At 68.3% G+C, this 55,902-nt stretch carries 52 protein-coding genes and 1 pseudogene (1 of these 53 only partly in view); 23 read left to right on the top strand and 30 right to left on the bottom strand.

Annotated elements, in window-relative coordinates; translation table 11 throughout:
- A protein-coding gene (gene ctrA, locus P7B02_RS04980) for a response regulator transcription factor CtrA (protein WP_269715999.1) crosses the window boundary here: on the bottom strand, positions 1-446 show its 5' portion. The gene continues 250 nt to the left of window position 1, outside the view; only the first 446 of its 696 coding nucleotides appear in the window; its start codon is at positions 444-446; its stop codon lies beyond the left edge, outside the window.
- 231 nt (positions 447-677) lie between these two features.
- Positions 678-1,451: a LytTR family DNA-binding domain-containing protein gene (locus P7B02_RS04975; protein ID WP_277785226.1), complete on the bottom strand. Its 774-nt coding sequence runs from the start codon at positions 1,449-1,451 to the stop codon at positions 678-680.
- Positions 1,452-1,591: 140 nt separating this feature from the next.
- Between P7B02_RS04975 and P7B02_RS04970 the strand changes: the two genes are divergently transcribed.
- From P7B02_RS04970 to P7B02_RS04960, 3 genes are all read left to right on the top strand, one after another.
- On the top strand, positions 1,592-2,593 hold the full coding sequence (locus P7B02_RS04970; protein ID WP_277785225.1) for an alpha/beta hydrolase family protein: 1,002 nt from the start codon (positions 1,592-1,594) through the stop codon (positions 2,591-2,593).
- Positions 2,594-2,661: 68 nt separating this feature from the next.
- Complete coding sequence (gene fliI / locus P7B02_RS04965; protein WP_277785224.1) at positions 2,662-3,993, top strand: flagellar protein export ATPase FliI; 1,332 nt, start codon at positions 2,662-2,664, stop codon at positions 3,991-3,993.
- A gap of 14 nt (positions 3,994-4,007) precedes the next feature.
- Positions 4,008-4,421, top strand: coding sequence for a flagellar FliJ family protein (locus P7B02_RS04960; RefSeq protein WP_277785223.1), 414 nt, complete (start codon positions 4,008-4,010; stop codon positions 4,419-4,421).
- Between the two features lie 12 nt (positions 4,422-4,433).
- Here the strand turns inward: P7B02_RS04960 and P7B02_RS04955 are convergent, their stop codons facing one another.
- From P7B02_RS04955 to P7B02_RS04900, 12 genes are all read right to left on the bottom strand, one after another.
- A complete protein-coding gene (locus P7B02_RS04955; protein ID WP_277785222.1) occupies positions 4,434-4,814 on the bottom strand; it encodes a DUF4282 domain-containing protein in 381 nt (126 codons plus the stop codon).
- Positions 4,815-4,974: 160 nt separating this feature from the next.
- Positions 4,975-5,502: a hypothetical protein gene (locus tag P7B02_RS04950; RefSeq protein WP_277785221.1), complete on the bottom strand. Its 528-nt coding sequence runs from the start codon at positions 5,500-5,502 to the stop codon at positions 4,975-4,977.
- A gap of 111 nt (positions 5,503-5,613) precedes the next feature.
- Positions 5,614-7,710, bottom strand: coding sequence for a flagellar biosynthesis protein FlhA (gene flhA, locus P7B02_RS04945; protein ID WP_277785220.1), 2,097 nt, complete (start codon positions 7,708-7,710; stop codon positions 5,614-5,616).
- A 62-nt stretch (positions 7,711-7,772) separates the two neighbouring features.
- The gene (gene flbD / locus P7B02_RS04940) at positions 7,773-9,152 is read right to left on the bottom strand and encodes a sigma-54-dependent transcriptional regulator FlbD (RefSeq protein ID WP_277785219.1); all 1,380 of its coding nucleotides are present in this window, start codon (positions 9,150-9,152) and stop codon (positions 7,773-7,775) included.
- Between the two features lie 28 nt (positions 9,153-9,180).
- Positions 9,181-9,522, bottom strand: a complete 342-nt coding sequence (gene fliN, locus P7B02_RS04935; protein ID WP_277785218.1) for a flagellar motor switch protein FliN — start codon at positions 9,520-9,522, stop codon at positions 9,181-9,183.
- 4 nt (positions 9,523-9,526) lie between these two features.
- Positions 9,527-10,183, bottom strand: coding sequence for a flagellar assembly protein FliH (locus P7B02_RS04930; RefSeq protein WP_277785217.1), 657 nt, complete (start codon positions 10,181-10,183; stop codon positions 9,527-9,529).
- 1 nt (position 10,184) lies between these two features.
- Complete coding sequence (gene fliG / locus P7B02_RS04925; protein WP_277785216.1) at positions 10,185-11,207, bottom strand: flagellar motor switch protein FliG; 1,023 nt, start codon at positions 11,205-11,207, stop codon at positions 10,185-10,187.
- The gene (gene fliF / locus P7B02_RS04920) at positions 11,207-12,871 is read right to left on the bottom strand and encodes a flagellar basal-body MS-ring/collar protein FliF (protein ID WP_277785215.1); all 1,665 of its coding nucleotides are present in this window, start codon (positions 12,869-12,871) and stop codon (positions 11,207-11,209) included. Before fliF ends, fliG begins: the two co-directional genes overlap by 1 nt.
- A gap of 175 nt (positions 12,872-13,046) precedes the next feature.
- Positions 13,047-13,328, bottom strand: coding sequence for a DUF1153 domain-containing protein (locus tag P7B02_RS04915; RefSeq protein WP_277785214.1), 282 nt, complete (start codon positions 13,326-13,328; stop codon positions 13,047-13,049).
- A 168-nt stretch (positions 13,329-13,496) separates the two neighbouring features.
- Positions 13,497-14,960: a flagellar hook protein FlgE gene (locus P7B02_RS04910; RefSeq protein WP_277785213.1), complete on the bottom strand. Its 1,464-nt coding sequence runs from the start codon at positions 14,958-14,960 to the stop codon at positions 13,497-13,499.
- A gap of 99 nt (positions 14,961-15,059) precedes the next feature.
- The gene (locus tag P7B02_RS04905) at positions 15,060-15,776 is read right to left on the bottom strand and encodes a flagellar hook assembly protein FlgD (protein WP_277785212.1); all 717 of its coding nucleotides are present in this window, start codon (positions 15,774-15,776) and stop codon (positions 15,060-15,062) included.
- A 10-nt stretch (positions 15,777-15,786) separates the two neighbouring features.
- Positions 15,787-17,517 (bottom strand): flagellar hook-length control protein FliK, encoded by a 1,731-nt coding sequence (locus tag P7B02_RS04900; RefSeq protein WP_277785211.1) that lies wholly within the window; start codon positions 17,515-17,517, stop codon positions 15,787-15,789.
- Between the two features lie 386 nt (positions 17,518-17,903).
- On the opposite strand from P7B02_RS04900, the gene flgK reads away from it, so the two are divergent.
- Genes flgK through mnmA form a run of 3 tightly spaced genes read left to right on the top strand, consistent with a single transcriptional unit; the run spans position 17,904 to position 22,220 of the window.
- Positions 17,904-20,018, top strand: coding sequence for a flagellar hook-associated protein FlgK (gene flgK / locus P7B02_RS04895; protein WP_277785210.1), 2,115 nt, complete (start codon positions 17,904-17,906; stop codon positions 20,016-20,018).
- Between the two features lie 8 nt (positions 20,019-20,026).
- The gene (locus tag P7B02_RS04890; RefSeq protein WP_277785209.1) at positions 20,027-20,974 is read left to right on the top strand and encodes a flagellin; all 948 of its coding nucleotides are present in this window, start codon (positions 20,027-20,029) and stop codon (positions 20,972-20,974) included.
- A 46-nt stretch (positions 20,975-21,020) separates the two neighbouring features.
- Positions 21,021-22,220 carry a tRNA 2-thiouridine(34) synthase MnmA gene (gene mnmA / locus P7B02_RS04885; RefSeq protein ID WP_277785208.1) on the top strand — a complete coding sequence of 400 codons (1,200 nt, stop codon included), beginning with the start codon at positions 21,021-21,023 and terminating at the stop codon, positions 22,218-22,220.
- Positions 22,221-22,298: 78 nt separating this feature from the next.
- On the opposite strand, the gene P7B02_RS04880 is transcribed toward mnmA, so the two are convergent.
- The gene (locus tag P7B02_RS04880) at positions 22,299-22,799 is read right to left on the bottom strand and encodes a winged helix-turn-helix transcriptional regulator (protein WP_277785207.1); all 501 of its coding nucleotides are present in this window, start codon (positions 22,797-22,799) and stop codon (positions 22,299-22,301) included.
- Between the two features lie 234 nt (positions 22,800-23,033).
- On the opposite strand from P7B02_RS04880, the gene P7B02_RS04875 reads away from it, so the two are divergent.
- The gene (locus tag P7B02_RS04875) at positions 23,034-24,218 is read left to right on the top strand and encodes an acetyl-CoA C-acyltransferase (RefSeq protein WP_277785206.1); all 1,185 of its coding nucleotides are present in this window, start codon (positions 23,034-23,036) and stop codon (positions 24,216-24,218) included.
- A gap of 43 nt (positions 24,219-24,261) precedes the next feature.
- Entirely contained in the window at positions 24,262-24,534 is a 273-nt protein-coding gene (locus P7B02_RS04870) for a GNAT family N-acetyltransferase (protein WP_277785205.1), read from the top strand.
- A 50-nt stretch (positions 24,535-24,584) separates the two neighbouring features.
- Here the strand turns inward: P7B02_RS04870 and P7B02_RS04865 are convergent, their stop codons facing one another.
- From P7B02_RS04865 to P7B02_RS04850, 4 genes are all read right to left on the bottom strand, one after another.
- The gene (locus P7B02_RS04865) at positions 24,585-24,872 is read right to left on the bottom strand and encodes a hypothetical protein (RefSeq protein ID WP_277785204.1); all 288 of its coding nucleotides are present in this window, start codon (positions 24,870-24,872) and stop codon (positions 24,585-24,587) included.
- Between the two features lie 183 nt (positions 24,873-25,055).
- Positions 25,056-25,547: a DUF3617 domain-containing protein gene (locus tag P7B02_RS04860; RefSeq protein ID WP_277785203.1), complete on the bottom strand. Its 492-nt coding sequence runs from the start codon at positions 25,545-25,547 to the stop codon at positions 25,056-25,058.
- Between the two features lie 82 nt (positions 25,548-25,629).
- Positions 25,630-26,640: a cobaltochelatase subunit CobS gene (gene cobS / locus P7B02_RS04855; RefSeq protein WP_277785202.1), complete on the bottom strand. Its 1,011-nt coding sequence runs from the start codon at positions 26,638-26,640 to the stop codon at positions 25,630-25,632.
- Between the two features lie 76 nt (positions 26,641-26,716).
- Positions 26,717-27,370 carry a J domain-containing protein gene (locus tag P7B02_RS04850; RefSeq protein ID WP_277785990.1) on the bottom strand — a complete coding sequence of 218 codons (654 nt, stop codon included), beginning with the start codon at positions 27,368-27,370 and terminating at the stop codon, positions 26,717-26,719.
- A gap of 51 nt (positions 27,371-27,421) precedes the next feature.
- Here P7B02_RS04850 and P7B02_RS04845 point away from each other — a divergent pair, with 51 nt between their 5' ends.
- Positions 27,422-27,694: a BolA family protein gene (locus P7B02_RS04845; RefSeq protein WP_277785201.1), complete on the top strand. Its 273-nt coding sequence runs from the start codon at positions 27,422-27,424 to the stop codon at positions 27,692-27,694.
- Here P7B02_RS04845 and P7B02_RS04840 read toward each other — a convergent pair.
- The 4 genes from P7B02_RS04840 to P7B02_RS04825 all read right to left on the bottom strand — a co-directional run bounded on the left by P7B02_RS04840 (position 27,691) and on the right by P7B02_RS04825 (position 31,231).
- Positions 27,691-28,077, bottom strand: a complete 387-nt coding sequence (locus P7B02_RS04840; protein WP_277785200.1) for a response regulator — start codon at positions 28,075-28,077, stop codon at positions 27,691-27,693. The two genes, P7B02_RS04845 and P7B02_RS04840, sit on opposite strands and share 4 nt — an antisense overlap.
- A gap of 213 nt (positions 28,078-28,290) precedes the next feature.
- Positions 28,291-29,574, bottom strand: coding sequence for an HlyC/CorC family transporter (locus P7B02_RS04835; protein ID WP_277785989.1), 1,284 nt, complete (start codon positions 29,572-29,574; stop codon positions 28,291-28,293).
- Positions 29,574-30,692, bottom strand: coding sequence for a 3-dehydroquinate synthase (gene aroB, locus P7B02_RS04830; protein WP_277785199.1), 1,119 nt, complete (start codon positions 30,690-30,692; stop codon positions 29,574-29,576). Before aroB ends, P7B02_RS04835 begins: the two co-directional genes overlap by 1 nt.
- A complete protein-coding gene (locus tag P7B02_RS04825) occupies positions 30,689-31,231 on the bottom strand; it encodes a shikimate kinase (protein WP_277785198.1) in 543 nt (180 codons plus the stop codon). Before P7B02_RS04825 ends, aroB begins: the two co-directional genes overlap by 4 nt.
- Positions 31,232-31,305: 74 nt before the next feature.
- On the opposite strand from P7B02_RS04825, the gene P7B02_RS04820 reads away from it, so the two are divergent.
- From P7B02_RS04820 to P7B02_RS04790, 7 genes are all read left to right on the top strand, one after another.
- A complete protein-coding gene (locus P7B02_RS04820; RefSeq protein ID WP_277785197.1) occupies positions 31,306-32,751 on the top strand; it encodes a hypothetical protein in 1,446 nt (481 codons plus the stop codon).
- Positions 32,748-33,656, top strand: a complete 909-nt coding sequence (locus P7B02_RS04815; RefSeq protein WP_277785196.1) for a site-specific tyrosine recombinase — start codon at positions 32,748-32,750, stop codon at positions 33,654-33,656. The genes P7B02_RS04820 and P7B02_RS04815 overlap by 4 nt, the downstream gene beginning before the upstream one ends.
- A 124-nt stretch (positions 33,657-33,780) precedes the next feature.
- Positions 33,781-34,836, top strand: coding sequence for an HpcH/HpaI aldolase/citrate lyase family protein (locus tag P7B02_RS04810; RefSeq protein ID WP_277785195.1), 1,056 nt, complete (start codon positions 33,781-33,783; stop codon positions 34,834-34,836).
- 84 nt (positions 34,837-34,920) lie between these two features.
- Positions 34,921-35,385 (top strand): carboxymuconolactone decarboxylase family protein, encoded by a 465-nt coding sequence (locus P7B02_RS04805; RefSeq protein WP_277785194.1) that lies wholly within the window; start codon positions 34,921-34,923, stop codon positions 35,383-35,385.
- The gene (locus P7B02_RS04800) at positions 35,372-36,274 is read left to right on the top strand and encodes a sigma-70 family RNA polymerase sigma factor (protein WP_277785193.1); all 903 of its coding nucleotides are present in this window, start codon (positions 35,372-35,374) and stop codon (positions 36,272-36,274) included. Before P7B02_RS04805 ends, P7B02_RS04800 begins: the two co-directional genes overlap by 14 nt.
- A gap of 57 nt (positions 36,275-36,331) precedes the next feature.
- A complete protein-coding gene (locus P7B02_RS04795; protein ID WP_277785192.1) occupies positions 36,332-37,342 on the top strand; it encodes a beta-eliminating lyase-related protein in 1,011 nt (336 codons plus the stop codon).
- Positions 37,339-38,145: a phosphate/phosphite/phosphonate ABC transporter substrate-binding protein gene (locus P7B02_RS04790; protein ID WP_277785191.1), complete on the top strand. Its 807-nt coding sequence runs from the start codon at positions 37,339-37,341 to the stop codon at positions 38,143-38,145. Before P7B02_RS04795 ends, P7B02_RS04790 begins: the two co-directional genes overlap by 4 nt.
- Positions 38,146-38,246: 101 nt before the next feature.
- Here P7B02_RS04790 and P7B02_RS04785 read toward each other — a convergent pair whose 3' ends face one another.
- From P7B02_RS04785 to secA, 4 genes are all read right to left on the bottom strand, one after another.
- Positions 38,247-39,386 carry an NADH:flavin oxidoreductase/NADH oxidase gene (locus tag P7B02_RS04785; RefSeq protein ID WP_277785190.1) on the bottom strand — a complete coding sequence of 380 codons (1,140 nt, stop codon included), beginning with the start codon at positions 39,384-39,386 and terminating at the stop codon, positions 38,247-38,249.
- A 114-nt stretch (positions 39,387-39,500) separates the two neighbouring features.
- Positions 39,501-40,463, bottom strand: coding sequence for an acetyl-CoA carboxylase carboxyltransferase subunit alpha (locus P7B02_RS04780; RefSeq protein WP_277785189.1), 963 nt, complete (start codon positions 40,461-40,463; stop codon positions 39,501-39,503).
- An 87-nt stretch (positions 40,464-40,550) separates the two neighbouring features.
- Positions 40,551-41,150, bottom strand: a complete 600-nt coding sequence (locus P7B02_RS04775) for a TetR/AcrR family transcriptional regulator (protein WP_277785188.1) — start codon at positions 41,148-41,150, stop codon at positions 40,551-40,553.
- A gap of 174 nt (positions 41,151-41,324) precedes the next feature.
- Positions 41,325-44,093 (bottom strand): preprotein translocase subunit SecA, encoded by a 2,769-nt coding sequence (gene secA, locus P7B02_RS04770; RefSeq protein WP_277785187.1) that lies wholly within the window; start codon positions 44,091-44,093, stop codon positions 41,325-41,327.
- Between the two features lie 174 nt (positions 44,094-44,267).
- On the opposite strand from secA, the gene P7B02_RS04765 reads away from it, so the two are divergent.
- The 3 genes from P7B02_RS04765 (at position 44,268) to argJ (ending at position 49,016) form a co-directional block, all read left to right on the top strand.
- Positions 44,268-46,481, top strand: coding sequence for a S9 family peptidase (locus tag P7B02_RS04765; RefSeq protein WP_277785186.1), 2,214 nt, complete (start codon positions 44,268-44,270; stop codon positions 46,479-46,481).
- A gap of 196 nt (positions 46,482-46,677) precedes the next feature.
- Positions 46,678-47,577 (top strand): peptidylprolyl isomerase, encoded by a 900-nt coding sequence (locus tag P7B02_RS04760; protein WP_431355799.1) that lies wholly within the window; start codon positions 46,678-46,680, stop codon positions 47,575-47,577.
- A complete protein-coding gene (argJ, locus tag P7B02_RS04755) occupies positions 47,577-49,016 on the top strand; it encodes a bifunctional glutamate N-acetyltransferase/amino-acid acetyltransferase ArgJ (RefSeq protein WP_277785184.1) in 1,440 nt (479 codons plus the stop codon). Before P7B02_RS04760 ends, argJ begins: the two co-directional genes overlap by 1 nt.
- An 84-nt stretch (positions 49,017-49,100) precedes the next feature.
- Here argJ and P7B02_RS04750 read toward each other — a convergent pair whose 3' ends face one another.
- Complete coding sequence (locus P7B02_RS04750) at positions 49,101-51,023, bottom strand: PAS domain-containing sensor histidine kinase (protein ID WP_277785183.1); 1,923 nt, start codon at positions 51,021-51,023, stop codon at positions 49,101-49,103.
- A gap of 80 nt (positions 51,024-51,103) precedes the next feature.
- A complete protein-coding gene (locus tag P7B02_RS04745) occupies positions 51,104-52,573 on the bottom strand; it encodes a DEAD/DEAH box helicase (protein WP_277785182.1) in 1,470 nt (489 codons plus the stop codon).
- Between the two features lie 293 nt (positions 52,574-52,866).
- On the opposite strand from P7B02_RS04745, the gene mutT reads away from it, so the two are divergent.
- Both mutT and P7B02_RS04735 read left to right on the top strand, forming a co-directional pair.
- A complete protein-coding gene (gene mutT / locus P7B02_RS04740; RefSeq protein WP_277785181.1) occupies positions 52,867-53,271 on the top strand; it encodes an 8-oxo-dGTP diphosphatase MutT in 405 nt (134 codons plus the stop codon).
- Positions 53,272-53,403: 132 nt separating this feature from the next.
- Positions 53,404-53,706 (top strand): annotated as a pseudogene (locus tag P7B02_RS04735) (DUF559 domain-containing protein); the annotation flags it as partial.
- Positions 53,707-53,735: 29 nt separating this feature from the next.
- On the opposite strand, the gene P7B02_RS04730 reads toward P7B02_RS04735, so the two are convergent.
- Positions 53,736-54,638 (bottom strand): methyltransferase domain-containing protein, encoded by a 903-nt coding sequence (locus P7B02_RS04730; protein WP_277785180.1) that lies wholly within the window; start codon positions 54,636-54,638, stop codon positions 53,736-53,738.
- Between P7B02_RS04730 and P7B02_RS04725 the strand changes: the two genes are divergently transcribed.
- Both P7B02_RS04725 and grxC read left to right on the top strand, forming a co-directional pair.
- Entirely contained in the window at positions 54,637-55,419 is a 783-nt protein-coding gene (locus P7B02_RS04725; protein ID WP_277785179.1) for a ComF family protein, read from the top strand. The two genes, P7B02_RS04730 and P7B02_RS04725, sit on opposite strands and share 2 nt — an antisense overlap.
- Before the next feature lie 39 nt (positions 55,420-55,458).
- The gene (gene grxC / locus P7B02_RS04720; protein ID WP_277785178.1) at positions 55,459-55,713 is read left to right on the top strand and encodes a glutaredoxin 3; all 255 of its coding nucleotides are present in this window, start codon (positions 55,459-55,461) and stop codon (positions 55,711-55,713) included.
- The last annotated feature ends 189 nt before the right edge of the window (positions 55,714-55,902 follow it).

Below are 55,902 nucleotides of genomic sequence, written 5' to 3'. Positions count from 1 at the left end.
TGCACGCGGATGCCGTTCACTTCGACGGTCTTGGCGTCGAGGTTCACCGTGATGTCGCCGGTCTTGATCACCGACTGGGCGTGGCCCTTCGAGCGGCGGACCACGGCGTGGATGCGGGCGATCAGCTCGTCCTTGTGGAACGGCTTGGTCAGATAGTCGTCGGCGCCGCCGCCCAGGGTCTTCACCTTGGTGTCGATTTCGGCGGTGCCCGACAGGATCATGATCGGGGTGTTGATCTTCGCGACCCGCAGGGTGCGCAGAACGTCCATGCCGCTCATGTCGGGAAGGGAAAGGTCGAGCAGGATGAGGTCGTAGTCGTAGATCTTGCCCAGATCGACGCCTTCCTCGCCCAGGTCCGTCGTGTAGACGTTGAAGCCTTCCGACTTCAGCATCAGCTCGATGGTCTGCGCAGTGGCGCTGTCATCCTCGATCAACAGTACGCGCATCAGCCCCTCTCAGCCCCCAACGACGGCTAAAATTTCCAAAGGATCGGCAAAGCTCGACCCCGCTCTCGCGACACATTGTGGGCGAGAGAATTTAAGATCGGTTAATGGTGAATGACCCTTCGGGAGAATCGTTAAGCTGATTTGCGAATCGTGAGCAAGCGGCGCCGGGACTCCGATCGCGATTTTTGTCACCGATTCTTTTGCCGCCCGGAGATCCAGTCACGGCAAGGCTTAGAGGGCGATCCAGCCCGCCGCCCGAAGCTTCGCCACACTGGCCCTGGAGACGGGCGCTTCGACGCCGTTGATCAGCTTCAGGCGCAGGTTCCGACCGTCTTCGATAACCTTAACCACGGCGTGGCGGGCCACCCACCAAGAGCGGTGGACCTGCATCCCCTCCAATCCGCCGAGCTCGCCCATGGCCTGGCCGAGGGACAGCAGCACCAGGTCGGAGCCTTGGGTGGTGTGCATGCGCACGTAGTGATCCTCCATCTGCAGGCAGAGGAGATCGCGTCCCAGACGGGGCGGCAGGCGGCGCAGGAAGGCGGGCTCCGACGGCGGGGCTTGCGGCTTGGCCGGAGCGGGGTCTGCGACGCGAAGCCGCAGGAAGGCGTAGGCCAAGACATAGACGAGCCCGATCAGCACCGACTGACCGTACCACTCCACCCAACTGATCCTGGCGATCGCCGGCCATAGCGTCGTGGCGAAGGCCTTCACCAAGGTGCAGAGCGGCGCGGTGGCGATCACCACGACGGCGGGGATCCAGATCCACATGGGAATGCGGGCGCGGCTCATCATCGGCCACAGGCCGCGCAGCAGCAGGCCGAAGCTGACCCCGCTCAGCAGGAAGCTGCCGACCCAGTAGCCGATCCGAACCAGGACCACGTCGTTGAAGTAGCTGCCGAAGGGGCCGATCAGGCCCATGACCACGCCCACGCCGGCGCAGACGCCGAGGTCTATCGCCCAGATGCGGGGAGAGTTCAGGTCGGAAGCCGGAATCGACGCCATCCCTCATCTATAGCCCGGCGTTCGGCGTGGAAAACCCGTCCGCCGGAGCGCGAACCCATTCGCCCACTGGCGAAGGCGTAGTGGCGAACGCGCGCTCGAAGGCTCAGCAGACGGAGGACGCAAACGCCGAAAGGAGCGCCATGTCCGTCGCCGCCAAATCCAAGGGTCTCGCCGCCGCCGCTCTGGCCGGAGCCCTGATGTTCGCCGCTCCCGCCCTCGCCGGTGCGGGCTTCCAGCTGGTCAAGGTTCCCGATCCCCAGGGCGGGACCATCGAGGTCGGGATCTGGTATCCCACCGACGCTCCGATGCGGAGCGTGCCCCTGGGCCTCAACAGGATGGAGGTCGCGCCCGGCGCGCCGATCAAGGGAACGGGCCTGCCGCTGGTGGTCATGTCGCACGGCCATGGCGGCTTCTTCGGCGGGCATTCCGACACGGCCGCGGCCTTAGCCGACGCAGGCTTCGTCACCGCCGCCCTGACGCACACGGGCGACAACTACGCCGACAAGAGCCGCTCCACCGAAGGCGCCAACCGACCCCGCCAGCTGCGGGTGTTGACCGACTACATGCTGAAGGACTGGGCCTCGCATGATCGCATCGACCCGCAACGGGTAGGGGCGTTCGGCTTCTCCATGGGCGGGTTCACCGTCACGGCCGCCATAGGCGGCGTGCCCGACGTGAGCAAGATCAACGACCACTGCCGCCTGCGGCCGCAGTTCTTCGATTGCCAGCTGGTTCATCACCAGCCCGCGACTCCCGCGACCTGGAACGGTTGGAAGAGGGACGAACGCATCAAGGCGGCGGTGATCGCCGCCCCGGCGGTGGGCTACGCCTTCACCCCGCAAAGCCTGGGCGCGGTGAAGATCCCGGTGCAGCTATGGCGGGCCGAGGTCGACCAGATCCTGCCGGAGCCGTTCTACGTGCAGCCGGTGCGCGAGAAGCTGGGCGCCGCGCCGGAATATCATCTGGCTAAGGGGGCCGGGCACTTCGAGTTCCTGCAGCCCTGCACGGCCGAGGCGATCCAGAGCCACGCGGACATCTGCGTCCCCGCCCCGGGCTTCGACCGGGTCGCCTTCCACCAGGACTTCAACCGCGAGGTGGTCCGCTTCTTCCGTGAAAATCTGGCCGTCGTTAACCGGCCTTAACGAGAGGTTTTCACTCATGGTTAACGAGCTTGCCCGCATGGTCGCCCCTCAAGTGCTGAGGGGCAGCTTTGCAGAACCTGATCGCCGCTGTTGAGCGCATCGATCCCCTGACCGTGTTCGGTCGCGTCGCGGGGGTGAACGGCCTGCTGATCGAGGCGCGCGGGGGGCTGACCCGCCTGTCCGTGGGCGCCCGGGTCGAGATCGAGCGCTATGGCCAGTCGGCCCTGCCGGCCGAGGTTGTCGGCTTCCGCGAGACCCGCGCCCTGCTGATGCCCTTCGGTCCGGTGGAGGGCGTGGCCCCCGGCGCCGAGATCAAGATCCGTCCCGAGGGGGCGGTGGTCCGCCCGACCGCCGCCTGGCTCGGCCGCATCGTCGACGCCTTCGGCGAGCCCATCGACGGGCTGGGCCCCCTGCCGCAGGGCGAGGCGGCCTATCCGCTGAAGGCCGCGCCGCCGTCGGCGCACGCCCGCGGGCGGGTGGGCGAGCGGCTGGATCTGGGCGTGCGGTCCATGAACGTCTTCACCACCACCTGCCGGGGCCAGCGCCTGGGCATCTTCGCCGGTTCGGGCGTGGGCAAGTCGGTGCTGCTGTCGATGCTGGCGCGTCAGGCGACCTGCGACGCGGTGGTGGTGGGGCTGATCGGCGAACGCGGCCGCGAGGTGCGCGAGTTCATCGAGGAGACCCTGGGCGAGGAAGGCCTGCGCCGCGCCATCGTGGTGGTGGCGACCTCGGACGAGCCGGCGCTGAAGCGCCGCCAGGCCGCCTACATGACCCTGGCCCTGGCCGAGTTCCTGCGCGACCAGGACATGGAGGTCCTGTGCCTGATGGACTCGGTGACCCGCTTCGCCATGGCCCAGCGCGAGATCGGCCTGGCCGCCGGCGAGCCGCCGACCACCAAGGGTTACACCCCAACGGTTTTCACTGAACTGCCCAAGCTGCTGGAGCGGGCGGGACCGGGGCCGATCCGGCCGGACGGCACCACGGCGGGGCCGATCACGGCGCTGTTCACGGTGCTGGTGGACGGGGACGACCACAACGAGCCCATCGCCGACGCCACCCGAGGCATTCTGGACGGGCACATCGTCATGGAGCGCGCCATCGCCGAGCGCGGCCGCTTCCCGGCGATCAATGTGCTGAAGTCCATCAGCCGGACCATGCCCGGCTGCCAGTTCCAGGAAGAGCGGGATGTGGTGAAGGGCGCGCGCCAGGTGATGGCCGCCTATTCGAACATGGAGGAGCTGATCCGCATCGGCGCCTATCGCGCGGGATCGGATCCGCAGATCGACCGGGCGATCACCCTGAACCCGGCCATCGAGGAGTTCCTGTCCCAGGACAAGGACGAGGCCACCAGCCTCGACGACTCTTTCCACCAGCTTTCAAGCATTCTCAACGCCGCGTGATGAAGACTGTCTAGATGACCAAGTGGGCCGCTTCTCTCATCCGCATCGCCAACTATGAGGTCGAGTCCCTGCAGAAGCGCCTGGGGGAGATCTCCGCGCGCCGGCAGGACGCCGAAATCCGCCTAGCCATGCTCGACGCCGAGGGGGAGGCCGAGATGCTGCGCGCCCAGGCGGACGCCACGGCCGGCTGGTACATGGTCGGCTACACCCAGGGTCTGAGCGTCCGCAAGGCGGAAATCCAGGCGCAGATCGACTCGATCAAGGTCGAGGAGAGCGGGGCGCGGGACGCCCTGTCGCGGGCATTCGAGGAGCTCAAGAAGTACGAGCAGGTGGCGGAAAGCGCCAAGCTCGCCCGCCAGAAGAAGGCGGACGCGATCGAGACCGCCCAAATGGATGAGATGGGTCTGAGGAAGACCGGGACGCGCTAGGTCCCGCGCTAATCAGGCTTCGTCCGGACGCGCCCGGGGAATGATCGCGGTTTCGGCGTCGTGCGACTGGCGCAGGGAGCGCAGGTCGTCGCTGATGCGGAAGATGGCCACGTAGAATTCGCAGAAGGCGCGCCACAGCAGCGCCATGGCCCCGGCGGCCAGAAGGCCGGCGATCAGGACCGGAAAGGCCAGAAGGATGGAGCCCAGGCCGGGCTCCTTCAGCGCCAGGCCGACAGCGGCGCCGACGACCGAGAAGGCGAACAGGGCGATGACGCCCAGACCGGCCCAATAGACCAGATGGATAACCTGGCCGGTGACCAGGCGGTCAAAGGTCAGAAGATCCCAGATCAGGCCGGCGGAACCGCCGCCCGCCGATCGTTTCGCCGCAGGCATTTGCACCAAGAACCCTTCTCGTAGCGTGGTCTCTTAACCGCGCTTGCGGGCATGGCTACCAGCCGAAGCTTGCGACGGCAATGGTTCGCGCGTCGCACCAGTGGCTGAAAAGGGGAAGGCCGCGACGCAAGCGCGCCGCGGCCCTGGAGGATGGGTTTCCCTACGACTTCGGCGCCATGCCGGCGGCCGCGGCCAGGATCTGGGCCTTGGTCACCGAGGCGACCAGCTTGCCGTCCTGGCTGGCGATGGCCGTGGCCGGAAGGCCCAGGGTCTTGCCGTCGACGTTCACGGCGACGATCTGCTGACCGCCCTGCTCGTAGGTCTTCTCAACCGTGCCGACCTGACCGCCCGCCGGGTCCCAGACCTGGGCGCCGGCCGTGAAGGTGGTGCTGCTGGTCGTGGTGGTGGTCGACGAGCTGGGCTGAGCCGCGGTGTCCGCCGCGGTGGCGTCCGTGGTCTCGGTCGTGGTCGTGGTGGTGCTCGCCGCCGGCGGGGTGGCGGCCGTCGGAGCCGCATCCGTGGAGGTCGTCGTGGTCGTGCTTTCCGTCGTGGTCGGCGGAGTCGTGGCGGTCGCCGGCTTAGTGGCCGTGGTGGTGGTTTGAGTTGTGGTCGTAGCGTCTTGCGCGTGAGCCACGGCCGCCATCGACAGAGCGGCGGCAGCGACGGTCGCCAGCAGAGTGCGTTGCATGAGGTGCTCCAAAAAATTCATCGAAACGCCTCCCCCATGCGAAGACCAACGCGGCCGCGTTCAGGGACGTTCCCAAATTATTTCGGATTGTTTCGGTCGCCGGGCGGCGGATCAGATCATGCCGACGGTCTTCAGGCGAGCCCGGGGATGGATCTCGCTCTGGCTCATCACCACGGTCTGGCCGCGGAAGCGTTCGATGATCGAACGCACATAAGGGCGGATGCCTGGGCTGGTCAGAAGCACAGCCGTATCGCCTTGCAGGGCGGCCTGTTCGAAGGCCTCGCGGACCTCGCCGATGAAGGCCTGCAGGCGCGACGGGGCCAGGGCCAGCTGCTTGTCCTCGCCCGGCCCGACCAGGGCGTCGCCGAAGGCGTTCTCCCATTCGGCGGAGAGGGTGATGATGGCCAGGGCGCCGTCGTCACCGCGGTTGGCCCAGCACAGCTGCCGGCCAATCTTGGCGCGGACCTGCTCCACCAGGGTGGTGAGCGAGGAGGAGTGGGTCGCCGCTTCGCCGATGCCTTCCAGGATGGTCGGCAGATCGCGGATGGAGACGCGCTCGCGCAGCAGGGACTGCAGCACGCGCTGGACAGTGGTGGCGGTGGCCAGGGACGGGATGACGTCGTCCACCAGCTTCTTCTGCTCGGCAGGCAGCTCCTTCAGGAGCTTCTGCACCTCGGCGTAGGAGAGCAGGTCGGCCATGTTCTCCTTGAGCAGTTCGGTCAGGTGCGTGGTCAGGACCGTGGCCGGATCGACGATGGTGTAGCCGCGGAAGGTGGCTTCCTCACGCAGGCTGTCGGCGACCCAGGTGGCCGGCAGGCCGAAGGCGGGCTCGCGGACGTGCTCGCCCGGCAGCTCCACCTGACCGCCGCGCGGGTCCATGGCCATCAGGTGGCCCAGGCGGACCTCGCCGGCGCCGACCTCCATCTCCTTGATGCGGATGGAGTAGCCGCTGTTGGGCAGGCGCATGTTGTCGAGGATGCGGACCGGCGGCATGACGAAGCCGAAGTCCGTGGCCAGGGTCTTGCGCAGGGCGCGGATCTGGTCGGTCAGGCGGCGGCCTTCCAGGTCGTTGATCAGCGACAACAGGCCGTAGCCCAGCTCGATCTTCACGTCGTCGATGGCCAAGGTGTTGGAGATCGGCTCGTCTTCCTGCGCCGCTGCTTCCTCCAGCGGGGCCAGGGCGTCGGCGGCGGGGCTCAGCTTGGCCTGCCCGCGCTTCCAGGCCAGGTAGCCGGCGCCCAGGGACACAGCCACGAACGGGATGATCGGCATGCCCGGGATCAGGGCGATGACGCCCGACGAGGCCGAGACCATGCCCAGGCTGACCGGGTTCATGGCCAGCTGATTGACCAGGGCCTTGTCGGCGGAGCCCTCGACGCCCGCCTTCGACACCAGCAGGCCGGCGGCGATGGAGATGATCAGGGCCGGGATCTGGCTGACCAGGCCGTCGCCGATGGTCATGAGGGTGTAGGACGAGGCCGCCTGACCGATCGGCACCTTGTGCTGCAGCACGCCGATCAGGATGCCGCCGACCACGTTGATGCCGGTGATGATCAGGCCGGCGACGGCGTCGCCCTTCACGAACTTGCTGGCGCCGTCCATGGCCCCGAAGAAGGTGGACTCCTGCTCCAGCTCCTTGCGGCGCAGCTTGGCGCCTTCCTGGTCGATCAGGCCGCTCGACAGGTCGGCGTCGATGGCCATCTGCTTGCCGGGCATGGCGTCCAGGGTGAAGCGGGCCGACACCTCGGCGATGCGGCCCGAACCCTTGGTGATGACCATGAAGTTCACCAGCACCAGGATGATGAAGACGATCACCCCGATGACGAAGTTGCCGCTCATCATCAGATTGCCGAAGGCCTGGATGATGGCGCCGGCGCCGTGAGCGCCCTCGTGCCCGTGGCTGAGGATCAGGCGCGTGGAGGCGATGTTCAGGCCTAGCCGGAACAGGGTCGCCACCAGCAACACGGTCGGGAAGGAGCTGAACTCCAGCGGCCGCTTGATCAGCAGCGCCGTCATCAGGATCAGCACGGAGCTGGTCACCGAGAGCGACAGCAGGATGTCCAGCAGGAACGGCGGGACCGGCAGGATCAGCAGGACGATGATCGCCGCGATGCCGATCGCCAGGCCGACCTCGCCGCGCAGCAGCCACCCCAGGATGTCCTTGGGGTTGAAGCCGTTCGAATTTGCGTTGAGGCCGACGTCGGTCATTGACTGCTCACACGCTCAGATTCCCGCCTCCCGCCCAAGCGAAAAGAGGCGGGAGAGAGGGATCAGGCGGCGTTCCCCACGCCAGCCTGCGGGGCCGGCACGTCCACGCCCGCTTCGGAATATTCCTTCAGCTTGTTGCGCAGGGTGCGGATCGAGATGCCCAGGATGTTTGCCGCGTGGGTGCGGTTGCCCAGGCAGTGCTGCAGGGTGTCGAGGATGAGCTGCTGCTCGACCTCCGAAACCGTCTGGCCCACGAAGGAGCGCTGGACGGCCTCGGCGGCCATGGAGGCGCTGCGGGCGACGTTGTTCTCGCCGCCGCCGGCGGCCGTGGCCGACATGGGCTGGCCGTCGGGGAGGCGGATCGCGAACTCGCCGATCTCGTCGCCGGAGGCCAGCAGCACCGCGCGGTGCATGGCGTTCTCAAGCTCGCGCACGTTGCCGGGCCAGCGGTGAGCGGTCAGGCGGCGCTTGGCCTCGGCCGACAGCGGACGTTCGGGCATGCCGTTGGCGGCCGCGTACTTCTTCACGAAGTGCTCGCACAGGGCGAGGATGTCGCCCGGACGCTCGCGCAGGGCCGGCAGACGCAGGTTCACCACGTTCAGGCGGTACAGCAGGTCTTCGCGGAACGTGCCGTCCTTCACCGCCTGAGCCAGGTCGCGGTTGGAGGTGGCCAGGATGCGGATGTCCACCTTCACCGGCTTGGCGCCGCCGACCCGGTCGATCTCGCGCTCCTGGATGGCGCGCAGCAGCTTGGCCTGCAGGCGGGCGTCCATCTCGCTGATTTCGTCCAGCAGCAGGGTGCCGCCGTCGGCCTCCTCGAACTTGCCGATGCGGCGGGCCAAGGCGCCGGTGAAGGCGCCCTTCTCGTGGCCGAACAGCTCGCTTTCCAGCAGGTTCTCGGGGATGGCGGCGCAGTTGACGCTGATGAACGGCTTCTGGGCGCGGCGCGACTTGGTGTGGACGTAGCGGGCCATCACCTCCTTGCCCGAACCGCTTTCGCCGGTGATCAGGATCGAGGCGTCGGAGGGGGCCACCTGATCGCACAGGGCGATGACCTCGCGCATGGACGGGTCGGCGGCGATCATCGGGCGCTCGTCATCGCTGACGGCGGCCAGGACGGCGGCGATCAGCTCGGGCTCGGGCGGAAGGGGGATGAACTCCTTGGCGCCGGCGCGGATCGCCTCGGCGGCGCGGCGGGGATCGGCGCCGACGCCGCAGGCCACGACCGGCACCCGGATGCGTTCGGCCTCGTTGGCGGCGATCAGGCTGGCGATGTCCAGCTCGTAGTCCACCATCAGCAGGTCGGCGCCCTGGCCCGAGCGCAGGGCCTGGGTGGCCGCCGCCGTGGTCTCCACGTGCGAAACCTTGGCGCCTTCGCTCATCGCCATCTTCACGGCGAGGGAGAGCTGCCCGTTCAGTCGTCCAACGACCAGAAGCCGCATGTTCGTTCTCCTTCTCGACAGCCCGCCCTTAGGCGTTGCTGTCGCCGTCCTTGATGATTTCGGTCATGGTCACGCCCAGGCGTTCGTCGACGACGACGACCTCGCCCCGGGCGACCAGGCGGTTGTTCACGTAGATGTCGATGGCCTCGCCGACCTTGCGGTCCAGCTCCAGCACGCTGCCCTGATTGAGCTTGAGCAGCTGGGCCACCGACAGGTGGGCCTTGCCGAGCACGGCCGAGATGCTGACGGGCACGTCGAAGACCGGCGCCAGGTCGGACGCGATCTTGTCGTCGTATTCAATGGCCATCTCGGTCGCGAGGGTGTCCTCGGGGCCGAATTCGTCGAGCGTGAGGTTCGGTTCATCGACCATGGGGTCAGCCTTCCGAGTGGGCGGCGGTCAGGGGTTCGGCGTGAAGGCCTTCGGCCGCGAGGGCGGCGTTGAGGGCCTCGGCGGTGCGGGCGGCGGTGGCGGGCGGATCGAAGGCGGCGCGGCCGTCGGCCCAGTCCAGCATGAAGGCGGCGCGCGGCAGGTTGGGATCGGACTTGGCGATGATCTGGCCCGAGAAGCCGGCGTTGGCGGCGGCGTCCTCCAGGGCCGCGCTCATGCGCTCCAGCAGCTCTTCCGGCACGCGCAGCACCAGGCGGGGCTGCTGCTCCAGCTCGCGGGCCAGGCCGTCGATGGCGGCGCGCAGGGCGGCCTCGGGGAACATCTCCAGCGCCGCGTCGGCGATCTTGCGGCCGCAGGCCAGGGCCAGGGCGGCGGAGCCGGCGCGATGGTCGTGCGCCACCTGGGTCAGGCTGGCCAGGGCGGCGCGCGCGGCGTCGGCGGTGGCGCGCAGGGCGATGGCGGCGGCTTCCTCGGCCCGGGCCACGGCGGAACGCTCGCCCTCGGCGAAGGCGGCGGCGCGCAGCTCGGCCACTTCTTCTTCGGTGAACAGCTTGGGCTTTGGCGGCGAGTAGGCCACGGCGCCGGTGTTGTCGAACACCGTGTCGAAGGCGAACTTGCGATGGGCGGGCTGCGGGCTGGTCATGTCAGTAGATCAGCTCGTCGTCGCCGCCCTGGCCGGCCAGCATGATCTCGCCCTTGGCGGCGAGGTCCTTGGCGACCTGGACCATGGCGACCTGCGCCTGGTCCACGTCGCGCAGGCGCACGGGACCCATGGTCTCCATGTCTTCGCGCATGATCTTGGCGGCGCGTTCGGACATGTTGGAGAAGAACATCTCGCGCAGGCCGTCCGAGGCGCCCTTCAGCGCCAGGGCCAGCTGGTCCTTGTCCACGGCGCGGAGCAGGGTCTGCACGCCGCCCGGATCCAGCTTGCCCAGGTCTTCGAAGACGAACATCAGGGCGCGGATGCGCTCGGCGCTGTCGCGGTTGCGCTCTTCGAGGGCGGCGATGAAGCGGGCTTCGGTCTGGCGGTCGAAGTTGTTGAAGATCTCCGCCATCATTTCGTGGCTGTCGCGCTTGGACGTGCGCGCCAGGTTCGACATGAATTCGGTGCGGAGGGTCTGTTCGATCTTGTCGAGGATCTCGCGCTGGACCGGCTCCATCCGCAGCATGCGGGTGACGCATTCCAGGGCGAAGTCTTCCGGCAGCGAGGCCAGGACGCGGGCGGCGTGGTCGCTTTTGACCTTCGACAGCACCACGGCGACGGTCTGCGGGTACTCGTTCTTCAGGTAGTTGGCGAGCACGCCCTCGTTCACGTTGCCCAGCTTGTCCCACATGGTCCGGCCGGCCGGACCACGGATCTCCTCCATCAGCGCCTCGACCTTTTCGATCGGCATGAAGGAGGACAGCAGGCGCTGGGTCTGTTCGTAGGAGCCCATGATCGCGCCGGTCGAGCTCATGCCCGACACGAACTCGACCAGCAGCTCTTCGACCACCGAGGCCGAGACGGTGCCGAGCGAGGCCATGGCTTGGGAGACTTCCTTGATCTCCTCGTCGTCCAGGGCTTCCCAGATGGCCGTATGCTCTTCGCCCAGCGCCAGCAGGACGATGGCGGCCTTCTCCGGGCCGGCCAGGTTCTTGATGTCGTCGACCGCCTTGAGCTTGGCCATCAGTTCGACTCGTGCAGCCAGCTACGGAGGATCGCGACGGATTCCTCCGGGTGCTTCTCGACGAACTCGGACACGCGCTTGATGGAGGAGGCCTTCACCTGGCCTTCGATCTTGGCGATGTCGATGCGCTGGTCGAACTCCGATTGCGGACCAGGCAGGGCGAGAGCGTCCTCTTCGGCCGGAACCTGGATCATCTGGGTGCCGCCGTCCGGCATGGTGACCAGACGGGTGACCATGGGCTGCGCGCCGTCCGCCGCGATGGCGGCCAGGTTCTGGCCCGGCGTCAGCGCGGCCTTGGGCTTCATCATCGGGCGGATGACGAAGAAGATCAGCAGGGCGGCGACGACGCCCAGAACGCCCAGCTCCACGGCGCGCATGATGTCGTTTTTGTCGAAGCCGTTCAGCGGGCTGGCGGCGGTGACGCCTTCACCCGGATCGCGGGCGAAGCGGACATTGACGACGTTCAGCTGGTCGCCGCGGTTCTGGTCGTAGCCGACGGCGGCGCGGACCAGTTCCTGGATGCGTTGCATCTCTTCGGCGTTGCGCGGGGTGTAGGCGCCGGGTTCGCCATTCTCGCCGGGAGGGGCGGTGACGCCGTCGACGGCCACGGCCACCGAGATCTTGCGGATCTGGCCAGGCTCCACGACCTCGGTCCGCATGGTCTTGGAGATTTCGTAGTTGGTGACGCTGTCGGCGCCGCGCGAGTTGGAGCCCAGGGCCTGAAAGCCGTTCTGACCTTGCTGGCCCGGGATGTTCGAGGCTGCGGTCGCGCCGACGCTCTCTTCCTGGCGGCGCTCTTCGGCGGTCTGTTCGTTGGTGCTTTCCGAGCGGATGACCTGGCCTTCCGGATCGAAACGCTCTTCCTGAAGGGTGACGCGGTTCAGGTTCAGGTCGGCGGAGACGTTGACGCGGACATTGCCGGCGCCGACCACGCCCTCGACCAGTTCCTTGACGGTCTTGGCGATACGGGCCTCGACCTCGGACTTGCGGTCGTCAGCCATCTTGCCGCCCAGGCCGTCGCCGCCCTCGGACAGGGTCTTGCCGTGCTGGTCGATGACGGTGACCGCGTTGGCCTGAAGGTTCGGCACGGCGCCGGCCACCAGGTTCTGAACGGCGCGGACCATGTCTGCCGACGGACCGCGGGCGCCGACGCCGATGGTCACGGCGGCCGAGGGACGCTCGGCGTCCTCTTCGAACAGTTGGCGCTTGGGCAGGTTCAGGTGGACGCGGACGGAGCTGACGCCGTCCAGGGCGCGGATGGTGCGGGCCAGTTCGCCTTCCAGCGCGCGCTGACGGTTCAGTTGCTGCACGAAGTCGGTCTGGCCGAGGACGTTGTTGGAGTCGAAGATCTCGTAGCCCACGGAGCCGGAGGTCACGAGGCCCTTGCCGGAGATCAGCAGGCGGGTGGAGGCGACCTTGTCGCGGGCGACCATGATGGTCGAACCGTCGCCCTTCAGGCTGTACTTCACGCCGGCCTGGTCGAGGGCGGAAGTGACCTCGGAGGCTTCCTTCAGGTCGAGGTTGGAATAGAGCAGGGACTCGGGTTCACGGGTCACCATCATGACGATGGCGATCAAGGCCGCGGCGACGCCCGCGCCTACGCCGATCAGCGTGGCGAGCCGGCCGATGCCGAACTTCTGAATGGCGCCTGTAAACTTTTCCACGCGCGCCTGACCCCCTCGGTCGGGAAGACGCACCGCCTGCGTCCTCCGCTAGGCAGGATTTACCCAGTGCAGGGTAAACCAATGGTTAATTTCCGTTAGGCGACTCCTTAACGCGCAGCGGCCGCGTCCCTTGTCAGGACGCGGCCGCGTGGCAGTTCAGCCCGTTAAGGGTTGACTAGCGGTACTGCTGCAGCCGCGTCGTGCGCAGGCCCGCAAGGCCATGGCGTTCGATCGACTTCTGCCAGCCAGCGAACTCTTCGCTGGTCAGGCGATAGCGCTCGCAGGCTTCTTCGAGCGACAGGAGGCCGCCGCGGACAGCCGCGACGACTTCCGCCTTGCGGCGGATGACCCAGCGCTCAGTCGCGGCCGGCGGCAGGTCCGACAGCGTCAGCGGCGCGCCGGTCGGACCGATCACGTACTTTTCGCCCCGGCTATTGATGCGTTGCTCTTGCAGCATCGTTCCTACGCCCTTCTCAACATCACAATTGAGAACGGAACATAGGCGCCGGGCGATAACAGCGACTTAATTGCGATAGTAAAAATTCCACTAAGGCGCTGCACTGCGTTTGTGTTCTCTATTGTTCCGAGGTGAAACACTCGAATTAAACTCCGTTAAAGAGAGTAATTACCTCTTAATGTTCAGGAGTTGCTCAAGCATCTCGTCGGCGGTGGTGATGATTTTCGATGCCGCAGAGTAGGCGCGTTGCGTGGTGATCAGGCCGGTGAACTCAGTGGAGAGGTCGACAGTCGACGCTTCCAGAGTTGAAGGATCGATCTCACCAGCGCCGCCGGCCCCGGGAGCCTTCAGGGTGTAGGTGCCGCTCTCGCGGGACACTTGGTAAGCGTTGCCGTTTTGCGAGATCAGGGCGTCGGGGTTCGAGAACGTGGCGATGGCGACCTGGGCCAGGCGGCGGGTCGTGCCGTTCTCGTAAATGGCGGTGACGTAGCCTTCCTTGTCGATCTGCACGTCGGCCAGAACGCCGAAGGGGGTGCCGTTGGCCGAGATGTTCTGGGCTTCCGACAGGCTGGAGAACTGGGTCAGGCCGCCGGGGGCGGTGGTCAGGTCGATCTGGATGTTCTGTTCCGCGATGCCCAGGGCCGTGGCCCACTTGGGACCGGTGGCCGCGGCGTCGTCGGATGCTGCGATGTTGATCATGGGCGGATTGCCGCCGCCGGCGCCGGGGAACAGGCCGCCCAGGGTCTCGTCCGCGGTGCTGATGGTGCCGTCCGGATTGAAGTTGACCGTACCGCTGGCGATCTTGCCCAGGTTCGGTGCGCCGCCGTCGTCGATGATCGACGGGTCGCCATAGACTTCCACCACCCAGGTGTTGGCGTCACCGTGGCGCATGAAGGCCATGGTGATGTTGCGCTGACTGCCCTGGGAGTCGGAGACCGGAATGTTGATCTCGAAGTCCGGCTCCAGGCCGCTGGTGCCGCCGGTGGCGTGCCATTCCGCCATCTGGTTGGCGTCGGCCAGATTGTAGTTCTCTTCGCCAGGATCGTAGATCCCGTCGCCGTTGCCATCCGTCCAGAAGGTGGTGGTGGGCTGCTGGTTGCTCAGGTTGGCGCTGATGGCCACGCGGGTCGTCGCCTCGGCGGTGCCTCCGGTGCCGGAGACGTTGATGGTGTCCAGCTGGCTCAGGTCGGACGGATCGGTGGTGATCTCGCCGGTCAGGTTGTCGGCGAGCCAGCCCTGCAGATAGAGGCCGGCGTCGTTGCGCAGATAGCCAAGGTCGTCGATCACGAAGGCGCCGGCGCGCGTGAACAGGCGCTGGTCGGTCGGCAGGTTGTTTTCCGACTTCGTGGTGGTGACGAAGAAGCCCGAACCGCTGATCGCCAGATCGAGGTTCGAGGAGGTCCCCATGTGGTTCCCCTCCTGCCGCACGTACTTGTGCGTGATGGCCTTCAGGCCGCCAGCCGAGTAGTTCGAGGCCTTGGAGCTGGAAGTGACCAGCGAGGAGAAGTTGGCCGTCGTGCGCTTGTAGCCGACGGTGTTGACGTTCGCGATGTTGTCGGAGATCGCGGCGAGGGCCGACGAATTCGCGACCAGGCCGGAGACGCCGGCGAGCATGGCGCTGTTGATGCTCATCTCAATGGTCCTTCAGGATGACTTTGGTCTTCCAGCGCTGTTTGCGGTTGCGGCCCTTGGGGCCGCGACGGCGCCGTTCTGGCGCCCGTGTTGATGGGTTCAGGTGTCTGCGTCGGTGTCGGTCTGAGCCGGCGGAGTGGCCATGCCGATCACAGAGCTCATCGGCACCTTCTTGCCGTTGACGGTGAGGACGGACTGGCCGCCCTCAATGGCGACGGAGGTCGCCAAGCCGGTGATGTTGGTGGTCGCGTCGACCGCGCCGCCGGTGGCGTTCATGGCCTTGACGCGCATCGTGTAGGACGTGCCCTTCTTGGCGTAGATCGGCTTGCCGTCCTCGCCTTGGCCGAGCACGCCGTCCCAGCTGTAGGTGTGCGACCCCTTCTTGTTGGCGTCGCCTTCCGGCTCGACGGTCTTCACCACCTTGCCGGCGGAGTCGACGATCTCAAGCTTGCTGTACTTGGCGTCGGCGCCGAGATCGTAGGTCCAGGTCGCCTTGCCGGTGTCGCCGATGCTCTGCTGGGCTCCGTCAGCGATGATCATCTTGCCGAGCATGCTCGCGGATTCATTGAGGCCGCCGTCGTTCATGCCGACCAGGGCGGTCAGCAGGTCGTTGGTCATCAGCTGTTGCTCGACGCCGACCATCTGCACGGTCTGGGTGACGAACTGGGTGGAATCCACCGGGGCCAGGGGGTCCTGGTTCTTCAACTGGGTTGTCAGCAGGGCGAGGAACGTCTCCTGGCTGCCGGCCAGGGTGTTGCGGGAGTTCGCCTGGCGGCTGGCGATGGAGGTCCCGTTAGCGGCGACGGCGTCTACCATGGTCCTAATCCTAAATCCGGACATCCACCCCGCTGGCGCGGGAGGCGCGCCAGTCGAGGGCGGGATTGGAAAGCGGGGGCTCGTCTTCGCCCGACAGCGCCGCCTGGAAGGCGCGGCCGTTCCAGGCCGGCTGGCGGTCGTCGGCGAAGGCTTGCTGCTGAGCCCAGGTGTTTGAGTTCCCGCCCTGGTCGGCGAGGTCGAAGGTCAGGGCGTCCTGCGCCAGCTCGAAGCCGGCCTGCTGCAGGGCGTCGCGAAGCTCGCCGGAGCGAGCCTTGAGTTCAGAGGCCGCCTGCGGCTTTTCGAAGGAAAGCGCGGCGGTGACGCGGCCATCGCGGCCGATCTCCAGCTTCACATTCACGCGGCCCAGATCCACGGGGTCGAGGGCGATGTCGAAGCGCGTGACCTTGTTCTCCAGCTTCTTGGCGATCTGGGCCGAAAGCTGGGCGACGGTTTCAGGTGAGCCGCGGACAGCGGCGGCGGTGTCGGCGCGAGCCGTCTCGGCGGCGCTGGACGAAGAGGATGACGCGCCGGCGCTGGTGGTTTCAGCGGCGGGCTCGGCGAGCTCCGCCGCGGCGTCGGTCATGGCCGCCTCGACCTGGGCGGCCGAGGAAGACTTGTCGGCGTCGACGGTGAAGGCCTTCTTGTCGGGGGCGGGGCCGTCCTTGGCCGTCGCGGGTTTCGCGCCGGCGGCGGGCGAGGCGGCGCTCTGAGCCGTCTGGACAGTCTCGATTTCAGCCTCGGCGCCTTCGCTATCCAGGCGGCGGCTGCGCAGGCTTTCACCAGCGGGTTGCGCCGGCGTCGGCGTGCGCGGGGCGACGGCCACGACAGCGGTCTGCTGAGCAGCCGGTTGCTGACCGGCCGTGCTCGTGGCCTGCGGTGCGGCGTCCTCCAACGGTGTGGCGGGGATGTCTTCAACCGGCGCTTGGGCTTCCACCGTGTCCACGGCCGCAGAGGCGGCGGCCGCGGGCTGGGCCGCCGGTGCGGCCGGCTTGTCGGCGGCCGGCGTCTTGGCCGGCTGAACCGAAGCCTTCACCGTCGGCGCGGCCTCTTCACGCAGGAGCGGCGCCAGGGTCGCGGCGGCGTCGGTCTGTTCGCCCTCGACCGCTTGCTCGACGGTCGAGGTCTGGGGTTGGCGCTCCGTCTGCTGCGGCGCCTTGGGCGCAGCGGCGGCCGGAGGCGTGGCGGCCGTCCGCGCCGGGGTCTGGGGCGCCGCTTCCGGCGCGGCCTTGGCTTCCGGTTTCACCGCAGACGTTTCGCCTTCGGATGACGCCGCGGCCTCCACAGGAACCTGAATGGCGGGAGCCGCAGGCTGCTCGGCCGTTTCATCCGCGGCGTCGGCGACGGCCATATTGGTGTTGAACGCCGGCTGCTGAGCCGCTTGTTCGCCGACGTCCTCGCCCGTCGCGATCGCGGGGGCGGCGAGGGCGGCCGTCGGGTCCGGAACTTCGCCGTCAGCGGCGACGGGGGCGGGCGTCGTAACCTGCGGAGCCAGCAGAGCCGCCATCATGGCCGCGGCGGCGTCCGTCGGCGCGGCGAGCAACGGATCGGCGACCGTGGTCTCGGCGGTCTCGGCGGTGGTCTTTTCCCCCTCCGCGCCCGGCTCGCCTGATGCGCCGCCCAGATGGGCCATCAACGCCATGACCAGATCGAAGCCCGCGCCAGAGCCGGACGCAGCCTGGCCGCCGCCTTGGGAGGCTGCGGTCGCGGCGCCAGGGGCGGCTGCGGAAACGGCGTCGGTCATCGGCTTTGCGGCCTCGGATTCCATTCGACACGAAATGCGTCGGTTCTTCGGAACCCGCTCAGCAAAGGCCGGGCCAAGTCACAAGCCGATGATTATGTCGCTGATTTTTCGAGATAATTTTCGAAGCTTGGCAAGCGGGAAGGGCGATGAGCGGCGTTTTTTGCCGGGATTTCGCGGGCGGCCGAAAGGGACCCCGGCGAACCCTGCCCAGCATGGTTAACGGACTGGCGCCGCTTTTGCGTGGGGACACGCGCGGTCGATGATCGGTCGCGAAGAAGATGTTGGAAAACAACAGGATGCCTGTAGTCCGCGTTCGTATCGCTCTCGCGCCCCGGCAGATTTCGCCGTGCAGAGAACGTCGCGCGCCCGGTCGGGAGCGCTAGGCCATGTCGCTGAATACAGTTCTTTCCGCGGCGACGTCGGGCCTGATGGCGGCGCAGACCGGCCTGCGGGTGGTCTCGGACAACGTCGCCAACATCAACACCCCCGGCTACACCCGCAAGGTCGTCAGCCAGGAGAACCGTATCTCCGCCGGCATGGGGATCGGCGTCGATGTGACGGAGGTGAAGCGCGTCGCCGACCGTTTCCTTCAGGCCGCCAGCCTGCGGGCGACCTCGGACGCGGCCAGCGCCTCAGCCATCGCGGACGCCCTGGACAACGCCCAGTCGCTGTTCGGCGACCCCAGCGCGCCGACGTCCTTCTTCGCGCAGTTGAACAATGTCTTCTCCGCCTTCTCGGCGGCGGCCGACGATCCTTCCTCGGCCCTGCGCCGGTCCAGCGCCGTGTCGGCCATGGAGAATTTCCTGGGCGAGGCCAGCCGCATCGGCGCGTCGCTGGCCAATCTGGGCAAGACCACGGACTCGCGCATCGCGGCGAACGTGGATCGGGTCAACGATCTGCTGGAGCAGATCGACAGCCTGAACACCGACATCATGTCGGTGAAGATGACCGGCGGCGACGCCACCGGTTCGGAGAACATCCAGAGCAAGCTGGTCGACGAGCTGTCCGGCCTGATGAACGTGAAGGTTTCGCCGCGCGACATGGGCGGCGTCGACGTCCGGACCACGGAAGGCGTCGTGCTGGCCGGAGCGGTCCTCGCGAAGCTGACCTATCATCGCTCGGACAGCGGCAACAGCTACATCACCAGCTCCACCGTGGGGGTCCCGAACTCCGAAAGCCGCTTCACCCTGACCGGGGGTGAGATCCACGGTCTGATGACCCTGCGCAATGTGGAGCTGGGCGGCATCTCCGATCAGCTGGGTGAAATGGTCTCCCGCGCGGCGGAGCAGATCAACATCGCCGCCAACGCCTCGTCGTCGGTGCCCGCGCCCGCCCGCCTGACGGGCCGCAACACCGGCTTCGGCGCGGATATGGAAAGCGCCGCCGCCGGCTTCACCGGAATCTCCAATGTAGCGATCACGGACGAGAACGGCGTGGTTCAGCGCCACGTCCAGATCGACTTCGACAACCACACCATGACCATCGACGGCGGCGCGGTGGTTGGCTTCACCGACGCCACCTTCGATGCGGACCTCGACGGCGCCTTGGCGGGCTTCGGCACGGCGAGCTTCGCCGCGGGCCGGCTGACCATCGAAGCCACCACCCCTGATCATGGCGTAGCCTTGGCGGAGGACGCCGCCAATCCCTCCAACAAGGCGGGCCGAGGGTTCGGCTCGTTCTTCGGTATGAACGATCTTATCCGATCGGACGGTCTCGCCAGCTATGAGACCGGCCTGACCGGGACCAGCAACCACGGCTTCGGCGCCGGCGAGCAGATCATCTTCCGCCTGACCGACGCCAACAATCAGCTGATCCGGGACGCGACCATCACCATTCCCGCCGGCGGCACGATGGACGACCTGCTGGCCGAGCTGAACGCCAACGGCACGGGGCTGGGCGTTCAGGGCAGCTTCTCGCTGAACCAGTACGGCGAACTCAGCTTCACGCCCAAACAGGCGGGGGTGACCCTGTCGGTGACCAGCGACGCCACCCAGCGAGGGCCGGGCGGCCCGACCATGAGCCAGTTCTTCGGCCTTGGCGCGGCGGAGCGGGGCAATCGCGGAAGCCGCTTCTTCGTCGATCCGGCCATCGTTTCCGACCCGTCGAAGTTGCCGTTCGCACAGCTGGATCTGAACGCAACGCCCGGCCAGGCTGGGCTGGTCATCGGCGACGGCCGCGGCGCGCTGGCGCTGGCCAAGGCAGGCGATGCGCCGGGTCACTTCTCCGCCACCGGCGGGATGGGGGCCACGACCGGCAGCCTCAGCGCCTTCTTCTCGGAGGTCAGCGGCTCCATCGCCCGCAAGGCGGACACCGCCTCCTCGCGTCAGCAATCGGCGGACTCCGTGAAGCTGGAGGCCGACGCCCGCCGTCAGTCCGTCGAGGGGGTGAACCTCGATGAAGAACTGATCAGCATGACCACTTACCAGCAGGCCTACAACGCCTCCTCCCGCCTGATCCAGGCGGCCAAGGAGATGATGGACCAGCTGATCAACCTGGTGTGACCTGAGCCATGACCCGCATCTCCACCGCCGGCAACTACTCCTCGATGCTCAGCAACCTGTCCCGAGCGCAGGTCGAGCAAGCGAAATGGGGTGACCAGATATCCACCAAGCAGGTCGCCACCGACCTGAAGGGCTTCGCCAAGAATGCGGAGTACATCACCGCCCTGAAGAACGTGCAGAGCAAGGTGGGCTCGTTCCTGGAGCAGAACACCCTGCTGACCGACAAGCTGGGCATGCAGGACGTGGCGCTTACCCGGGCGGCCGACACGGCGCAAAGCATCCGCACGTCGGTGACCGAGGCGGTGGCCGCTGGCAACGCCGACACCTTGATGGAGCAACTGGGGAGCTACTTCGCCGACGCGGTCTCCGCCCTGAACACCCAGCATCAGGGACAATTCCTGTTCGCTGGCGGGAAGATCGAGACCCAGCCGATCACCGCGACCGCACTCAACGATCTGGTGCCGCCCCTGCCGGCCACGCCGGCCGAGCTGGAGGACCATATCGCCGGTCTGTTCTCCAACGACCACTTTGAATCGCAGATCCGGCTGAACGAGACCGCGACGATCAATCCGTCCTTCCATGCCGACACCCTGGGGACGCCGCTGTTCACGGTGCTGCAGAACATCACCGCCTATGTGCAGGAGAATGGGGACTTCGACGGCAACCTCACCCAGGAGCAGAACGACTTCCTGAAGTCGCAGCTGACCCTGCTGGACGACAGCCGCAAGGGCCTGATCGACGAGGCGGCCCGCAACGGCATGCTGCAGAACCGCGTGGATCAGGCGGCGACGGTCCTGAAGGAGCGCGAGAGCGGCATGGAGGTGATGATCGGCGGGATCGTCGACGCCGACTACGCCGCCGCCTCGGTGCGGCTGAACATCGCGCAGCTGTCGCTGGAAGGCTCCGCGCGGGTGTTCTCCATGCTGTCGGGTTCGTCGATCCTGAACGTGCTGTAGAGCCGAAACCTCGCAATTGGGGCCTCGCGCCGCTAAATAGCCGCCCATGACCTTCTGCGAACTCGCCAAGCCGACCTTGAATCCCGTCAGCAGCCTTTCGGCTGTTGCGGTTGAGGCCGCGCGCGCGGCGGTTGGCTTGCCGGAAGGAACGCGCATCGTCGCGGCCATGTCGGGGGGCGTGGACTCCACCGTCACCGCCGCCCTGCTGAAGGCCGCCGGCTATGACGTGGTGGGCGTCACCCTGCAGCTCTATGACCACGGGGCGGCGATCCAGAAGAAGGGCGCCTGCTGCGCCGGCCAGGACATCCTCGACGCCCGCACGGCTGCAGACGCCATCGGCATCCCGCACTACGTCCTCGACTACGAAAGCCGCTTCAAGCAGCACGTGATCGAAGAGTTCGCCGACGCCTATCTGCGCGGCGAGACGCCGATCCCTTGCGTCCGCTGCAACCAGACGGTCAAGTTCCGCGACCTGCTGGATGTGGCCCGCGACCTGGGCGCCGAAGCCATGGCCACCGGCCACTATGTGCAGCGCTCGATGAGCGACGATCCGCAGCTGCGCCGCGCGGTCGACCCGGCGCGCGACCAGTCCTATTTCCTGTTCGCCACCACGCGCGAGCAGCTCGACTTCCTGCGCTTCCCCCTGGGCGGTCTGCACAAGCCGGACGTCCGCAAGGTGGCCGAGGAGCTGGGCCTGTCGGTGGCCGACAAGCCGGACAGCCAGGACATCTGCTTCGTGCCCGAGGGCAAATACACCACGGTCATCGATCGCCTGCGCCCGCACGGCGCGGAGGCGGGTGACATCGTGCATCTGGACGGCCGGGTGCTGGGCCGCCACGAGGGCGTGACCCGCTACACCATCGGCCAGCGCCGGGGCCTGAACATCGCGGTGGGCGATCCGTTGTTCGTGGTGCGCATCGACGCCGACAAGCGCCAGGTGATCGTCGGCCCGCGCGAGGCGCTGTTGACGACGGCCCTGACCCTGAAGGAAGCCAACTGGCTCGGCGACCAGCCGACCCTGGAGGCCGCCTGCGCCGACGGCCAGGCGGTGCTGGCCCGCGTCCGTTCCACCCGCGAGCCGGTGCCCGGCCGCCTGACGACCATCGACGGCGTTCCGGCGGTGGCTCTGGATGTGGCGGAGGAAGGCGTGGCTCCGGGCCAGGCCTGCGTGTTCTACGATCCGGAGGACATCTCGCGCGTGCTCGGCGGCGGCTTCATCGCCGGCGCGGTGCGGCTGAACGGCTAGGTATTTCTCCTGCCCCGCTTGCGGGGGAGGGGGACCATGCGAAGCATGGTGGAGGGGGCCGCTACAGGGGAGGAGAATTTAGCCTTCGGCTTCCAGCAGATCCTGCTCAGCCAAGGCTTCACCCACCGTCTGACTCTCGGGATTATGAACCATGCGCAGGGAGCGGGGTTCGACCGGCTCGCCGCAGTCCGTGCAGATCAGGCCGGGGCGCAGCTTGTGACCGCAGGGCTCATGCACGAAATGCAGCGGCCCCTTCTCGCCATAGACATGCCGATCGCCCCAGTCGCTGAGGGTGATCAGCACCGGGCGCAGATCCTTGCCCTTCTCCGTAAGCCGATACTCGAAGCGAGGCGGGTGCTCGCTGTAGCGGCGCCTTTCCAAAACCCCGTGGGCCACGAGAGTCTTCAGGCGAGCGGCGAGGACGTTGCGGGCGACGCCGAGGCTGTCCTGCCACTGGTCGAACCGGCGCACGCCGCGAAAGGCGTCGCGCAGGATCAGCAGGGTCCACGGATCGCCGACCACTTCCAGCGTGGCGGCGACGGAGCAGCGCTCCTTAGAGTAGTCGGCGGTACGGCCCATCGCGCGAAGGTGACCGTTTCCCCGGCGGAAGGCAAGAGGGTTGCGTTTCCGAACCGAAGGCGTAGGTTCTCAATTGCAACTCATTTCCGATGCGCCGTTTCATCCACCCTTTCGGCGTTCTCGGGTGAGAGGCATTTCCGGTGACCTCGGCCGGGCTCTCTCCGGGGCCCGGCCGCTCTTTTCCCGGGCTGCGGGAGGGCTTAAGTCCCTCCCCAAGCAGAGGAAACATCCACAATGAACTCCGATCCCGTCGTCATCGCCTCTTACGCCCGCACGCCCATGGGCGGTTTCCAGGGTGTGCTGTCCGGCGCCAAGTCGACCGAGCTGGGCGCGGTGGCGGTGAAGGCCGCGCTGGAGCGGGTCGGTCTGGCCGCCGACAAGGTCGAGCAGATCATCATGGGCTGTGTGCTGCCCGCCGGCCTCGGCCAGGCGCCGGCGCGCCAGGCGGCGTTGGGGGCGGGCCTGCCCAAGTCGGTCGAAGCGACCACGGTCAACAAGATGTGCGGCAGCGGCCTGCAGGCGGCGATCATGGCGCATGACGCCCTTCTGGCCGGCACGGCGGAGGTCATCGTGGCGGGCGGCATGGAGAGCATGACCAACGCCCCCTACCTGCTGGCCAAGCACCGGGGCGGCGCTCGCATCGGTCACGACCGCATCCTGGACAGCATGTACCTGGATGGGCTGGAGGACGCCTATGAGCCCGGCCGCCTGATGGGCAGCTTCGCGGAAGAGGCGGCCGCCGCCTATCAGCTCACGCGCGAGGACCAGGACGCCTACGCCATCCAGAGCCTGGCTCGCGCGAAGGCGGCGGTGGAGGGCGGCGCCTTCGCCCGCGAGATCGCGCCGGTCACGGTCTCCGGCCGCAAGGGCGACACGGTGGTTGATCAGGACGAGCAGCCGCTGAAGGCCGATCCGGCCAAGATCCCGACCCTGCGCCCCGCCTTCTCCCGCGACGGGACCATCACCGCCGCCAACGCCAGCTCGATCAGCGACGGCGCCGCCGCTTTGGTCCTGACCCGCGCCAGCGTGGCGGAGAAGCTGGGCCTGCCCGTGGTCGCGCGTGTCGCGGCCCACGCGGCCCACGCTCACGAGCCGGGCCTGTTCACGACGGCGCCGGTGCCGGCCATGCAGAAGGCCCTGGCCAAGGCGGGCTGGTCAGCGTCGGACGTGGATCTGTGGGAGGTCAACGAGGCCTTCGCCGTGGTCGCCATGATCGCCCAGCGCGAACTGGGCATCGACAGCGAGAAACTGAACGTCAACGGCGGCGCCTGCGCCTTGGGCCATCCGATCGGCGCATCCGGCGCGCGCATCCTGGCGACCCTGTTGTCGGCTCTGGAGGCGCGGGGCGCGAGCAAGGGCATGGCGTCCCTGTGCATCGGCGGCGGCGAAGCCGTGGCCATGGCGGTGGAGCGCGTCTGATCCTGTCGCGTTAGCAGACGGCAGACAAAAGGAGACCAAGGCGATGGCCGAAACCTTCACCGACAACGCCGACGCAGGACGTTTCGAACTTGATGTGGATGGGAAGCTGGCCTGGGCCGACTACCGTCGCCGCGACGGGGTCCTGGTCATTCCGCATGTTGAGGCGGAGATGGCGCTTCGGGGCACCGGGGCGGCTGATCGTCTGATGCGTCAGGTGGCCGGGGCGGTGAAGGCCGAGGGGGTGCGGATCATTCCGACCTGCGGCTATGCTCACGCCTGGCTGCGGCGGCACGAGCCCGATCTGATCGCCAACTGAGAGGCGAGAGGGCGGCGGCAGCGCCGCCCTTCACGATCTCGCCTTCAGTCTTAGCGGCTGGTGCGCGCCAGGATGGCGTCGAGGGCCTGAACCCGAAGACCGGTTTCGTCCGCCAGGCGCTTGGCCAGCTCGCGGGCGCCGACCGGATAGGCCTCACCGCCGTCTGCGATCTCTTCGGAAATCTTGGCCACCTGCTCCATGGCGTTTTCCAGGGCGGAAAGATGCTCTCGGGCGACGGCCCGGGCCTCGGCCTGAAGGCGCGAGACACGTTGGCTGATGGTCTCCGCCGCGGTCGAGCGCGGCGCGATGTCGGTGACGACGGCAAGCGATGCGGACATGGGTGCAATCCCCTTGTGGATATGGGTTGGAACGCGCCGTCCTGGCTGCGGGGAGGCAGTCTGAAACAGCGCACTCACGCTTCAGATAAGCGCTGCGGTCTTCGAAAGTTCCGCGATCGCAAATTGACAGGAGGCGCCTGTGGCGCCTTGGACGCAGGCGGCTCGTTTTGCTTCGGCCGCGCCTCAGCGTCGCGGCGCGCCGTTCTCCACGACGCCCGGCGCCTGACCAGGGCCGCAGGGACCTTCGTGCCGCCCTTCGCTCACCAGGGTCATCACCTTGGCCGGGCGGTCTGGCGTGATCAGGCTGAAGCTCATCTCCGCCCGCATGCGGGTCTTGAAGTCGCCCGTGAAGCGCGCCCGCATCAGGCTCTCGCCGCCGTCACGCGCGCAGCGGGCGGTGACCATGTAGACGCCGCCGGTGCGGATCAAGGTCAGGCCGGGACATCGTGCGCGGGCCTCGCCCATGCTCTGGGCCAGGCTGTGATCCTGGCCGATGCACTGGACGAGAGTCTCCGGCGCATGGCCGCCGGTGCGGGTGACGGTGCGCCACAGGCCCGGCTTCAGGCGCGGCAGATCCTTGGGCGTGATCAAGCGCTCGGATTGGGCGTCTTCGGAACAGGCGGCGAGCATCAGCCCGGAGAGGAGCAGCCAGACGACGGACGCGGCGCGACGCATGGCGGGCTCCAGGGTAAGCGGGGCGAACTCTCGCCCCAGCCCTAGCGGTCTGCTCAGTCAGCGCTATTCAGATCGTGCGGTCCTAAGCCACCCGAACCCGAGCCGCGCTTTCCGGCAGGTCCTGGCCGAAGGCGCGCTGGAAGAACTCGGCCACGGTGGGGCGTTCGAGTTCGTCGCACTTGTTCAGGAAGGTCATGCGGAAGGCGATGGCCACGTCGCCGCCGAAGATCTCGGCGTTCTGGGCCCAGGTGATGACCGTGCGCGGGCTCATGACCGTGGAGATGTCCCCGTTCATGAAGGCGTTGCGGGTCATGTCGGCCACGCGGACCATGGCGGCGATCTTCTGGCGGCCATCCGGATTGTCGTAGGACGGGTTCTTGGCCAGGACGATGCCGGCCTCCACGTCGTGATCCAGATAGTTCAGCGTGGTGACGATCGACCAGCGGTCCATCTGGCCTTGGTTGATCTGCTGGGTGCCGTGATACAGCCCCGTGGTGTCGCCCAGGCCGATGGTGTTGGTGGTCGAGAACAGGCGGAAATACGGGTTGGCCCGGATCACGCGATTCTGGTCCAGCAAGGTCAGCTTGCCGCCGGCCTCCAGCACGCGCTGGATGACGAACATCACATCGGGACGGCCGGCGTCGTACTCGTCGAACACCAGGGCGACGGGGCGCTGCAGCGACCAGGGCAGGATGCCCTCGCGGAATTCGGTGATCTGCTTGCCGTCCTTCAGGACGATGGCGTCCTTGCCGACCAGATCAATGCGGCTGACGTGGCTGTCCAGGTTCACGCGGACCAGCGGCCAGTTCAGGCGGGCGGCGACCTGCTCGATGTGGGTCGACTTGCCGGTGCCGTGATAGCCCTGGACCATCACACGGCGGTCGTGGGCGAAGCCGGCGCAGATGGCCAGGGTTGTCTGCGGGTCGAACTTGTAGGCCGGGTCGACCTCGGGCACGTGCGGGTCGCGATGGCTGAAGGCCGGGACCTTCATGTCGCTGTCCACCCCGAAGACTTCGCGCACGGTCACCCACTTGTCGGGCACCAGGGTCAGCAGGGCGTCGGTGGTCGAGGGCGTGTCGGCGAATTCGGGCATGGTCTGCACTTAGAACCTTGCGCCGCCTAGGAAAAGGGGGTGCGTCGCCGGACACCCCTCCTTACCCAGCGTCAGACTAGACCAGCTTGGCCTTCTGCAGGGTCTTGTAGGCCTTGATGACCCGCTGGAGCTTGTGCTCGGCCGAGCGGTCGCCGCCGTTGGAGTCCGGGTGGCAGCGCTTCAGCAGCTCCTTGTAGCGCGCCTTGATGGCCGGGCCGTCGGCGGTGGCGTCCAGGTCCAGGTCGGCGAGGGCCCCCCGTTCCAGCTTGCCCAGATGGCGGCCGGCGGACTCCGCGGCCTCGGCGCGGCGGCGGGCGGCGGCGAACACGCCGAAGGGGTCGTTGAAGGCGCGGCGGTCGCGGGCCGCCGCTGCGGCGGCCTCGCGGGAGCGGGCGTCGGCCTTGAACGACCAAGTGGGCCGGTCGCCGGTGGCGCGCGCCTCCATGTGGCGGCGCATCTCGCCCTCGCTCATGCCGGCGAAGAAGTCCCAGCGCTTGTTGTACTGGGCGGCGTGCGGCTGGCAGAACCAGTAGTGCTGATCGGGCAGGTCGCGGGACTTGGGTGCCCGGGCCGTGGCGGCCGCGCGGCAGCCGGCGTGGTCGCAGGGACGCTCCCCTGGCTTCAGGCGCAGGACGTCCTCTTCGACGCGCATGGCCTCGTCCTCGCCCTCTTTCGGGGGGCGGACACGGATGTCTTTGAACTTGGGCCGGTACTCGAACATGGGATTCAGTCTAGGTCGCACCTAAATACGTTCAAGAATTGACAAGCCGGGAGAGGCCGCATGGGCGCCGTCACAGATGCGATCCGCGACAAACTGACCAAGACTTTCGCACCGGTCCGGCTGGAGGTCGTGGATGACTCCGATCGCCACCATGGCCACGCCGGCCATCGGGGAGGCGGCGAGAGCCACTTCAATGTAGTGATCGAAGCCGCGGCTTTCACCGGGGTGAACCGCGTGCAGCGTCAAAGAATGATCAACAGCGCCCTGGCGGAGGAGCTCGCCGGCCCCGTCCATGCCCTGTCGGTGAAGGTTCTGGCCCCCGGAGAGGCTTAGGAGCCGGAGGCGACCTTGGCGGCGATCGTTTCGAGCACGCGCTTGAGATCGCTTTCACGGAAAGGCTTCTGCAGCACGGCGGCGCCCTTGTGGTCGTCGCTGATGCCGGCCTCGCCGTAGCCGCTGGCGAAGGCGTAGGGCACGCCGCGCTCGCGCAGCACGTCCGCCACCGGAAAGATCGGCCGGCCGGCCAGGTTCACGTCCAGCAGGGCGGCGTCGATCTCGCCGTCGCGGGCCAGGGCCAGGGCTTCGTCCAGCTCCGCGGCCGGGCCGACGACCACGCAGCCGAGATCGTCCAGCATGTCTTCGACAAGCATGGAAACGAGGGCCTCATCCTCCACGACGAGTACGCGCAGGGATTTCAGGTCGACGGCTTGCGTCATTCGACGGCTCCAAAGCGCGCCACGGATAATCGCCCCCGCACCGCTTACTGAAAGATCATAGCCCGGCGCGAGCGCGCCTGACAGTTCTCTTGCCTAGTCCTTGTCACATTGGACAAGGCTTGTCGCCTGATCAGCGAAGCCCCGCCCATTTCACCGCATACAACATATGCGGGCGCCGCCACCGTCCGGCTCCCGACATAACGGGCGTTTTGCCTAGACGGCGGCGTCGTCCAGGCGCGGGCTGACCCGCAGGGCGGTGATCTGATTGCGCTGGCGGCGCAGGATCTGGAACCGATGGCGGTGGAAGATGAAGGTCTGGCCGGGTTCCGGAATGGTCTGCGCCTCGTGAATCACCAGGCCGGCGATGGTCACGGCGTCGCTCTCCGGCAGGTCCCAGTCCATGGCGCGGTTGAGGTCGCGCACGGTGACGTGGCCGTCCACATTGACCGCGCCGTCGGGTTGGCGGCGCACACCCTCCACCGCGTCGTCGTGCTCGTCGTCGATCTCGCCGACGATCTCCTCGAGGATGTCCTCCAGCGTCACCAGACCCTGCAGGGCGCCGTACTCGTCCACCACCAAGGCGAAGTGGCTGCGGCGCTTGAGGAAGGCGTTCAGCTGATCCTTCAGGTTGGTGGTGTCCGGGATGAACCAGGGCTCGCGGGCGATGGCGGCTATATTCAGCGCATCGACGCCGCCCTCGGTCTCCGCCAGGGCCTTCAGCAGGTCCTTGGCGTGCAGGACGCCGACGATGTTCTCTGGCTCGTCCTTGTAGAGCGGCAGACGCGTGTGGGCTGCGGCCAGGGCCGCTGTCACCAGCTCGCGCGGCGCCAGTTCGATATCGAGCATGATCATGGACTTGCGGTGAACCATGACTTCGGAGACGTCCATCTCCGACAGGTCGAGCACGCCGCCCAGCATTCGCCGGTCGCGGCCCTCCACCAGGCCTTCGGAGTGATGGTACTCCACCGCGCCCCGGATCTCCTCGTGAGCGGCCAGGACGTCGGTCTCCATCGACAGGTTGATGCCGAAGGGCCTCAGGGTCTGGCGGACGATCCATTGGGCGCCGCGGGCCACGGGGCCGAAGACCTTCACAACGATCATCGTCGGGATCGACATGGCGCGGGCCACGTCGTCGGCGCGGGCGATGGCCAGGGTCTTGGGCAGGATCTCCGAGAAGATCACGATCAGCACCGTCATCACCGCCGTGGCGATCAGGGCGCCGATGGGGCCGGGGAAGACCACGGCCAGCACGCTGGTGGTCAGGGCCGAGGCGCCGATGTTGATGACGTTGTTGGAGAGAAGGATGGCGCCGATCATCCGCTCCTGGTCGGTGTTCAGCTTGTTGACCCGCGCGGCGGCCTTGTCGCCGTCGCGCTCCAGCTGATGCATGCGGCCGCGGCTGGCGGCGGTCATGGAGGTTTCGGCCGCCGAGATCAGGCCCGACATGGCCAGCAGCAAGACCAGAGACGGCCCCAGGCCCGCCAGGATGGCCCAGATCACGGGACCGCGCCTTCGTTCAGCAGAAAGTCACGCACGGCGCCCGCATCGACGCCCTTGGCGGTCACGGCGTCGCCGATAGCCCGCGCGAGGATGAAGGTCAGCTTGCCGCCCTCGGCCTTCTTGTCCTGTCCCATGTGGGCCAGAAGCGCGTCGGCGGCGAAGGGTTCCGCGCGCACCTGGGCCGGGGCGGTCGGCAGGCCGACGGCGGCGATGGCGGCCTCCGCGCGGGCGGCGTCCTGGGCGGAGCACATCCCCTGGCGGGCGGAGAAGCGGAAGGCCTGGGCCATGCCCACGGCCACCGCCTCGCCATGCTTCAGCGCGTCGCCGAAGCCCATCTCGCCCTCCAGTGCGTGGCCGAAGGTGTGGCCGAGGTTCAGCAGGGCGCGGCGGCCCGCCTCCTTCTCATCCTCGGCGACGATCTCGGCCTTCATCTCCACCGAGCGGGCCACGGCGTGCAGCAGAGCCTCCGGCTCACGCGCCAGGACCTTGGGGCCGTTGGCCTCCAGCCACTCGAAGAAGGCGAAGTCGCCCAGCAGGCCGTACTTGATCACCTCGGCGTAGCCGCAGGCCATTTCACGGTCGGGCAGGGTGGCCAGCACGTCCAGGTCCGCCAGCACCAGACGCGGCTGGTGGAAGGCGCCGATCAGGTTCTTGCCCCGGGGGGTGTCGATGGCGGTCTTGCCGCCCACGGAGCTGTCCACCTGGGCCAGCAGGGTGGTGGGGATCTGGATGAAGTCGACGCCGCGCTTGTAGATCGCCGCCGCGAAGCCGGTCAGGTCGCCGACCACGCCGCCGCCGAAGGCGACGATCATGTCGCCGCGATCCAGGCTGAGGGCCAGAAGCTGGTCGCTGACCTGGGCCAGGCCCTCCCAGCTTTTCGACTCCTCGCCTGGCGGGACCAGGATCATGTCCACGGCGATCCCGGCCTTCTCCAGGGCGGCGGACAGGCGCTCCCCGTGATGCTCGGCCACGTCGGCGTCGGCGACGATGGCGGTGCGCTTGCGCTTCAGCAGGGGCGCGATGCGTGCGCCGGCGGTGTCGATCAGGCCGGGGCCGACGACGACGTCATAGGCGCGGTCGCCAAGGCCGACGGGAATGGTGCGGATCTGGGTCATGCGGCGGCTTCGTGGGCGGCGAGGGCGGCGAGGACCTGATCGACGGCCACCTGATGCGGCGTGTCGGCGGTCTCCACCACGATGTCGGCTTCGGCGTAGAGGGGATAGCGCGTCTCGGCCAGCTGGGTCAGGACCTCAAGCGGATCGCGGTTGCGCAACAGGGGGCGGCTGTCCTTGCGGCCCACGCGGCGGGCCAGGATCTCGAGATCGGCCTTCAGCCAGATGGAGGTCGCCCGCTCCTTGATCAGCTCGCGCGTCTTGGGATCCACGAAGGCGCCGCCGCCGGTGGCCAGGACATGGACCGGTTCGTCCAGCAGGCGGGCGATCACCCGGCGCTCCCCATCGCGGAAGGCGGCCTCGCCCAGGTCGGCGAAGATTTCGGGAATGGTGCGCCCGGCGGCGGCCTCCACCTCGGTGTCGGCGTCCTTGAACGGCAGGCCGAGCGCATAGGCCAGCCGGCGGCCGACGCTGGATTTGCCCACGCCCATGAGGCCGACGAGCACGATGGTGCGGGGGGGAGGGGCGAGGGTTGCGGTCATGGTTCTGCTTGGAAGCAACCGCTTACACGAGCACGGGGTTGGGCGCCACGTTCGGGCCGGGCATAATCAACGCCATGGTTCGTCACAGATTCCTCCCCGCCGCCCTCGCCCTCGCCATCTCGAGCCCCGCCTGGGCCCAGGTGGAGGTGACCACCTTGGCGCCGCCCGACCTGTTCTCGACGCCGGTGGGCGCGGACACGGGTCTGGGCGCCGATCTGTGGCGGGGGACGTCACCGGTCATTCTGGGCGAGACCTTGCCGAGGGTGTCGGCCAAGAGCCTGTCGCCGGCGGCGCAGGGTCTGGCCCGGCGTCTGCTGACCACGGGGGCTTCCGGTCCCGACGGCGCTGGCAATGATCCGGCCCTGGGCGCGGCGCGGGTGCAGGGCCTGCTCGCCCTGGGCGAGGCCGAGGGCGCTGCGGCTATCCTGCGGCGTGCGCCGAACCTGTCAGCCAGCTCGGCCCTGTCCCAGGCGGCGGCGGAGGCGGCCCTGATCGTCGGCGACGACGCCCGGGCCTGCGCGGTGGCCGAGGCGGTGACCGAGAACCGGGGCGATCCCTACTGGCTGCGCCTGCGGGCCTTCTGCCAGGCGACCTCGGGCCAGGCCGAGGCGGCCCAACTGACCCTGACCCTCGCCACGGCGCAGGAGCCGAAGGGCTCCGCCTATCCCCGCCTGATGGGCGCGCTGATCGCCGGCGCCGGCTCTCCGGGTGAAGCTTCGCTGAAGAGCGGCGTCGAATACGCCCTGTCCCGCAAGCTGGGCCTGAACCTGGACGCCGCCCGCGCCAACGCCAGCCCGGCCATCGCCGCGCATCTCGCTGGTCCGCCCGCGCCGCCCGAACTGGCGGCCGGCGACCTGACGGCGGCCGAGACCTCGGCTCTGGCCTTCCTGCGCCGGACCAAGGGGATCGTCGCCTTCACCGAGGCCGCCGTCTCCGCCCGCCCGGTGATCGCCGCCCTGGTCGGCGCCCGCGCGCCGCTGCAGGATCCGCTGCTGTTCATCCGCGCCGCCGTGGCGGCCGGGGATGTGGAGACGGCCCGCGCCATCCGCAGCGGTCTGGTCTCCGACTCCGCCGCCCCGGCCGACGACATGGCCCTGATCGACGCGCTGATCGCGGCGGCGGCGGGGCAGGCCGACGGCCCGACCCTGGATCGCTTGGTGGAGCGGGGCGCGCATGGCGGCGCCAAGTCGCCCGCTCAGCCGGCGGCCATGATCCTGTGGGCGCTCGCGCCCTCCGAAGGGGTGTCCATGAGCCCGCAGGCGCGGGGCGAGTTCGCCGCCTTCGAAGGCCCGCGCTCCAGCGCTTCACCGGCCCGTCTCGCGGCTCTGGATCAGGCCGCCGCCGCCGGGTTGAAGGGCGAGACCGGCCTGCTGGCCCTGAGCATCGCCGCCGATGCGGGGATCGGGAACTTCGCCAGCGCCGACCGCGCCCGCGTGGTCCGCGCCTTGAACCGCGCCGGCCTGACCGCCGACGCCCGCGCGCTCGCCGCCGAGGGCATCCTGACCCTGCAAATCAAATGAGCGCCGGCTGGGTCGAGGCGTTCCTGGAGATGATGGCCGTCGAGCGGGCGTCGTCGAAGAACACCCTGACCGCCTATGGCAAGGATCTGGAGGACGCCGCCGCCTTCCTGAAGGGGCGAGGGCGGGACTTCGGCTCCGCCTCGGCCGAGGATGTGGAGGCCTATTTCGCAGACCTCGGGGCGCGGGGCCTGTCGCCGGCCACGGCGTCGCGGCGTCGCTCGGCCCTGCGCCAGTTCCACCGCTTTGTTCTGGGCGAAGGCTGGCGGACCGACGATCCCTCCCGCCGGGTGGAGGCGCCCAAGAAGGGCCGCCCCCTGCCCAAGGTGCTGAGCCGCGAGGAGGTGGAGGGCCTGATCGCCGCCGCCTTCGAGAAGGACGCCGCCCACGGCCTGCGTCTCGCCTGCATGATCGAGCTGCTCTACGCCTCCGGCCTGCGGATCTCCGAGCTGCTGAACCTGCCCCTGGCGGCCCTGACGCGCGATCCGGCCTACCTGATCGTCAAGGGCAAGGGCGGCAAGGAGCGGCTGGCTCCCCTGAACGACGCCGCCCGCGCGGCGGTGAAATCCTATCTGGATGTGCGGGCGCACTTCCTGCCGGCCGGGGTGAAGGACAGCCCGTGGCTGTTCGTCTCGCGCAGCGCCGCCGGCCGCCTGACCTCCCGCCGGGTGGCCCAGTTGCTGGACGAGGCGGCGGTCAACGCCGGCATCGACCGCGAGAAGGTCAGCCCCCACGTCCTGCGCCACGCCTTCGCCACCCATCTGCTGGAGGGCGGAGCGGACCTGCGCGTGGTCCAGACCCTGCTCGGCCACGCCGATATCGCCACGACCCAGATCTACACCCACGTGGCCGAGGGACGGCTGAAAGCGGTGGTCGAGGAAAAGCACCCGCTGGCGAAAAAGGGGTGAGGCTTCCATCCTCCCCCGTACGCTTCGCTACAGGGGAGGAGAAGGGTTGGTGCTTGACGCCGTTCCGCATCGCCGCAAGTCTTCTCGCAATTGCGAAATAAAAAGATCGCGGGGGAGTGAGACGATGACGAGCAAGACGCCCAGAGGATTCTTCAAGCCCTTGGCCATCGGTGCGCCGGCGCCGCTGAGCGAGCTGCCGAACCGGGTGGAGCGCATGATCCACTTCGTGCCGCCGCACCTGGACAAGGTCCGCGCCAAGGTTCCGGACCTGCTGGGCGAGGTGGACGTGATCCTCGCCAATCTGGAGGACGCCATTCCCGCCGACGCCAAGACGGCGGCCCGGGCGGGGCTGATCGACTTGGCGCGCAACGTGGACTTCGCGGCGGCGGGGGTCGGGTTCTGGACCCGCATCAACTGCCTGAACTCCCCCTGGCACCTGGACGAGGTCAGCGAGATCGTCGGGCGGGCGGGGTCCAAGATCGACGTCATCATGGTGCCCAAGGTCGAGGGCCCGTGGGACATTTTCTACATGGATCAACTGCTGGCCTCGTTGGAGGCCAAGCACGGGGTGACAAAGCCCATCCTGCTGCACGCCATCCTGGAGACGGCGGAAGGCGTGATGAACGTGGAGGCCATCGCCGGGGCCAGCCCGCGCATGCAGGGCATCAGCCTGGGTCCGGCTGATCTGGCCGCCAGCCGCGCCATGAAGACCACCCGCGTCGGCGGCGGCCATCCGGGCTATCGCGTGGTCGAGGACCCGCACGCCGACGGCGGTGCGCGCGCCAGCGTCCAGCAGGATCTGTGGCACTACACCTTCGCCAAGATGATCGACGCCTGCGCCGCCCACGGGATCAAGCCGTTCTACGGGCCGTTCGGCGCCATCGACGATCCGGAGGCCTGCGAGCAGCAGTTCCGCAACGCCTTCCTCATGGGCTGCGCCGGGGCTTGGAGCCTGCATCCCAGCCAGGTCGCCATCGCCAAGAAGGTGTTCTCGCCCGACCCTGTCGAGGTGGCCTTCGCCAAGCGCATCCTGGAGGCCATGCCGGACGGAACCGGCGTCGCCATGCTGGACGGCAAGATGCAGGACGACGCCACCTGGAAGCAGGCCAAGGTCATGGTCGACTGCGCCCGCCAGATCGCGACAAAGGACGCCGAGTACGCCAAACTCTATGGGTTCTGAAAAAATCCTGGCGGCCATGTCACATCACGGGGCGGCCATCTCGTCTTGAAGTCGAACGCGCATGAGGCGCGGATGGAGACGACAATGACCCCCCGGCTGACCAACCCGTTCAAACTGGCGCCCGACGGCATCAAGGCGCTGATGGCCCTTGAGGCGAGCTTCGCCAACAGCGGCCTGGAGCGCAGCGTGATGGAGTTCGTGAAGCTGCGCGCGTCGCAGATCAACGGCTGCGCCTACTGCATCAACATGCACACGACCGACGCCCGCAAGCACGGCGAGAAGCAGGTGCGCCTGGACCTGCTGCCGGCCTGGCGCGAGGCGCCGCTCTACACCGCCCGCGAGCGCGCCGCCCTGGCCTGGACCGAGGCCCTGACCCTGGTGGCCCAGACCAACGCGCCGGACGCCGACTATGAGCAGGTGAAGGCCGTGTTCAGCGAGACCGAGCAGGTCCACCTGACCCTGCTGATCGGCGCGATCAACGCCTGGAACCGCCTGCAGATCGGCTTCCGGGCCCTGCCGGCCGTGGACCCCGCCGATGTCGCCGCCTGAGCCGGCGGTCACGGTGTTCGAGGCGCATCGGCCCCGGCTGACGCGCCTCGCCTACCGCATGCTCGGCTCCATGAGCGAGGCCGAGGACGTGGTGCAGGACGCCTGGCTGCGCTGGCGGTCGGTGGACATGGCCAGCGTCCAGAACCCCGGCGCCTTCCTGTCGCGTACGGTCACCCGCCTGTGCCTGGACCAGATGAAGTCCGCGCGGGCGCGGCGCGAAACCTATGTAGGCGCCTGGCTGCCCGAGCCGCTGATCGCGGTCGAGCCGGAAGAACCCATGGAGGACGAGCTCACCCTGACCCTGATGATGGCGCTGGAGCGCCTGTCGCCCCTGGAGCGTGCGGCCTTCCTGCTGCACGACGTGTTCGGCGTCGGGCTGGACGAGGTGGCAGGAACCCTGGACCGCGAGCCCGCCGCCGTTCGGCAACTGGCCGTCCGCGCCCGCCGCCATGTGCAAGACGCCCGCTCCCGTTATCCCGTGGCCCAGGAGGAGGGCGCGCGGATCGCCCAGGCCTTCTTCAACGCCACCCGCAGCGGCGACCTGAATATGTTGCAGGGGCTGCTGGCCGAGGGCGTGGTCATCCGCTCCGACGGCGGCGGCAAGGTCCTGGCCTTCATCAACCCGATTTTCGGCCTGCAGAAGGCGATCCGCCTCTACCGGGGCCTGTTCCGCAAGCAGATTCTACAGGACGCGCAGATGGTCCGGCCCATGTGGATCGACGGCCTGCCCGGCTATGTGAGCCGCGAGCGCGGCGGGGTGCTGCAGACCACGGCCTTCGAGATCGAGGACGGCCGCATCGTCGCCATCTACATCACCCGCAATCCGGACAAGCTGGAGCGGGTGACGGCCGCCCTGTCCGCCGCGCCGGGCGAGGCCGGGGCGCACTAGGCGAAGCGGTTGTCCGAACGGTAGAAGGCTCGCCTCACACCGTTCCAAGGATCGCCCATGGCCGCCCGTTACGACTTCGCCTCCGACAACGTCGCCGGGGCCATGCCCGAGGTGATGGAGGCGCTGGTCGCCGCCAATTCAGGAGCCGCGTCCGGCTATGGCTCCGACCATGTCAGCGCCCGCGCCGCCGACCTGATCCGTGAAGCGCTGGACGCCGATGCGGTGGTGAAGTTCCTGCCGTCGGGCACCGCCGCCAACGCCTTCGCGCTGGGCTGCCTGGCTCAACCGCATGAGGCGGTGATCGCCCACGAGCACGCCCACATCTGCACCGACGAGACCGGGGCGCCCGGCTTCTTCACCCACGGGACGGGCCTGATCGGTCTGCCGGGGGCGAGCGGCAAGATGGAGCTGGCGGCGCTGGAGGCCGCGCTGGACGAGGCGGACGTCTCCTACCGTCAGCCGGCGGCGGCCCTGTCCCTGACCCAGGCCACCGAGTACGGCACCGTCTATTCCGGCGATGCGCTGGCGGCCTTGACCGCCGCCGCCAAGGCCAAGGGCTACGGCGTCCACCTAGACGGCGCCCGCCTGGCCAACGCCGTGGCCGCCGGCTTCGATCTGAAGTCCGTGGTCAAGATGGGCGTGGACATCCTGGTCATGGGCGGAACCAAGGCCGGCTCCACCCCCACCGAGGCGGTGGTGTTCCTGGACAAGAGCTTCGAGCGCCGGCTGGAGGCGCGGATCAAGCATTCGGGCCAGCTGATCTCCAAGGGCCGCTATCTGGCCGCGCCGTGGATCGGCATGCTGGAAAGTGGCGCCTGGGCCGACCGCGCGGCCCACGCCAACGCCATGGCGCAAAAGCTGGCCGGCCTGATGCCGTTCCCGCTGATGCATCCGGTGGAGGCCAACGGCCTGTTCGTCCAGATGGACGAGGCGACCCTGGAGCGTCTGCGCGGCAAGGGCTGGTTCGTCTATCGCTTCCTCGACGGCTCGGTGCGGTTCATGTGCTCCTGGGCCACCACGCCGGAGATGGTCGAGGAACTGGGCGAAGCCTTGCAGGCCGTCGCATGAGGGCGCTGATCGCCGGCCTTCTGGCTTTCATAGGCACCGGCGCGGCGGCCGAGCCGCGAGCACTGACCTTCGCCACCTACCATTACGCCCGCTACGACCGCGCCGTGGCCCTGGCGCCCATGGCCGAGCATCTGGGCCATGCGCTGGGCCGCAAAGTGACGGTGCAGGTGCTGGAAAGTCCCGACGCCCTGGCCGCCGCGATCCGCGAGGGGCGGGTAGATGTGGCGGTGACCAACCTGTCCGCCTATCTGGCCTCGGCCAGGACGCCGACCACCACCACGCCGGTCGCCATGTTCGACGTGCCGCCCGCGACCCTGGACGGCTATCGCGGCGTGCTGCTGGCGCGCGCGGGTGTGGACTTGAAGGCCGCCGGCCTGCGTTATGTGCGGGTCATCCCCGGCTCCACCTCCGGCGCGTTGGCGCAGGAGCCGTGGGTGAAGGCTGAGGGGCTGAAGGTGACGGACGCCGGGTTCGCCGGCACGCACGACGGGGCCATGAACCGCCTGCTGGACGGCTCCGCCGACATCGCCGCCCTGGCCGAGGAGCCGTGGCGCACGCTCAAGGTCCAGAAGCCGGAGGAAGCGGCGAAGCTGGTCGAGCTCTGGCGCTCAGACCCGATCCCGCCCGGGCCGGTGGTCTGCGTGCGGAGCGCCGAAGTGGCGTGCGACGCCGTCGCGGCGGCGCTGACCCAGCCGACCGCCGCCGCCCCGGCCGAGGTCCTGTCCAAGGGCTGGTCGGAGACGGCGGGCGCGACGCGGCTGATCCCGGTGGATACTGCGGTTTACTCAGCGTTTCTCAAGTAAGCCGTTCACCCCGGCGAAGGCCGGGACCCAGGTGAAGCCCTGCTGAGGTTCTGGATGAATCTAGGCCCCGGCCTTCGCCGGGGTGAGCGGAGTTAGAGAGTTCAGGCTAGCTCGAACTTTTTCCTGATGCCCTTGATCGCCTTCACCGCGTAGCCGGTGGCGGCGGGCCAGGCTTCGTCGCCGATGTGTTCGGGGTCGAGGGCGGCCTTGGCGTCCTGGGGCCAGTTGGGATTCTCCAGGAACGCCCGGCCGATGGCGACCAGATCGGCGCGGCCTTCGGCGATGATCGCCTCGGCTTCCTGCGGCTGGGTGATCAGGCCCACCGCCATGGTGGCGATCCCGGCCTCGCGGCGGACCTGATCGGCATAGGGCGTCTGGTACAGGGGCGCGGGCTTATTGGCCGCCTCCATGGACGGGGTGAGGCCGCCGGAGGAGCTGTCCACCACGTCCACGCCGCGCGCCTTCAGCTCACGGCCCAGGACGACGCTGTCCTCAATGCCCCAGCCGCCCGGCGTGCCGTCCACCGTCGACAGGCGCACGAACAGCGGCTTGTCGGCCGGCCAAACGGCGCGGACCGCCTCCACCGTCTCCAGCAGGAAGCGCATGCGGCCGTTGATGCCGCCGCCGTACTCGTCGGTGCGCTGGTTGGAGATGGGCGAGAGGAACTCGGTCAGCAGGTAGCCGTGGGCGCCGTGGATCTCCAGCACCTCGAAGCCGGCGGCCAGGGCGCGTTTGGCGCTGTCCACGAACCTGCCGGTCAGGACCTTGATTTCGTCCACGGTCAGGGCGTGCGGCGTGGCGTAGCCGTCGGCGAAGGGGATGGCGCTGGGGGCCACGGTCCGCCACGGGGCTTCACCGGGTTTGGCGTTCTCGGCCGTGATCGGGCCGCCGCCTTCGAAGGGGCGGTGGGTGCTGGCCTTACGGCCGGCATGGCCGATCTGGATGGCGGGAACGGCGCCCTGGCTCTTCAGGAAGGCGACGATGCGGGCCATCTGGGCCTGCTGCTCGTCATTCCACAGGCCCAGGCAGCCGTGGCTGATGCGGCCCTCGGGCTCCACCGCGGTGGCCTCGACCATGACCAGACCGGCGCCGCCGATAGCGAAGCGGCCCAGATGCACGAAATGCCAGTCGTTGGGCACGCCGTCCGTCGCCGAATATTGACACATCGGGGAGACCGCGATGCGGTTCTTCAGCGTCACGCCGCGCAGGGTCAGGGGCGTGAAGAGGGCGGGCGTGGACATATGGAAACGGCTCCGGTTTCGGTTGCCGTTTAGCTATGTGTTTTCCGCCTCCGACCAAGGGGCGGACGCGGTCAGAATTTCTTGAAGCCGCCAGGAGGGCCGCAGCCTTTCTGGCTAGGCCAGACCCTTGCGGCCGATGGCGTAGAAACGCTCGGCCCGCTGCTCGCGCAGTTGGTCGGGGGACAGGGCGGACAGGGCGTTCAGCTCTTCCTCCACCGCGTCGCCCACGGCCTTGATCGCCGCGGCCGGGTCCGAATGGGCGCCGCCTGCCGGTTCGCCGACGATGCGGTCGACGATGCCCAGCTTGATCAGGTCCTGGGCGGTGATCTTCATCTGCTCGGCGGCGTCCTTGGCCCGGGCGCCGTCGCGCCACAGGATCGAGGCCGCGCCTTCGGGGCTGATCACCGAATAGATCGAGTGCTCAAGGATCAGCACGCGGTTGGCGCCGGCGATGGCGATGGCTCCGCCGGAGCCGCCTTCGCCCACGATGGTGGCGATCATCGGCGTGCCCAGGGTCAGGCAGCGCTCGGTGGAGCGGGCGATGGCCTCGGACTGGCCGCGCTCTTCCGCCCCGATGCCCGGATAGGCGCCGGCGGTGTCCACAAAGCTGATGACCGGCAGGTTGAAACGCTCGGCCATGTCCATCAGGCGCACGGCCTTGCGGTAGCCTTCCGGACGGGCCATGCCGAAGTTGTGCTTCAGGCGGGTGGTGGTGTCGTGGCCCTTCTCGTGGCCCATGACGACCACGGGCGTGCCGCGGAAACGGCCAAGGCCGCCGACAATGGCCTGGTCGTCAGCGAACTTGCGGTCGCCGCGGAGCTCCACGAACTCCTCGATCAGGGCGCCGACGTAATCGACGAAGTGCGGACGCTGCGGATGGCGGGCGACCTGGGTCTTCTGCCAGGCGTCCAGGCCGGAATAGGCCTCCGCCCGGAGTTTGCCGGCGCGGGCGCGCAGGGCCTCGATCTCGGCGTCAAAGGCGCCGGGGCCGGCCGTCTCCGAGAGACGGGAAAGTTCTTCGATCTTGGATTCGAGCTCGGCGATCGGCCGTTCGAATTCGAGATAATGCGCTGCCATCGGGTGTTGAACGCTTCCGCCCCAAGAAAGGCGCCGAAACTAGGGGGGACGGCGCTTCGGAGCAAGCCGCGAGGGTTCACGCTGTCGTCAGCTTGGCCGAAGCCCCTTGCCCAGCGCGTGAAAGATCAGGCCGCGCACCGCCGCCTCGTCCGCCTGCGGCAGCTTTCCGGCCAGTCGCAGGCTCATGACCCCATGCATGGCCGCCCAGAAGGCGAGGCCGATCTGGTAGGGGTCGCCGGCCACCACCCCTTCGTCCACCAGGCCCTGGACATAGGCGGTCATGGTGGCGCGCGACCGCTCCACCGCCGCCAGCAGGTCGGGATAGTCCGCCTCGTTGGGCTGGGCGATATCGACCATCAGGCGATAGGCCTGCGGGCTTTCGGTGGCGAAGGTCATGTAGGCGGCGGCCACGGCCTGGGATTTCACCCGGGCGTCGCCCTTGGTGCCCGCATAGGCGGCCTCCATGGCCGAGGCGAACCGCTCGAAGGCGCTGGTCCGCACGGCGGCCAGAATCTCGTCCTTGTCCTTGAAGTAGCGATAGGGGGTCATGGCGCTGACCCCCAGCTCCGCCGCCACCTGGCGCAGGGTCACCCCTTCGGCGCCGCGCTCGGCGAACAGCCGCTCGGCCACGGCGCAGAGGCGCTCGCGGAAGTCGGTGATCTCGGCGCTGGAGAGGACGCGGGGCATGCCGTTTGTTTACGGCATAAACCAGAGCTTGGGGAAGCTTCTCCTCCCTCGTGAAACGGGGAAGGGGGACCGCGAAGCGGTGGAGGGGGCGTGACTAGGTTCGGAGTGGGCGGTCGCCCCCTCCACCACCCTACGGGCGGTCCCCCTCCCCCGCTGCGCAGGGGAGGAGAGTCGTTACACCAGCGCGCCGTGGCAGTGCTTGAACTTCTTGTTCGAGCCGCAGGGGCACGGGGCGTTGCGGCTGGTGCGGTCCCAGCCTTCCGGCAGGGCGGTGACCGGCAGAGCCTCGCGGGCCTGGCTGTCGCCCGGGGCGCCGCCGAACATGGCCGCGGCGCGTTCGTTCTCGCCGGTCATCGGGTCCATGTGGACCTCGATCAGGCCGGACGGGGTCGGTTCCGGGGTCGGGTCGGCCATCTGGATCTCGACCGTCATCAGCCAACGGGTGGTGTTGGTGCGCAGGTCGATCAGCAGCTTCTCGAACAGCGAGAAGGCCTCGGTCTTGTACTCGTTGAGCGGATCACGCTGGGCGTAGCCGCGCAGGCCGATGACGTTGCGCAGATGGTCCAGGTGCATCAGGTGTTCGCGCCACTGCAGATCGATCATCTGCAGCAGGAAGTTCTTTTCGATCTGGCGCGTCTGCTCGGGGCTGATCAGGGCCTCGCGCTCGGCGGCGCGGGCGTTGACCGCCGCAGCCAGACGCTCACGGATCTCCTCGTTGGCGATGCCTTCCTCGGCGGCCCATTCCTTGAGCGGCAAGGTCATGCCGAAGATGTGGCCGACGCGCTCCTCAAGGCCCTCAATGTCCCACTGCTCGGCATAGGCCTTGGGCGGCAGGTGGCGCGAGATCAGGTCGTCGATGACGTCCTCGCGCATCTCGCCGACGATCTCGGAGAGGTCGGTGGCCTCCATGAACTCCTGGCGCTGCTCGAACACGGCCTTGCGCTGGTCGTTGACGACGTCGTCGTACTTCAGGAGGTTCTTGCGGATTTCGTAGTTGCGCTGCTCGACCTTCTTCTGGGCCGTGGCGATGGCGCGGTTCAGCCAGGGGTGGGTGATGGCCTCACCCTCCTGAACGCCGAAGGTGCGCATGATCGCGTCCAGACGGTCGCCGGCGAAGATGCGCAGCAGATCGTCCTCGCAGGACAGGAAGAACTTCGAGGTGCCGGGGTCGCCCTGACGGCCGGTGCGGCCGCGCAGCTGGTTGTCGATGCGGCGGCTTTCGTGGCGCTCGGTGCCCAGAACGTACAGGCCGCCGGCGTCCAGCGCCTTCTGCTTGTCGTCCTTGATCTCGATCTCGATCTCGGCGCGGCGCTGGGCTTCGGCCTCGCCGGTCACGGCGATGCCCAGGCCTTCCTGCTCTTCACGCCAGCGCGAGACCTTCAGGTCGACGTTGCCGCCCAGCTGGATGTCGGTGCCGCGGCCGGCCATGTTGGTGGCGATAGTCACAGCGCCCGGAACGCCGGCGTCGGCCACGATCAGGGCTTCCTGTTCGTGATAGCGCGCGTTCAGCACGTTGTGCGGCAGGCCCTTGGTCGTCTTGCCGTCGATTTCGAAGCTGTGCTTGTTCATCAGCTCGGAAAGCTGTTCGGACTTCTCGATCGAGGCGGTGCCCACCAGGATCGGCTGGCCGCGGACATAGCAGTCCTCGACCTGCTTCAGGATGGCGGCGTTCTTTTCGGCTTCGGTGCGATAGACCTCGTCGTCGAAGTCGATGCGCTTGATCACCCGGTTGGTCGGGATCTCGGCCACGTCCATCTTGTAGATGTCGCCGAATTCCTGGGCTTCGGTGGCCGCGGTGCCGGTCATGCCCGACAGCTTGGAATAGAGGCGGAAGTAGTTTTGGATCGTCACCGAGGCCAGGGTCTGGTTCTCGGGCTGGATCTCGGCGCCTTCCTTGGCCTCGATCGCCTGGTGCAGCCCTTCCGACAGGCGGCGGCCGCTCATCATACGGCCCGTGAATTCGTCGATCAGGACCACTTCGCCGCCCTTGACGATGTAGTCCTTGTCGCGCGTGTACAGGACGTTGGCGCGCAGGGCCTGGTTCACGTGGTGGACCAGCGAGACGTTGGCGGCGTCATAGAGGCCGGCCGTGTCCTCGGCCAGGTGGCCGCCCTCGGTCAGCATCTCCTCGACGCGCTCCTGGCCTTCCTCGGTGAGGATGACCTGGCGCTGCTTCTCGTCGTGGTCGAAGGTCGCCGTGTCCTTGATGAGCTCCTTCACCAGGAGGTCGATGGTCTTGTACAGCTCGCTGCGGTCCTCGGTCGGGCCCGAGATGATCAGCGGCGTGCGGGCTTCGTCGATGAGGATCGAGTCCACTTCGTCGACGATCGCGAAGTTGTGGCCGCGCTGGACCATCTCGCGCACATCATAAACGAGGTTGTCGCGCAGGTAGTCGAAGCCGAACTCATTGTTCGTGCCGTAGGTGATGTCGCTGCGATAGGCGGCCTGGCGCTGGCCCTGGCTCAGGCCGTTGACGATCACGCCGACCGACAGGCCCAGGAACTTGTAGACGCGGCCCATCCACTCGCTGTCGCGGGTGGCGAGATAGTCGTTCACGGTGATGACGTGGACGCCCTTGCCGCTGAGCGCGTTCAGATAGACGGGCAGGGTGCCGACCAGGGTCTTGCCTTCGCCGGTCCGCATTTCGGCGATGCCGCCGCCGTGCAGGACCATGCCGCCGACCATCTGCACGTCGAAATGCCGCAGGCCGATGGCGCGCTTGGCCGCTTCGCGGACCGCCGCGAAGGCTTCCGGCAGCAGCGCGTCGAGGGATTCGCCCTTTTCGACCCGTTCCTTGAACTCGGCCGTCTTGCCGGCCAGCTCAGCGTCGCTGAGGGCCTCGAACTGAGGCTCCAGCGCGTTGATCTTGGCGACCCGGGCCTGATAGCCCTTCACCTTGCGTTCGTTGGAGGAGCCGAAGAGCTTTTTGGCGAAGCCGAGCATGCGGGGAAATGTTCCGTGAAAACCGGTAGGAGCGAGGCTGCGGCCCTTTAAAACCGCTGGAAAATCCGCCTCGTTCAGCGCGCCGGAGACTTAAGCAGCGGTCCAGCCAGTGTCAACGCGAGGGGGCGCATCTAGGCGTTGACCGTGGCCCATGGGACGCGCCAAAGACGCTGAATGCGCCAGATTGTTCCCGTCGCCCTCGCCGCGATGCTCGCCGCCGGCTCCGCACAGGCCGAAATCCTGACCCCGGAGCGGGTCTTCGCCGATCCCGATCTGAACGGGCCCAAGGCCCTGGGCGTGGCCCTGTCGCCGGACGGCAAGCGCGTCACCTACCGCAAGGCCAAGGTCGAGGATCAGAAGGTCACCGACCTGTGGGCCGTGGACGTGAAGGGGGGAGAGCCATACCGCCTGGTGGACGCCCGGGCCCTGTCGCCCGAGGGCAAGACCCTGTCCGAGGCGGAGGTCGCCCGCCGCGAGCGGATGCGCATCGCCCAGACCGGGGTGGTCGAATATCACTGGGACGAGCAGGGCCGTTTCATCCTGGTGCCCGTGGACGGCGACCTGTTCCTGGCCGAGGCGGCCGGCGGCAAGGTCCGCCGCCTGACCGAGACCAAGGGCGACGAAGTGGACGGCAAGGTGTCGCCCAAGGGGACCTACGTCTCCTTCGTCCGTGAGCAGAACCTCTATGTCCTGCCCCTGGCCGGCGGCGCCGAGCAGGCCCTGACCACGGACGGCAAGGACACTCTGACCTGGGCCACGGCCGAGTTCATCGCCCAGGAGGAGATGGACCGCGACACCGGCTATTGGTGGTCCCCGGACGAGAAGAAAATCGCCCTGACCCGCGTGGATGAAAGCGGCGTCGATGTGGTGCCCCGCCTGGACATTGGCGCGTCGGGCGCGACCTCGGTGGCCCAGCGCTATCCGCGCGCCGGCCGTCCCAACGCGGTGGTCGAGGTCTATGTCCACGACATGGCCAGCGGCGAGAAGGTCAAGGTCGATCTCGGCGCGGACAAGGACATCTATGTCGCCCGGGTGAACTGGTCCAAGGACGGAAAGACCCTGTACGTCCAGCGCCAGACCCGCGACCAAAAGCGCCTGGACCTGCTGGCCGTTGATCCGGCCACGGGCGCGGCCAAGGTGATCCTCAGCGAGACCTCGCCGCACTGGGTGGAGCTGACGGACGACTTCAAGCCGCTGACGGACGGCACATTCCTGTGGTCGTCGGAGAAGTCCGGCTTCCGCCACCTGTACCTGCACGCCGCCGATGGCCGCCTGATCCGTCAGGTGACGAACGGCGAATGGCCCATGGATGCGCTGGAGGGTGTGGACGAGGCCAAGGGCGCGGCCCTGTTCTCCGCCTCCATAGACACGCCGCTGGAACGCCGGCTCTATTCGGTCAGCTACAAGGCGCCGGCCGCGCCCAAGGCCCTGACCCCGGCCGGCGGCTGGTGGGTCGTGGACGTGGCCTGGACGGGCGGCGCCTTCGCCGGAACCTATTCGGACCCCAACACGCCGCCGCAGACGGCTCTGTACGATGCCAAGGGCAAGCGGGTCCGCTGGATCGAGGAGAACCGCCTCGACGACAAGCACCCCTACGCGCCGTTCAAGGACACGCATCGCGCTCCGAGCTTCGGCACGATCAAGGCGGCCGACGGCCAAGACCTCTATTACGGCATGACCACCCCGCCCGGCTTCGATGCGTCGAAGAAGTACCCGGTGGTGGTGCTGGTCTATGGCGGCCCCACCAGCCAGACCGTGGCCAACAAGTGGTACGAGCCGCGCGAGCGCTTGTTCCTCGACGCCGGCTACATCGTCTTCCGCCTGGACAACCGGGGCTCGGTCAACCGTTCGGTGGCGTTCAAGACCGCCCTGGACCGCAAACTGGGCACGGTGGAGGTCGCGGACCAGATCGCCGGCGCGAACTTCCTGAAGACCCTGCCTTACGTGGACCCGGCCCGGATCGGCGTCGTGGGCTGGTCCTATGGCGGCTATATGTCCCTGATGCTGCTGACCGAGCCGAATTCCGGCTTCTCGGCGGGGATCAGCGGCGCGCCGCCCACCGACTGGTCGCTTTATGACACGCACTACACCGAGCGCTTCATGGGCACGCCGCAGGACAACGCCGCCGGCTACAAGGCCTCGGAAGTCGGTCCGCGCCTGAAGACCCTGTCCGGCGACCTGCTGCTGGTCCACGGCATGAGCGACGACAATGTGATCTTCGAGAACGCCACCCGGATCATGGCCCAGATGCAGGCCCAGGCTCAGCCGTTCGAGACCATGCTCTATCCGGGCGAGCGCCACAGCGTCGTGCGCAGCCCGTCCAAGGGGCTGCATGTCTGGAAGACCTATCTGGAGTTCCTGGGGCGGAAGCTGAAGCCGGGGAGCTGATCCCTGCGTCCTTCGACTGGTCGCTGCGCTCCCGCTCAGGATGACGAAGTCTTTGCATTGAATGCGTCATCCTGAGCCGTCCGCGTCAGCGGACGAGTCGAAGGACGCACTGGCGCCCGTCCGCGACTGGCGTTACGGAGCCTTGAAGCCGCAAGGAGTCTTCATGACCCTGTCCGCAAAACGTCCCGTCCTTCTGATGATCGCCGTGCTTTCGGCGTGCTTGGCTCTGGCCGCCTGCGGGCGAAACGCCGGGACCGAGAAGCCGCCCGAACCGGGCGACGAGGTGGTGGCGCGCGTGGACAGCAGTCCGGTCTGGACCAGCGACGTGAAGCGCGAGGCCGTGGCCCAAGGCCTGATCGGCGAGGGGGATCCCCTCGATCCGTCGTCCGACCTGTTCCGCCGCGTGCTGGACGAGGTGGTCGACCAGAAGCTTCTGGCCGCCGAGGCCCTGAAGCAGAAGCTGGACAAGCACCCGGCCGCCCAACGCCGCCTGGCCGCTGCCCGGGAGCGCATCCTGGGCGACATGCTGGTCGAAGGCGTGGTCGAGAAGGCGGTCACCGACAACGCCATCCGCGGTCTCTATCAGGAGCAGCTCAAGCTCTCGAAGCGCTCGGAAGAGATCAAGGCCCGTCAGATCCTGGTGCCGAGCCAGGTGGACGGCGAGGCCGTGCGCAAGCTGCTGTCCGCCGGCGCCTCGTTCGAGGCTTTGGCCATGGAGCGCTCCACCGACGCCGCGACCCGCTTCAACGGCGGCGACCTGGGCTATTTCACCGTGGACGTGATGCCCGAGGCCTATGCCGCCGCCCTGAAGGATGTGGCGGTCGGCTCCATCGTCGGCCCCTTCGCCACCGAGGGCGGCTTCGCCATCGTGAAGATCGAGGACAAGCGCACCGAGGAGCCGATCACCATCGAGGCCGCCCGTCCGCAGATCGTCCGCTTCCTGACCTATGATCAGGTCCGCGACCTGCTGGAGAAGCTTCGCGCCAAGGCCAAGGTCGAGACCCTGCTGCCCAGCCAGCCCGATATTCCCGGCGCGCCGCGCGAACCCGCTTCGGCCGCTGCTCCCGCTTCCGCTCCTGCTCCCAAGGCGAACTGATGGCCCGCACGCCTTCCAAGACCCCGGCCAAAGCCGCCGCCAAGAAGACCGCGCCCGCCAAGGTGGTCGCCAAGCCGCTGGAGAAGGTCGGCCAGGTGGTCGAGCACGCGCTCGATCCCCTGACCTCGGCCCTGAAGCGCCCCTTCACCGGCAAGGCCCAGGCGCAACAGGCCGCCGCGCCCGCCGCCGCTCCAGGCAAGCCGGGCTTGCAGGTGTCGCCCCTGGCCGTGCCGTTCCCGTCGATCCCGCCGATCGCGGGGGTCGAGATCGCCACCGGCCACGCCGGCTTCTACAAGCATGTCCGCCAAGACGTGCTGCTCATGCGCTTCGCCGAGGGCACCTCGGCCGCCGGCGTCTTCACCCGCCACGGCGTGGGCTCGGCCCCGGTGGACTGGTGCAAGAAGCATCTGGAGATGAGCAAGGGCGAGAATGTCCGCGCCCTGGTGGTCAACGCCGGCTGCGCCAACAGCTTCACCGGCCGGCCGGGAGCCGACGCCGCCCGTCGGGTGGCGACCGCTGTCGCCAAGCGCCTGGACTGCCGCCAGCGCGACGTGATGATGGCCTCGACGGGCGTCATCGGCGTGATCCTGGACGACGCCAAGATCACCGCCCGCCTGCCGGAGATAGAGACCCGCCTGACCGCCGACGCCTGGGCCGCCGCGGCCTCGGCGATCATGACCACGGACACCTTCCCCAAAGGCGCATACGCCGTCGCCCACATCGACGGCGTGCCGGTGAAGATCGCCGGCATCGCCAAGGGCTCGGGCATGATCGCGCCGGACATGGCGACCATGCTGTCCTTCGTGGCCACGGATGCGGCCATCTCGCCCGCGGCCCTGCAGACCCTGGTCAGCCTCTACACCCGCACCACCTTCAACGCGGTGACGGTGGACGGCGACCGGTCCACCAACGACACCCTGCTGCTGTTCGCCACCGGCCAGTCCGGCGCGCCGAAGATCAGCCGCGCGGGGGACAAGCGTCTGGCCGACTTCCGCGAGAAGCTGGAGCTGGTGCTGCACGACCTGGCCATGCAGTTGGTCAAGGACGGCGAGGGGGCGACCAAGTTCGTCAAGATCACGGTGAACGGCGCCGAAAGCGCCGCCAGCGCCCGCAAGATCGCCCGCACCATCGCCGAAAGCCCGCTGGTCAAGACCGCCATCGCCGGCGAAGACGCCAACTGGGGCCGCATCGTCATGGCCGTGGGACGGGCGGACGAGCCGATGAACCGCGACCGCCTGGCTGTTCGCTTCGGTCCACTGACCGCCGCTCATGACGGCCTGGTGGCGCCCGACTACGACGAGGCGAAGATGAGCGCGTACATGAAGAACGCCCAGCTCGAAATCTCGGTGGATGTGGGCGTCGGCCGGGGCTCTTCCGCCGTGTGGACCTGCGACCTGACCAAGCGCTACGTCGAGATCAACGGCGACTATCGGAGTTAGTCTTCAAATCCTCCCCCTCAGGGGGGAGGGGGACCACGAAGTGGTGGAGGGGGCTTGCTGAGTCAGCAGGCACCCTCCGTCCTTTCAGGACACCTCCCCCAGAGGGGGAGGAGTTTCTTCCTCCACCAGCGGGGCGTCGATGGTGCATACGACGCCCGCGGGATCGAAGGTCAGGGTCACCTGGCCGCTCAGCTCGGCGGCCAGTCCGCGCTCCATCAGACGCGAGCCGAAGCCGCGCCGCTTGGGCGGGGTGACGGCGGGGCCGCCGGACTCCGTCCAGACCAGTTGAAGGCGCCGTCCCGCGTCGCGTCCCTCGACGCTCCAGCGCACGGAGACCTTCCCGTTCGGGGTCGACAGGGCGCCGTACTTCACCGCATTGGTGCCGAGCTCATGCAGGGCCATGGCCAGGGACAGGGCTGTCTTGGGCGAAAGGCGGGCATACGGCCCGTGAGCGATGAAGCGATGCCGCTCCTCCCCCGCCAACAGGCGGGCGGCGGCGGCCACCACGTCGCTCAGATCAGCGCCCTCCCAGTTCTCGTCGGTGAGGATGTCGTGCGCCTCGGACATGGCGATCAGGCGGGCGGTGAAGGCCTCCTTCGCCTGGCTCAGCGAGGTCGCGCCCCGGAACGTCTGGGCCGCCACGGCCTGAACGCTGGCGAGGCTGTTCTTCACCCGGTGGTTCAGCTCGTTGACCATCAGGCGCAGGTGCTCCTCCGCCTTCTTGCGCTCGGTGATGTCGCGGGTGGAGCCGATGGCGCGCAGAGGCGTGCCGTCCGCCGCGAAGATGGCCCGGCCCTTGGCCGCCACCCAGCGCTCGACCTTGTCGTCCAGACCGACGGTCCGGTACTCGATGTCGTAGTCGTCGCGGATGTCCGGATTGATCGCCCGGCCGAAGGCCTCGGCCGCCCGGACCAGGTCGGCCGGGTGCAGGCCCGCGTAGAAGTCGTCGAGGGTCAGGGGAACATTGGCCCGGAGGCCGAACATCTCCCGCGTGCGCTCCGACCATTCCAGGGTGTCGTTCTGCAGATCGACGTCCCAGAAACCCACGTCGCCGGCCTCGGTGGCGAGGCGTAGCTGCTCCTCGCGCATGACCAGCCGCTCCTCGGCGGTGCGGCGGTCGGTCAGGTCGACCACCACGCCGGGGAAGCGCAACGGGCGTCCCTGGGCGTCGAGATAGCAGCGCCCACGGGCGAAGATCCAATGGACCTGTCCGTCGGCGGCGGACACCCGATACTCCTCGGCGAAGTCGCCACCCTTCTCCAGAAGCGTGAGGATCGCCGCCTCGACGCGAGGGCGGTCCTCCGGAACGATGGCGTCGAAGAAGGCGGCGATGGGCTCGCCATTGGCGGCGGCGACGGGCTCGACATTGTACAGCCGCGCGAAACGCTCGTCGGCATAGACCTTGTCGGCGGGGATGTCCCAGTTCCAGGTGCCCACCGCCCCGGCGGCCTCCAGGGCCAGTTCATAGCGCTCTTCGCTGGCGCGCAGGGCGCGTTCGGTGAGGACGCGGTTCGTGGTCTCCACCGCCGTGGCCATGATGCCGCCGACCCCGGTGGGCGATGTGTCGTCCGGCACCGGGCTGTAGCTGACGGTGAACCAGGCCGCCTCGAGGGCTGAGCCATGCCGCCGGATGCTCACCGGCATGTCCTCGGTGAAGATCGCGCCGCGCTGGCCGGCGATCTGCTCCTCCTGCACCGGCATGAGCTGCTGGCTCACCTCGGGCCAGATGTCGGCGAACCGCTGGCCCAGGGCGCGGGGGTGCTTGTCGCCCAGGATCGGCGCATAGGCGTCGTTGTAGAGGATGACCAGCTCCGGCCCCCAGCGCAGGGCCATGGGGAAGCCGGAGGCCAGGATCAGGCCCAGGGTCAGGCGAAGGGCCTGCGACCAGCCTTCCGGCGGGCCGAGCGGCGTGGCCGCCCAGTCCACCTCGCGCATGCGATCGCCCATCTCGCCGCCCAAGGGGGCGGGCGGCAGGAAATCAGCGGCGGACACGGCCTTGGCCTTCAAGACGCACAGCTCCCCACGCCCTTGCGGGCATGGGGTTCAACCTTGCGGTTTGGCTGTCGAAGTCAAGCGGGCGAAACGCCTTAGTCGATCGGGCTCCAGCGCTTTTCCGGCGCGGCGGCCGTCTGGCGCTTGGGACCCTTGAAGCCGTGGCCGCCGGCGCGGTTCTGAGCCGGCTTGGCGCCGTTGCGCTGTTCGCCGTTGCGGCCTTGGCCGCCCTGGCCCTGACCGCCGCCCTGGCCTTGCGGGCGCTTGGGGCGGCGCTGCTTGCGCAGGGCGCTCGGCACGTCGTCACGCGGATCGACGGGGCGGGCGTTGTTGTTGCGGCCGCGACCGTTGCGGCCGCCATTGCCGCCGCGCTCGCCGCGTTCCGGCTTCTCGCCGGTCAGGGCCGCCTCAACCGCCTGGGCGGCGGCGAGGCTCTTGTCGTTGCGGCGATCGAAGGCCGGGATCGTCTGGCGCGTGGTGCGCTGGACGTCCTTCAGCAGGCTGCGCTCGTCATCGCTGCACAGGGTGAAGGCCACGCCGGAGGCGCCGGCGCGCGCGGTGCGGCCGATGCGGTGGACGTAAGCTTCCGGCACGTTCGGCAGCTCGAAGTTCACCACGTGGGTGACGCCGTCGATGTCGATGCCGCGGGCGGCGATGTCTGTGGCCACCAGGGCGCGGCTATGGCCGGCCCGGAAGGCGGCCAGGGCGCGTTCACGCTGGCCTTGCGTCTTGTCGCCGTGGATCGAGGCGGACTCGATCCCGCAGGCGACCAGATACTTGGCCACGCGGTCGGCGCCGCGCTTGGTGCGGGTGAAGACGATCACGCGCTTCAGGGCGCTGTCGGCGAACAGCTCGGCCAGCAAGGCGCGCTTGCGCTGCTGCTCGACGAACAGGACCTGCTGGTTGATGCGCTCGACCGTGGTGGCCTGCGGGGTCACCGAGACCTGCTCGGGGTTCTTCAGCAGTTCGCCGGCCAGCTTGCCGATCTCGCTCGGCATGGTGGCCGAGAAGAACAGGTTCTGACGTTCCTTGGGCAGGTGCTGAACGATGCGGCGGATCGGGACGATGAAGCCCATGTCGAGCATCTGGTCGGCCTCATCGAGGACGAAGATCTCGGTGCCCGACAGATTGGCGCTCTTCTCGCCCAAGTGGTCGATCAGGCGGCCCGGAGTGGCGACCAGAACGTCGATGCCGGCGGCCAGGGCGCGCATCTGCGGGCCATACTTCACGCCGCCGAAGATCACCGCGACGGTGAGGCCCAGGTGCGAGCCATAGGCCTTGAAGCTGTCGGCGATCTGGGTGGCCAGTTCGCGGGTCGGCGACAGGACCAGGACGCGGCAGCCGCGGCGGGGCGCCGGCTTACGGTCTTCGGCCAGGCGATGCAGGATCGGCAAAGCGAAGGCGGCGGTCTTGCCGGTGCCCGTCTGGGCGATGCCCAGCAGGTCGCGGCCGGTCATGACCGTGGGGATGGCTTTCGCCTGGATGGGGGTGGGCTGGGTGTAGCCCTTGTCGGCCAGCGCCTTCAGAAGCGGCTTGGCGAGGCCGAAATCGGTGAACTGAGTCACGTAGTCTCTTTTCATAACAGACGGCGCGCAGCCGGGCGCAAGGCTCGGCCGCGGTGCGGTCGGGTCTTTGGGGAGCGCCCCGCGTGGCCCGGGCGGTCTATGTCGGAAATCTTTTCAGGGCGCTCGACAGGCTGGTCCCGAGGGACCCTCACGCGGCTGGAGCGCCGATAGCGTCGACTGAGACGCGAGGCCTAGATCGTATGCTGCGGTGCAAAAGTCAAGTTTTTACAGGCTTTGCGGCCATTCGGACGCAGGCTGTTGCATTCTGGCCGCCGCCCGGCGACACCTCGGCCATGGACAAGAAGATCGTTCTCGTGGCCGCCGCGGCCCTGGTGGATGTCGATGGCCGGGTGCTGTTGTGCCAGCGGCCGGAGGGCAAGCAGCTGGCCGGCCTATGGGAGTTTCCGGGCGGCAAGGTGGAACCGGGCGAGACGCCGGAAGCCTGCCTGATCCGCGAGCTGGACGAGGAACTGGGCATCCAGGTCGCCAAGGCCTGCCTGGCGCCCTTCGTCTTCGCCAGCCACGAATACGAGACCTTCCACCTGCTGATGCCGCTGTTCCTGTGCCGCCGCTGGGAAGGATTCGTTCAGCAGAAGGAGCACGCGGGCCTGGCCTGGGTGAAGCCGGCCGACATGGACAAGTACCCCATGCCCCCGGCCGACCTGCCGCTCGTGGCGTGGCTGCGGGACCTGCTGTGAGGTGAGTGCGTCCTGAAACCTTTCTCCTCTCCCCCGCGAAGTGGGGGAGAGGGTAGGGTGAGGGGGAGCGGCGCTGGATGGCGCACACAAGGCTGACCGACTACGCCAAGCAACTGCGCGTCGGAGCAGACCGAGGTCGAGCGCTTCCTCTGGGGACGACTGCGTGACCGTCGTCTCGGTGGTTGGAAGTGGAAGCGCCAAGTTCCTCGCGGCTATTACATCGCCGATTTCCTTAGCCTGGAGGCGGGCGTCGTCGTCGAATTGGACGGCGGACAGCACGTCGACAACGCCGCTTACGACGCGCGGCGCACGGCCTATCTCGAACGCCAAGGTTTGGTGGTTCTGAGGATCTGGAATCCGGAAGTCCGGGAGAACCTGGATGGCGTCTGCGACGCCATACTCGCCGCCTGTGGCGGCGAGCGCCCCTCACCCTGACCCTCTCCCCACCTGTGGGGAGAGGGGATTTAAGCGTCGCCTCGGTTCTTGCGCACCACCGACAGCGCTTCTTCCAGCCCCACCTGGGCTGAACCGCGGGCCAAGGGCTTCTGCTGGCTCTCGTGCGGGACCCAGCCGGTGATGGTCAGGATCTCGAAGGTGGCGGACACGCGGCCGTCGGGTTCGGCGAAGCGCTCCACATAGATCTGCAGGGCGCGGCCCAGCAGGGTCCGGGTCATGGGCTTGCGCGGGCGATCCGACAGGACGCTGGTCTCGCCCATGCGGCGCAGGTCGCGCAGCAACTCGATGGGATGGGCGTAGCGGACGGTCACCCGATCCACGTCCGCCACCGGCAGGGCGAACCCGGCGCGGGACAGCAGACCCGCCGCGTCCGAATGATCCGCGAAGGGCGAGACGCGCATGGCCGCGCCGCCGGTCAGCTCCGACTCCGCCTCCAGCAGCGATTGGCGCAGCTCTGTCAGGGTCGCGCCGCCCAGGAAGGAGCCGATGAACAGGCCGTCGGGCTTCAGGGCCCGCCGGGCCTGGATCAGCGATCCCACCAAGTCATTGGTCCAGTGCAGGGCCAGGGTGGAGACGATCAGGTCCAGGCTGGCGTCGGCGAAGGGCAGGCGCTCCTCGTCCGCCACAAGGCGTGCGCCGACCGGGCCCAGCAGGCTCGGCGTCAGCTCCGTTTCGATCAGCAGGTCGATCTTGTCGGCGGCGTCGCTCTGGGCCAGGGCCCGGCGGAAAGCCCCGCCGCGCGCGCCCAGATCGACGGCGAGCGGAAAGCGTCGCATGATCGGCTCCAGGCGCCAGGCGGCGTCCTGGGCGGCGCGAGCCTTCAGGAAGTCAGCCTGGGCGTAGCCGGCGGCGGCGCGGTCTAGGCGTCGGCGCAGGAGATCACGGTCGAACAATTTCGGCGGGGTGCTCATGGGCGCGCAACATGGCGATTTGCAGGGCGGCTGGAAACCGGCGCCGTCGCTGATTTCCGCCGGACGTGGATTTCTGGACCTGCTTTTGCCGCCGCAGGCCCTGGACGGCGGCTCGGTCGGCAGCCCGGGACTGGGCGCCGAGGCATGGAGCCGGATCACCTTCATCGCCGATCCCGCCTGCGACGGCTGCGGTGCGCCCTTCGATTTCGATCCGGGACCCGGCGTGGCCTGTCCGACCTGCGCCGCCAGGCCCAAGGCCTTCGCCCGGGCGCGCGCCGCCTGTCTCTATGACGAGCATTCCCGAAACCTGATCCTGCAGCTCAAGCACGCCGACCGCACCGATTTGGCGCCACTGATGGCCCGCTGGCTGAGCCGGGCGGCCGCTGATCTGCTGGCGGAGGCTGACGCCATCGCCCCTGTGCCTCTGCACTCCAGCCGCCTGTTCGCGCGCCGCTACGATCAGGCGGCGGAGGTGGCGCGGCCGCTGGCGAGGCTGGCCAACCTGCCCTATCTGCCCGACGCCCTGATCCGCCGCAGAGCCACGGCGACCCAGGGCGGCAAGTCCGGCTCCGGCCGCCGCCGCAACGTAGCCGGCGCCTTCGCGGTCCCGCCGGGCCGCCGCCGTCAGGTGGAGGGCAGGCGCATCCTGCTGGTGGACGACGTGATGACCACCGGCGCGACACTGGATGCCTGCGCCAGGGCATTGCTGGGCGCCGGGGCCGCCAGCGTGAGCGCCGCGGTCATCGCGAGGGTGAAAGAAGCGCCCGACGTGTCTATGTAGAGCTTCGACACCAATCTTGCGGATAAGCGTTCGGCCCTCATGGCACACGTCACCATCTACACCCGCCCGTTCTGCGGCTACTGCGCCCGCGCCCTGAAGCTCCTTAACGACAAGGGGGCCGCCTTCACAGAGATCGAAGCCGGCATGGACCCCAAGCTGCGTCAGGAGATGATCGACAAGTCGGGCCGCACCACCTTCCCGCAGATCTTCGTCGGCGATCAGCACATCGGCGGCTGCGACGACATGATGGCGCTTGATCGTTCCGGCAAGCTGGACCCGATGTTGGCCGCTTGATGAGCGGCGGGGGGCTTCACTCCCTCTCCTCCCCTGCGAAGCGGGGGAGGGGGACCATGCGCAGCATGGTGGAGGGGGCGACCCCATCCACTGAGTCCAGTCACGGCCCCCCCCCCCCCAAACCCGGGCCCCCCCCCCCCGGCCCGGGGGGGGGGGGGGTGCCGGAGACCAACCCCGGCGGCGGGTACC

It is taken from the genome of Caulobacter segnis, assembly GCF_029543125.1.
GTDB classification, from domain to species: Bacteria; Pseudomonadota; Alphaproteobacteria; order Caulobacterales; family Caulobacteraceae; genus Caulobacter; species Caulobacter segnis_D.
The sequence above is the reverse complement of the archived record's forward strand: the minus strand, read 5'-3'. Positions and strand labels throughout refer to the sequence as shown.

Bases quoted from the DNA above. Each gene is read 5' to 3' on its own strand.
- P7B02_RS04975 (WP_277785226.1), bottom strand. From the start codon at position 1,451: ATGGCGTCGATTCCGGCTTCCGACCTGAACTCTCCCCGCATCTGGGCG.
- P7B02_RS04970 (WP_277785225.1), top strand. From the start codon at position 1,592: ATGTCCGTCGCCGCCAAATCCAAGGGTCTCGCCGCCGCCGCTCTGGCC.
- P7B02_RS04960 (WP_277785223.1), top strand. From the start codon at position 4,008: ATGACCAAGTGGGCCGCTTCTCTCATCCGCATCGCCAACTATGAGGTC.
- P7B02_RS04955 (WP_277785222.1), bottom strand. From the start codon at position 4,814: ATGCCTGCGGCGAAACGATCGGCGGGCGGCGGTTCCGCCGGCCTGATC.
- P7B02_RS04950 (WP_277785221.1), bottom strand. From the start codon at position 5,502: ATGCAACGCACTCTGCTGGCGACCGTCGCTGCCGCCGCTCTGTCGATG.
- flhA (WP_277785220.1), bottom strand. From the start codon at position 7,710: ATGACCGACGTCGGCCTCAACGCAAATTCGAACGGCTTCAACCCCAAG.
- flbD (WP_277785219.1), bottom strand. From the start codon at position 9,152: ATGCGGCTTCTGGTCGTTGGACGACTGAACGGGCAGCTCTCCCTCGCC.
- fliN (WP_277785218.1), bottom strand. From the start codon at position 9,522: ATGGTCGATGAACCGAACCTCACGCTCGACGAATTCGGCCCCGAGGAC.
- P7B02_RS04930 (WP_277785217.1), bottom strand. From the start codon at position 10,183: ATGACCAGCCCGCAGCCCGCCCATCGCAAGTTCGCCTTCGACACGGTG.
- fliG (WP_277785216.1), bottom strand. From the start codon at position 11,207: ATGGCCAAGCTCAAGGCGGTCGACGACATCAAGAACCTGGCCGGCCCG.
- P7B02_RS04915 (WP_277785214.1), bottom strand. From the start codon at position 13,328: ATGCTGCAAGAGCAACGCATCAATAGCCGGGGCGAAAAGTACGTGATC.
- P7B02_RS04910 (WP_277785213.1), bottom strand. From the start codon at position 14,960: ATGAGCATCAACAGCGCCATGCTCGCCGGCGTCTCCGGCCTGGTCGCG.
- P7B02_RS04905 (WP_277785212.1), bottom strand. From the start codon at position 15,776: ATGGTAGACGCCGTCGCCGCTAACGGGACCTCCATCGCCAGCCGCCAG.
- P7B02_RS04900 (WP_277785211.1), bottom strand. From the start codon at position 17,517: ATGACCGACGCCGTTTCCGCAGCCGCCCCTGGCGCCGCGACCGCAGCC.
- flgK (WP_277785210.1), top strand. From the start codon at position 17,904: ATGTCGCTGAATACAGTTCTTTCCGCGGCGACGTCGGGCCTGATGGCG.
- P7B02_RS04890 (WP_277785209.1), top strand. From the start codon at position 20,027: ATGACCCGCATCTCCACCGCCGGCAACTACTCCTCGATGCTCAGCAAC.
- mnmA (WP_277785208.1), top strand. From the start codon at position 21,021: ATGACCTTCTGCGAACTCGCCAAGCCGACCTTGAATCCCGTCAGCAGC.
- P7B02_RS04880 (WP_277785207.1), bottom strand. From the start codon at position 22,799: ATGGGCCGTACCGCCGACTACTCTAAGGAGCGCTGCTCCGTCGCCGCC.
- P7B02_RS04875 (WP_277785206.1), top strand. From the start codon at position 23,034: ATGAACTCCGATCCCGTCGTCATCGCCTCTTACGCCCGCACGCCCATG.
- P7B02_RS04870 (WP_277785205.1), top strand. From the start codon at position 24,262: ATGGCCGAAACCTTCACCGACAACGCCGACGCAGGACGTTTCGAACTT.
- P7B02_RS04865 (WP_277785204.1), bottom strand. From the start codon at position 24,872: ATGTCCGCATCGCTTGCCGTCGTCACCGACATCGCGCCGCGCTCGACC.
- P7B02_RS04860 (WP_277785203.1), bottom strand. From the start codon at position 25,547: ATGCGTCGCGCCGCGTCCGTCGTCTGGCTGCTCCTCTCCGGGCTGATG.
- cobS (WP_277785202.1), bottom strand. From the start codon at position 26,640: ATGCCCGAATTCGCCGACACGCCCTCGACCACCGACGCCCTGCTGACC.
- P7B02_RS04845 (WP_277785201.1), top strand. From the start codon at position 27,422: ATGGGCGCCGTCACAGATGCGATCCGCGACAAACTGACCAAGACTTTC.
- P7B02_RS04840 (WP_277785200.1), bottom strand. From the start codon at position 28,077: ATGACGCAAGCCGTCGACCTGAAATCCCTGCGCGTACTCGTCGTGGAG.
- aroB (WP_277785199.1), bottom strand. From the start codon at position 30,692: ATGACCCAGATCCGCACCATTCCCGTCGGCCTTGGCGACCGCGCCTAT.
- P7B02_RS04825 (WP_277785198.1), bottom strand. From the start codon at position 31,231: ATGACCGCAACCCTCGCCCCTCCCCCCCGCACCATCGTGCTCGTCGGC.
- P7B02_RS04820 (WP_277785197.1), top strand. From the start codon at position 31,306: ATGGTTCGTCACAGATTCCTCCCCGCCGCCCTCGCCCTCGCCATCTCG.
- P7B02_RS04815 (WP_277785196.1), top strand. From the start codon at position 32,748: ATGAGCGCCGGCTGGGTCGAGGCGTTCCTGGAGATGATGGCCGTCGAG.
- P7B02_RS04810 (WP_277785195.1), top strand. From the start codon at position 33,781: ATGACGAGCAAGACGCCCAGAGGATTCTTCAAGCCCTTGGCCATCGGT.
- P7B02_RS04805 (WP_277785194.1), top strand. From the start codon at position 34,921: ATGACCCCCCGGCTGACCAACCCGTTCAAACTGGCGCCCGACGGCATC.
- P7B02_RS04800 (WP_277785193.1), top strand. From the start codon at position 35,372: ATGTCGCCGCCTGAGCCGGCGGTCACGGTGTTCGAGGCGCATCGGCCC.
- P7B02_RS04795 (WP_277785192.1), top strand. From the start codon at position 36,332: ATGGCCGCCCGTTACGACTTCGCCTCCGACAACGTCGCCGGGGCCATG.
- P7B02_RS04790 (WP_277785191.1), top strand. From the start codon at position 37,339: ATGAGGGCGCTGATCGCCGGCCTTCTGGCTTTCATAGGCACCGGCGCG.
- P7B02_RS04785 (WP_277785190.1), bottom strand. From the start codon at position 39,386: ATGTCCACGCCCGCCCTCTTCACGCCCCTGACCCTGCGCGGCGTGACG.
- P7B02_RS04780 (WP_277785189.1), bottom strand. From the start codon at position 40,463: ATGGCAGCGCATTATCTCGAATTCGAACGGCCGATCGCCGAGCTCGAA.
- P7B02_RS04775 (WP_277785188.1), bottom strand. From the start codon at position 41,150: ATGCCCCGCGTCCTCTCCAGCGCCGAGATCACCGACTTCCGCGAGCGC.
- secA (WP_277785187.1), bottom strand. From the start codon at position 44,093: ATGCTCGGCTTCGCCAAAAAGCTCTTCGGCTCCTCCAACGAACGCAAG.
- P7B02_RS04765 (WP_277785186.1), top strand. From the start codon at position 44,268: ATGCGCCAGATTGTTCCCGTCGCCCTCGCCGCGATGCTCGCCGCCGGC.
- P7B02_RS04760 (WP_431355799.1), top strand. From the start codon at position 46,678: ATGATCGCCGTGCTTTCGGCGTGCTTGGCTCTGGCCGCCTGCGGGCGA.
- argJ (WP_277785184.1), top strand. From the start codon at position 47,577: ATGGCCCGCACGCCTTCCAAGACCCCGGCCAAAGCCGCCGCCAAGAAG.
- mutT (WP_277785181.1), top strand. From the start codon at position 52,867: ATGGACAAGAAGATCGTTCTCGTGGCCGCCGCGGCCCTGGTGGATGTC.
- P7B02_RS04725 (WP_277785179.1), top strand. From the start codon at position 54,637: ATGGGCGCGCAACATGGCGATTTGCAGGGCGGCTGGAAACCGGCGCCG.
- P7B02_RS04730 (WP_277785180.1), bottom strand. From the start codon at position 54,638: ATGAGCACCCCGCCGAAATTGTTCGACCGTGATCTCCTGCGCCGACGC.
- grxC (WP_277785178.1), top strand. From the start codon at position 55,459: ATGGCACACGTCACCATCTACACCCGCCCGTTCTGCGGCTACTGCGCC.